This is a genomic window from Nonomuraea cavernae, from assembly GCF_040655715.1.
GTDB classification, from domain to species: Bacteria; Actinomycetota; Actinomycetes; order Streptosporangiales; family Streptosporangiaceae; genus Nonomuraea; species Nonomuraea cavernae_A.
In genome coordinates, this window is the sequence record NZ_JBFAKL010000013.1 from 1 (window position 1) to 55783 (window position 55783).

Annotated in this window: 56 protein-coding genes, 2 tRNA genes, 1 pseudogene and 1 riboswitch (1 of these 60 cut by a window edge); of the genes and pseudogenes, 31 read left to right on the top strand and 28 right to left on the bottom strand. The window is 70.0% G+C overall.

Going from position 1 to position 55783, the window contains the following annotated elements:
• Positions 1-387 precede the first annotated feature (387 nt).
• The 6 genes from AB0I38_RS20110 to AB0I38_RS20135 all read right to left on the bottom strand — a co-directional run bounded on the left by AB0I38_RS20110 (position 388) and on the right by AB0I38_RS20135 (position 8437).
• On the bottom strand, positions 388-2961 hold the full coding sequence (locus AB0I38_RS20110; RefSeq protein ID WP_358469802.1) for a valine--tRNA ligase: 2574 nt from the start codon (positions 2959-2961) through the stop codon (positions 388-390).
• A gap of 70 nt (positions 2962-3031) precedes the next feature.
• On the bottom strand, positions 3032-4315 hold the full coding sequence (clpX, locus tag AB0I38_RS20115; protein WP_189127653.1) for an ATP-dependent Clp protease ATP-binding subunit ClpX: 1284 nt from the start codon (positions 4313-4315) through the stop codon (positions 3032-3034).
• Positions 4316-4488: 173 nt separating this feature from the next.
• Positions 4489-5112, bottom strand: a complete 624-nt coding sequence (locus tag AB0I38_RS20120) for an ATP-dependent Clp protease proteolytic subunit (protein WP_358469806.1) — start codon at positions 5110-5112, stop codon at positions 4489-4491.
• Positions 5113-5123: 11 nt separating this feature from the next.
• Positions 5124-5756 (bottom strand): ClpP family protease, encoded by a 633-nt coding sequence (locus tag AB0I38_RS20125; protein WP_189127655.1) that lies wholly within the window; start codon positions 5754-5756, stop codon positions 5124-5126.
• A 275-nt stretch (positions 5757-6031) separates the two neighbouring features.
• Positions 6032-7402, bottom strand: coding sequence for a trigger factor (gene tig, locus AB0I38_RS20130; protein WP_358469809.1), 1371 nt, complete (start codon positions 7400-7402; stop codon positions 6032-6034).
• A 168-nt stretch (positions 7403-7570) separates the two neighbouring features.
• Positions 7571-8437, bottom strand: coding sequence for a helix-turn-helix domain-containing protein (locus AB0I38_RS20135; protein WP_358469812.1), 867 nt, complete (start codon positions 8435-8437; stop codon positions 7571-7573).
• 246 nt (positions 8438-8683) lie between these two features.
• Between AB0I38_RS20135 and AB0I38_RS20140 the strand changes: the two genes are divergently transcribed.
• The gene (locus AB0I38_RS20140) at positions 8684-9145 is read left to right on the top strand and encodes an ATP-binding protein (protein WP_358469815.1); all 462 of its coding nucleotides are present in this window, start codon (positions 8684-8686) and stop codon (positions 9143-9145) included.
• Positions 9142-9216: pseudogene (locus AB0I38_RS20145) on the top strand (AraC family transcriptional regulator); the annotation flags it as partial. The gene AB0I38_RS20140 and the pseudogene AB0I38_RS20145, both read left to right, overlap by 4 nt.
• 142 nt (positions 9217-9358) lie before the next feature.
• On the opposite strand, the gene AB0I38_RS20150 reads toward AB0I38_RS20145, so the two are convergent.
• A tRNA-Pro gene (locus AB0I38_RS20150) sits at positions 9359-9432 on the bottom strand.
• 88 nt (positions 9433-9520) lie between these two features.
• On the opposite strand from AB0I38_RS20150, the gene AB0I38_RS20155 reads away from it, so the two are divergent.
• The 5 genes from AB0I38_RS20155 (at position 9521) to AB0I38_RS20175 (ending at position 14180) form a co-directional block, all read left to right on the top strand.
• Positions 9521-9594: transfer RNA gene (locus AB0I38_RS20155), tRNA-Gly, on the top strand.
• A 328-nt stretch (positions 9595-9922) separates the two neighbouring features.
• Positions 9923-11263 (top strand): sensor histidine kinase, encoded by a 1341-nt coding sequence (locus AB0I38_RS20160; protein ID WP_358469818.1) that lies wholly within the window; start codon positions 9923-9925, stop codon positions 11261-11263.
• Positions 11264-11317: 54 nt separating this feature from the next.
• A complete protein-coding gene (locus tag AB0I38_RS20165) occupies positions 11318-11947 on the top strand; it encodes a uridine kinase (protein WP_358469821.1) in 630 nt (209 codons plus the stop codon).
• A gap of 28 nt (positions 11948-11975) precedes the next feature.
• Positions 11976-12851, top strand: coding sequence for an LLM class flavin-dependent oxidoreductase (locus AB0I38_RS20170; protein WP_358469824.1), 876 nt, complete (start codon positions 11976-11978; stop codon positions 12849-12851).
• A gap of 18 nt (positions 12852-12869) precedes the next feature.
• Entirely contained in the window at positions 12870-14180 is a 1311-nt protein-coding gene (locus tag AB0I38_RS20175) for a TrpB-like pyridoxal phosphate-dependent enzyme (RefSeq protein ID WP_358469827.1), read from the top strand.
• Positions 14181-14225: 45 nt separating this feature from the next.
• On the opposite strand, the gene AB0I38_RS40410 is transcribed toward AB0I38_RS20175, so the two are convergent.
• On the bottom strand, positions 14226-14303 hold the full coding sequence (locus AB0I38_RS40410; RefSeq protein ID WP_371252575.1) for a 50S ribosomal protein bL37: 78 nt from the start codon (positions 14301-14303) through the stop codon (positions 14226-14228).
• A gap of 140 nt (positions 14304-14443) precedes the next feature.
• Between AB0I38_RS40410 and AB0I38_RS20180 the strand changes: the two genes are divergently transcribed.
• The 3 genes from AB0I38_RS20180 (at position 14444) to AB0I38_RS20190 (ending at position 17465) form a co-directional block, all read left to right on the top strand.
• A complete protein-coding gene (locus tag AB0I38_RS20180; RefSeq protein WP_358469830.1) occupies positions 14444-15223 on the top strand; it encodes a DeoR/GlpR family DNA-binding transcription regulator in 780 nt (259 codons plus the stop codon).
• A complete protein-coding gene (galT, locus tag AB0I38_RS20185; RefSeq protein ID WP_358469833.1) occupies positions 15220-16302 on the top strand; it encodes a galactose-1-phosphate uridylyltransferase in 1083 nt (360 codons plus the stop codon). Before AB0I38_RS20180 ends, galT begins: the two co-directional genes overlap by 4 nt.
• Before the next feature lie 67 nt (positions 16303-16369).
• Positions 16370-16507: riboswitch (cyclic di-AMP (ydaO/yuaA leader) on the top strand.
• A 4-nt stretch (positions 16508-16511) separates the two neighbouring features.
• Positions 16512-17465, top strand: a complete 954-nt coding sequence (locus AB0I38_RS20190) for a coiled-coil domain-containing protein (protein WP_358469836.1) — start codon at positions 16512-16514, stop codon at positions 17463-17465.
• A 22-nt stretch (positions 17466-17487) separates the two neighbouring features.
• Here the strand turns inward: AB0I38_RS20190 and AB0I38_RS20195 are convergent, their stop codons facing one another.
• From AB0I38_RS20195 to AB0I38_RS20215, 5 genes are all read right to left on the bottom strand, one after another.
• Positions 17488-18165: a response regulator transcription factor gene (locus AB0I38_RS20195; protein ID WP_358469839.1), complete on the bottom strand. Its 678-nt coding sequence runs from the start codon at positions 18163-18165 to the stop codon at positions 17488-17490.
• Positions 18162-19442, bottom strand: coding sequence for a sensor histidine kinase (locus AB0I38_RS20200; RefSeq protein WP_358469842.1), 1281 nt, complete (start codon positions 19440-19442; stop codon positions 18162-18164). Before AB0I38_RS20200 ends, AB0I38_RS20195 begins: the two co-directional genes overlap by 4 nt.
• Before the next feature lie 47 nt (positions 19443-19489).
• Positions 19490-20275 carry an ABC transporter permease gene (locus tag AB0I38_RS20205; RefSeq protein ID WP_358469845.1) on the bottom strand — a complete coding sequence of 262 codons (786 nt, stop codon included), beginning with the start codon at positions 20273-20275 and terminating at the stop codon, positions 19490-19492.
• A 26-nt stretch (positions 20276-20301) separates the two neighbouring features.
• Positions 20302-21222 (bottom strand): ABC transporter ATP-binding protein, encoded by a 921-nt coding sequence (locus AB0I38_RS20210; protein WP_358469848.1) that lies wholly within the window; start codon positions 21220-21222, stop codon positions 20302-20304.
• A 372-nt stretch (positions 21223-21594) separates the two neighbouring features.
• Positions 21595-22569 (bottom strand): helix-turn-helix transcriptional regulator, encoded by a 975-nt coding sequence (locus AB0I38_RS20215; protein WP_358469851.1) that lies wholly within the window; start codon positions 22567-22569, stop codon positions 21595-21597.
• Between the two features lie 135 nt (positions 22570-22704).
• On the opposite strand from AB0I38_RS20215, the gene AB0I38_RS20220 reads away from it, so the two are divergent.
• From AB0I38_RS20220 to AB0I38_RS20230, 3 genes are all read left to right on the top strand, one after another.
• Positions 22705-23100: a RidA family protein gene (locus AB0I38_RS20220; RefSeq protein ID WP_358470335.1), complete on the top strand. Its 396-nt coding sequence runs from the start codon at positions 22705-22707 to the stop codon at positions 23098-23100.
• Positions 23101-23265: 165 nt separating this feature from the next.
• Positions 23266-24795, top strand: a complete 1530-nt coding sequence (locus AB0I38_RS20225) for a carboxylesterase/lipase family protein (RefSeq protein WP_358469854.1) — start codon at positions 23266-23268, stop codon at positions 24793-24795.
• 131 nt (positions 24796-24926) lie between these two features.
• Positions 24927-25430, top strand: coding sequence for an NUDIX domain-containing protein (locus AB0I38_RS20230; protein ID WP_358469857.1), 504 nt, complete (start codon positions 24927-24929; stop codon positions 25428-25430).
• A gap of 50 nt (positions 25431-25480) precedes the next feature.
• On the opposite strand, the gene AB0I38_RS20235 is transcribed toward AB0I38_RS20230, so the two are convergent.
• Together AB0I38_RS20235 and AB0I38_RS20240 are read right to left on the bottom strand one after the other, a co-directional pair.
• Positions 25481-25843, bottom strand: a complete 363-nt coding sequence (locus AB0I38_RS20235; protein WP_358469860.1) for an MmcQ/YjbR family DNA-binding protein — start codon at positions 25841-25843, stop codon at positions 25481-25483.
• The gene (locus AB0I38_RS20240) at positions 25840-27144 is read right to left on the bottom strand and encodes a M50 family metallopeptidase (protein WP_358469863.1); all 1305 of its coding nucleotides are present in this window, start codon (positions 27142-27144) and stop codon (positions 25840-25842) included. The genes AB0I38_RS20235 and AB0I38_RS20240 overlap by 4 nt, the downstream gene beginning before the upstream one ends.
• A gap of 155 nt (positions 27145-27299) precedes the next feature.
• On the opposite strand from AB0I38_RS20240, the gene AB0I38_RS20245 reads away from it, so the two are divergent.
• Complete coding sequence (locus AB0I38_RS20245; protein ID WP_358469866.1) at positions 27300-27905, top strand: response regulator transcription factor; 606 nt, start codon at positions 27300-27302, stop codon at positions 27903-27905.
• Between the two features lie 199 nt (positions 27906-28104).
• On the opposite strand, the gene AB0I38_RS20250 is transcribed toward AB0I38_RS20245, so the two are convergent.
• The gene (locus AB0I38_RS20250) at positions 28105-29220 is read right to left on the bottom strand and encodes a PP2C family protein-serine/threonine phosphatase (RefSeq protein ID WP_358469869.1); all 1116 of its coding nucleotides are present in this window, start codon (positions 29218-29220) and stop codon (positions 28105-28107) included.
• Positions 29221-29336: 116 nt separating this feature from the next.
• On the opposite strand from AB0I38_RS20250, the gene AB0I38_RS20255 reads away from it, so the two are divergent.
• Complete coding sequence (locus AB0I38_RS20255) at positions 29337-30566, top strand: GNAT family N-acetyltransferase (RefSeq protein ID WP_358469872.1); 1230 nt, start codon at positions 29337-29339, stop codon at positions 30564-30566.
• Between the two features lie 15 nt (positions 30567-30581).
• Entirely contained in the window at positions 30582-30731 is a 150-nt protein-coding gene (locus tag AB0I38_RS20260; RefSeq protein ID WP_358469875.1) for a hypothetical protein, read from the top strand.
• Here AB0I38_RS20260 and AB0I38_RS20265 read toward each other — a convergent pair.
• Entirely contained in the window at positions 30728-31195 is a 468-nt protein-coding gene (locus tag AB0I38_RS20265) for a ribose-5-phosphate isomerase (protein WP_358469878.1), read from the bottom strand. The two genes, AB0I38_RS20260 and AB0I38_RS20265, sit on opposite strands and share 4 nt — an antisense overlap.
• Positions 31196-31300: 105 nt before the next feature.
• On the opposite strand from AB0I38_RS20265, the gene def reads away from it, so the two are divergent.
• The gene (def, locus tag AB0I38_RS20270; RefSeq protein WP_358469881.1) at positions 31301-31786 is read left to right on the top strand and encodes a peptide deformylase; all 486 of its coding nucleotides are present in this window, start codon (positions 31301-31303) and stop codon (positions 31784-31786) included.
• 9 nt (positions 31787-31795) lie between these two features.
• A complete protein-coding gene (locus tag AB0I38_RS20275; protein WP_358469884.1) occupies positions 31796-32533 on the top strand; it encodes an SDR family oxidoreductase in 738 nt (245 codons plus the stop codon).
• 41 nt (positions 32534-32574) lie between these two features.
• Here AB0I38_RS20275 and AB0I38_RS20280 read toward each other — a convergent pair whose 3' ends face one another.
• Together AB0I38_RS20280 and AB0I38_RS20285 are read right to left on the bottom strand one after the other, a co-directional pair.
• Positions 32575-33978: an aldehyde dehydrogenase family protein gene (locus AB0I38_RS20280; RefSeq protein WP_358469888.1), complete on the bottom strand. Its 1404-nt coding sequence runs from the start codon at positions 33976-33978 to the stop codon at positions 32575-32577.
• A 108-nt stretch (positions 33979-34086) separates the two neighbouring features.
• Entirely contained in the window at positions 34087-34707 is a 621-nt protein-coding gene (locus AB0I38_RS20285) for a mycothiol-dependent nitroreductase Rv2466c family protein (RefSeq protein WP_358469891.1), read from the bottom strand.
• Between the two features lie 90 nt (positions 34708-34797).
• On the opposite strand from AB0I38_RS20285, the gene pepN reads away from it, so the two are divergent.
• From pepN to AB0I38_RS20300, 3 genes are all read left to right on the top strand, one after another.
• Positions 34798-37359 carry an aminopeptidase N gene (gene pepN, locus AB0I38_RS20290; protein WP_358469894.1) on the top strand — a complete coding sequence of 854 codons (2562 nt, stop codon included), beginning with the start codon at positions 34798-34800 and terminating at the stop codon, positions 37357-37359.
• Between the two features lie 143 nt (positions 37360-37502).
• The gene (locus AB0I38_RS20295; protein WP_358469897.1) at positions 37503-38891 is read left to right on the top strand and encodes a serine/threonine-protein kinase; all 1389 of its coding nucleotides are present in this window, start codon (positions 37503-37505) and stop codon (positions 38889-38891) included.
• Positions 38892-38937: 46 nt separating this feature from the next.
• Positions 38938-39894, top strand: a complete 957-nt coding sequence (locus AB0I38_RS20300) for a hypothetical protein (protein WP_358469900.1) — start codon at positions 38938-38940, stop codon at positions 39892-39894.
• Positions 39895-39902: 8 nt separating this feature from the next.
• On the opposite strand, the gene AB0I38_RS20305 is transcribed toward AB0I38_RS20300, so the two are convergent.
• From AB0I38_RS20305 to AB0I38_RS20315, 3 genes are read right to left on the bottom strand one after another with little or no spacing between them, the layout of a single operon-like run.
• Positions 39903-40265 carry a DUF5130 family protein gene (locus tag AB0I38_RS20305; RefSeq protein ID WP_358469903.1) on the bottom strand — a complete coding sequence of 121 codons (363 nt, stop codon included), beginning with the start codon at positions 40263-40265 and terminating at the stop codon, positions 39903-39905.
• Between the two features lie 2 nt (positions 40266-40267).
• On the bottom strand, positions 40268-40558 hold the full coding sequence (locus AB0I38_RS20310) for a hypothetical protein (RefSeq protein WP_358469906.1): 291 nt from the start codon (positions 40556-40558) through the stop codon (positions 40268-40270).
• A gap of 53 nt (positions 40559-40611) precedes the next feature.
• Positions 40612-42018, bottom strand: a complete 1407-nt coding sequence (locus tag AB0I38_RS20315; RefSeq protein ID WP_358469909.1) for an amidase — start codon at positions 42016-42018, stop codon at positions 40612-40614.
• 140 nt (positions 42019-42158) lie between these two features.
• Here AB0I38_RS20315 and AB0I38_RS20320 point away from each other — a divergent pair, with 140 nt between their 5' ends.
• From AB0I38_RS20320 to AB0I38_RS20330, 3 genes are all read left to right on the top strand, one after another.
• Positions 42159-42983: a nuclease-related domain-containing protein gene (locus AB0I38_RS20320; protein ID WP_358469912.1), complete on the top strand. Its 825-nt coding sequence runs from the start codon at positions 42159-42161 to the stop codon at positions 42981-42983.
• A gap of 276 nt (positions 42984-43259) precedes the next feature.
• Positions 43260-45098 carry a dihydroxy-acid dehydratase gene (ilvD, locus tag AB0I38_RS20325; RefSeq protein ID WP_358469915.1) on the top strand — a complete coding sequence of 613 codons (1839 nt, stop codon included), beginning with the start codon at positions 43260-43262 and terminating at the stop codon, positions 45096-45098.
• A 123-nt stretch (positions 45099-45221) separates the two neighbouring features.
• Entirely contained in the window at positions 45222-45728 is a 507-nt protein-coding gene (locus AB0I38_RS20330) for a helix-turn-helix transcriptional regulator (protein WP_358469917.1), read from the top strand.
• Positions 45729-45859: 131 nt separating this feature from the next.
• Here AB0I38_RS20330 and AB0I38_RS20335 read toward each other — a convergent pair whose 3' ends face one another.
• From AB0I38_RS20335 to AB0I38_RS20345, 3 genes are all read right to left on the bottom strand, one after another.
• A complete protein-coding gene (locus AB0I38_RS20335) occupies positions 45860-46069 on the bottom strand; it encodes an FmdB family zinc ribbon protein (RefSeq protein ID WP_189127697.1) in 210 nt (69 codons plus the stop codon).
• Positions 46070-46083: 14 nt separating this feature from the next.
• Positions 46084-46884 (bottom strand): GNAT family N-acetyltransferase, encoded by an 801-nt coding sequence (locus AB0I38_RS20340; protein WP_358469920.1) that lies wholly within the window; start codon positions 46882-46884, stop codon positions 46084-46086.
• 78 nt (positions 46885-46962) lie between these two features.
• Complete coding sequence (locus tag AB0I38_RS20345; protein ID WP_358469923.1) at positions 46963-47469, bottom strand: HNH endonuclease; 507 nt, start codon at positions 47467-47469, stop codon at positions 46963-46965.
• Between the two features lie 283 nt (positions 47470-47752).
• Here AB0I38_RS20345 and AB0I38_RS20350 point away from each other — a divergent pair, with 283 nt between their 5' ends.
• Genes AB0I38_RS20350 through AB0I38_RS20360 form a run of 3 tightly spaced genes read left to right on the top strand, consistent with a single transcriptional unit; the run spans position 47753 to position 50962 of the window.
• A complete protein-coding gene (locus tag AB0I38_RS20350; RefSeq protein WP_358469926.1) occupies positions 47753-49807 on the top strand; it encodes a prolyl oligopeptidase family serine peptidase in 2055 nt (684 codons plus the stop codon).
• Positions 49808-49815: 8 nt separating this feature from the next.
• Positions 49816-50607: a helix-turn-helix domain-containing protein gene (locus AB0I38_RS20355; RefSeq protein WP_358469929.1), complete on the top strand. Its 792-nt coding sequence runs from the start codon at positions 49816-49818 to the stop codon at positions 50605-50607.
• Positions 50608-50611: 4 nt separating this feature from the next.
• The gene (locus AB0I38_RS20360) at positions 50612-50962 is read left to right on the top strand and encodes a VOC family protein (protein WP_358469932.1); all 351 of its coding nucleotides are present in this window, start codon (positions 50612-50614) and stop codon (positions 50960-50962) included.
• A 19-nt stretch (positions 50963-50981) separates the two neighbouring features.
• Here AB0I38_RS20360 and purU read toward each other — a convergent pair whose 3' ends face one another.
• Positions 50982-51833, bottom strand: coding sequence for a formyltetrahydrofolate deformylase (gene purU, locus AB0I38_RS20365; RefSeq protein WP_358469935.1), 852 nt, complete (start codon positions 51831-51833; stop codon positions 50982-50984).
• Between the two features lie 168 nt (positions 51834-52001).
• Between purU and AB0I38_RS20370 the strand changes: the two genes are divergently transcribed.
• The 3 genes from AB0I38_RS20370 to AB0I38_RS20380 are packed head-to-tail and all read left to right on the top strand — an operon-like array spanning position 52002 to position 54043.
• Positions 52002-52934 (top strand): inorganic phosphate transporter, encoded by a 933-nt coding sequence (locus AB0I38_RS20370; protein ID WP_358469938.1) that lies wholly within the window; start codon positions 52002-52004, stop codon positions 52932-52934.
• 17 nt (positions 52935-52951) lie between these two features.
• A complete protein-coding gene (locus tag AB0I38_RS20375) occupies positions 52952-53584 on the top strand; it encodes a DUF47 domain-containing protein (protein ID WP_358469941.1) in 633 nt (210 codons plus the stop codon).
• A gap of 21 nt (positions 53585-53605) precedes the next feature.
• The gene (locus tag AB0I38_RS20380) at positions 53606-54043 is read left to right on the top strand and encodes an NUDIX hydrolase (protein WP_358469944.1); all 438 of its coding nucleotides are present in this window, start codon (positions 53606-53608) and stop codon (positions 54041-54043) included.
• Positions 54044-54173: 130 nt separating this feature from the next.
• On the opposite strand, the gene AB0I38_RS20385 is transcribed toward AB0I38_RS20380, so the two are convergent.
• Both AB0I38_RS20385 and AB0I38_RS20390 read right to left on the bottom strand, forming a co-directional pair.
• Positions 54174-54953 carry a hypothetical protein gene (locus tag AB0I38_RS20385; protein ID WP_358469947.1) on the bottom strand — a complete coding sequence of 260 codons (780 nt, stop codon included), beginning with the start codon at positions 54951-54953 and terminating at the stop codon, positions 54174-54176.
• Between the two features lie 16 nt (positions 54954-54969).
• Complete coding sequence (locus AB0I38_RS20390) at positions 54970-55611, bottom strand: TetR/AcrR family transcriptional regulator (RefSeq protein WP_358469950.1); 642 nt, start codon at positions 55609-55611, stop codon at positions 54970-54972.
• 86 nt (positions 55612-55697) lie between these two features.
• On the opposite strand from AB0I38_RS20390, the gene AB0I38_RS20395 reads away from it, so the two are divergent.
• On the top strand, positions 55698-55783 hold the 5' end (the start) of the coding sequence (locus AB0I38_RS20395; protein WP_358469953.1) for a zinc-binding dehydrogenase. It continues 823 nt past the right edge of the window; the window shows 86 of its 909 coding nt (coding positions 1-86); it begins with the start codon at positions 55698-55700; the stop codon falls past the right edge of the window.

Consider the following 55783-nt stretch of genomic DNA (forward strand, 5'->3'; position numbering starts at 1 on the left):
TGTCAACCAAAGGAATCCGTCACATACATGACGGGGTTGTGCATCATGCACTGGCTTTTAACACACTGTTGAGTTCTCAAGAAACGGACGCGTACTCCCAAACTGCAGGAGGCGCACAGTTCCATTGTGTCCATCGTACCAGATCTGGGCGTTTCTTGTCAAACCGCCCGATCCGGTAGCTTCCGGACCATCCTCGCTTCGAGGCAACCCTGCTAACTTACCCGAACATTTGGCTCATGTCCAACAGCTGTTGGAGCATGCCCCACGCCCAGAGATTGATCAGAGGGAGGACAGGGCCAACTGCCCTGCGTTGAAAACTTTACCAGCCTCGACGGCGTCCAAGGTCCAACTTCGGTAACGAATCAGTCTTCCCCTCGTGGGAAGAGCTCAAACGCCCAGGGTGGCGAGCTGGCCCTCGAGCCTCTCGATGTCAGCCGCCGCCGCCTGCGCCCGCCCTCTGACCTTGGCCACCACGTCATCGGGGGCCTTGGACATGAACTGCTCGTTGCCCAGCTTGGCAGCCGACTGCGCGGCCTCCTTGCGGGCGACCGCCAGATCCTTCTCCAGCCGCTTGCGCTCTGCCACGACGTCGATGGCGCCCGCGGTGTCGATCTCCACCGTCACTCCCCCCACGCTGAACTGCGCCGTGGCGGTGAACGCCTCGGAGGGCTCCGTCAGCCGCAGCAGCGACCGGGCGGCGTTCTCCTGGGCCGCGAGCGGCGTGCCGGCGAGCCCGAGGCGGGCGGCCACCTTCTGGCCCGGCTTCAGCCCCTGATCGGAGCGGAACCTGCGAACCTCGGTCACGAGCTCCTGCAGCGCCCCGATCTCCGACTCGGCCATGGCGTCGATGTAGCGGGATTCGGGCACCGGCCACGGGGCCACCACGATGGAGTCGCCGCCCGTGACAGCACGCCACAGCTCCTCGGTGACGAAGGGCACCAGCGGATGCATCAGCCGCAGCAACGTGTCGAGCACGTGTCCGAGAACCAGCCGGGTGTGCTCCAGGCCCTCGCCGAGCTGGATCTTGGCCAGCTCGAGATACCAGTCGCAGACCTCGTCCCACGCGAAGTGGTAGAGCAGATCGGACGCCTTGGCGAACTCGAACTCCTCGAAGGCGTCGTCAGCGGCCGAGATCACACTCTGCAGCCGCGACAGGATCCACCGATCGACGGGTGTCAGGTCGAGCCCGTCGAGAGAGCCGACCGCCGCGCCGTTCATCAGCGCGAACCGGGTGGCGTTCCAGATCTTGTTGCAGAAGTTGCGTGAACCGGCGGCCCACTCCTCGCTGACCGCGACATCGGCGCCGGGGTTGGCGCCTCGCAGCAGCGTGAAACGGGTGGCGTCGGCGCCGAAGCGCTCGATCCAGTCGAGCGGGTCGACCACGTTGCCGAACGACTTGGACATCTTCTTGCCGTACTGGTCGCGGACCATGCCGTGCAGGGCGACCACGCGGAACGGCGGCTCGCCGTCCATGGCGTACAGGCCGAACATCATCATCCGGGCGACCCAGAAGAACAGGATGTCGTAGCCCGTGACGAGGACGGAGGTCGGGTAGAAACGCGCGAGCTCGGGCGTGTCGTCGGGCCAGCCCAGCGTGGAGAACGGCCACAGGCCCGAGGAGAACCAGGTGTCGAGCACGTCTGGGTCCTGCGTATAGCCGGCCGGCGGCGTCTCGTCGGGGCCCACGCACACGATCTCGCCCTCAGGGCCGTACCAGACCGGGATCCGGTGGCCCCACCACAGCTGCCGCGAGATGCACCAGTCGTGCATGTCGTCGACCCAGTCGAAGTAGCGCTTGGCCAGCTCCGGCGGGTGAATGCGGGTGCGTCCGTCACGCACGGCGTCACCCGCGGCCTTGGCCAGAGGCGAGACGTTGACGAACCACTGCAGCGACAGCCGCGGCTCGACCACGGTCTTGCAGCGGGAGCAGTGGCCCACCGAGTGGAGGTAGGGACGCTTCTCGGCCACGATGCGGCCTTCGGCGCGCAGCGCGGCGACGACCGCCGGCCTCGCCTCGAAGCGGTCGAGCCCCTGGAACGGACCGTGGGCGGTGATGACGCCCCGCTCGTCCATGACCGTGAGCGACGGCAGTGAATGACGCCGCCCGATCTCGAAGTCGTTGGGGTCGTGAGCCGGAGTCACCTTGACCGCACCGGTTCCGAACGCGGGATCGACGTGCTCGTCGGCGACCACCGGGATCATGCGCCCGGTCAGCGGCAGCTCGACGAGGGTGCCGACCAGGTGCGCGTAGCGCTCGTCGGAGGGATGGACGGCCACGGCGGTGTCGCCGAGCATCGTCTCCGCCCGCGTGGTGGCGACCACGATCTCGTCGGAGTAGCGGATCGAGACCAGCTCGCCCTCGTCCTCGCTGTGCTCCACCTCGATGTCGGACAGCGCGGTCAGGCAGCGCGGGCACCAGTTGATGATGCGCTCGGCCCGGTAGACCAGCCCGTCGTCGAAGAGCTTCTTGAAGATCGTGTGGACGGCCCGGGAGAGCCCCTCGTCCATGGTGAAGCGCTCGCGTTCCCAGTCGACGCTGTCGCCGAGCTTGCGCATCTGGCCGAGGATCCGGCCGCCGGACTCCTCCTTCCACTCCCACACCCGTTCCACGAACGCCTCACGGCCGAGATCGTGGCGGGACAGGCCCTGCTTGGCCAGCTCGCGCTCCACGACGTTCTGGGTGGCGATGCCGGCGTGGTCCATGCCGGGCAGCCAGAGAGTCTCCTGACCCCGCATCCGGGCGCGGCGGCTCAGGGCGTCCTGGATGGAGTGGTCGAGCGCGTGGCCGATGTGGAGCACGCCCGTCACATTGGGCGGCGGCAGGACGATGCTGTACGGCGCCCGTGAGCTGCCCGGGTCGGCGTGGAAGTAGCCGGCGGACACCCAGCGTTCGTAGCTGCGGGTCTCGACGTCGGCCGGGGTGTATTGGGTGGGCAGCTCTGGCGTTGTCACAGTGACCAATTCTAGGGAAGGGCGAAAGCGAAACGCCCCATGGTGGGTGTCCATGGGGCGCCTGCGTCGCGGGGAGAGATCAGGCGGACTTCTCGCGTGGCGTGCGCTGCTGCTTGGCTGCCAGCTGGTCACGAGGTACGAGGGTCGGGATCGCGTGTTCGAGCACGGACTCGCGAGTGATGACCACGCGGGCGACGTCCTTGCGGGAGGGCACCTCGTACATGACGGACTGGAGCACCTCCTCAAGGATGGCGCGCAACCCGCGGGCACCGGTGCCGCGCAGGATGGCCTGGTCGGCGATGGCTTCGAGCGCGCCGTCGGTGAACTCCAGCTCCACGCCGTCGAGCTCCAGCAGCTTGCGGTACTGCTTCACCAGCGCGTTGCGTGGCTCGGTGAGGATCTGGATGAGCGCCTCGCGGTCGAGGTTGTGCACCGAGGTGATGACCGGAAGACGGCCCACGAACTCGGGGATCATGCCGAACTTCAGCAGGTCCTCGGGCATCACGTCGCCGAAGATGTCGGCCGTGTCGACCTCTTCCTTCGACCGGATGATGGCGTTGAAGCCGATGCCCTTCTTGCCGATGCGCGACTCGATGATCTTCTCGAGGCCGGCGAAGGCACCACCGCAGATGAACAGCACGTTGGTGGTGTCGATCTGGATGAACTCCTGGTGCGGGTGCTTGCGGCCGCCCTGCGGCGGAACGCTCGCGGTCGTGCCCTCGAGGATCTTCAGCAGCGCCTGCTGCACGCCCTCACCGGAGACGTCGCGGGTGATCGACGGGTTTTCGCTCTTGCGAGCGATCTTGTCGACCTCGTCGATGTAGATGATGCCGGTCTCGGCCTTCTTGACGTCGTAGTCAGCGGCCTGGATGAGCTTGAGCAGGATGTTCTCGACGTCCTCGCCGACATATCCCGCCTCGGTCAGCGCGGTCGCGTCGGCGATGGCGAAGGGCACGTTGAGCATCTTCGCCAGCGTCTGCGCGAGCAGCGTCTTGCCCGAGCCCGTGGGGCCGAGCAACAAGATGTTGCTCTTGGCCAGCTCCAAGCCGTCGTCTCTGCCCCGGTCACCGGACTGCACCCGCTTGTAGTGGTTGTAGACCGCCACCGAGAGCGCCTTCTTCGCCTTGTCCTGACCGATGACGTAGGCGTCGAGGAACTCGTAGATCTCCCTCGGCTTGGGCAGGTTGTCCCACTTGAGCTCGGAGGACTCGGAGAGCTCCTCCTCGATGATCTCGTTGCAGAGATCGATGCACTCATCGCAGATGTAGACGCCTGGACCGGCAATGAGCTTCTTGACTTGCTTCTGGCTCTTTCCGCAGAACGAGCACTTCAGCAGGTCTCCCCCGTCGCCGATGCGTGCCACCCCAGATACTCCTTTGCGTGGGACCGCCCTGCTCCGCGATCCGTATCCTCCGGACCCGGTCCGAACCGCTCAGGTTTCGACGTTACCGTCTTCTGGGCCCTCAGTGAGCCCCCTGGCGGCGAGTCGCACCGGAACGTGCCCAATTAGGCAGCGCTCCGGTGCGTCACATCTCGTCAGGAAGCAACCGCCTGAGCTCGCTTCTTCCGCGACGGGATGATGTCGTCGATCAGACCATACGCCTTTGCCTCGTCCGCGTTGAGAATTTTGTCGCGTTCGATGTCCTTCCGGACTTCCGCGGCGCTCTTTCCGGAGTGCTTCGCCACCATCTCCTCAAGGAGGGAGCGCATGCGAAGGATCTCGCGGGCCTGGATCTCGATGTCGCTGCCCTGGCCGCCACCCTCGGTGGAGGGCTGGTGGATGAGCATCCGGGCGTTGGGAAGCGCGAACCGCTTGCCCGGCGTGCCGCCCGCCAGCAGCACGGCCGCGGCGGAGGCGGCCTGCCCCAGGCAGACGGTCTGAATCTCCGGCCGGACGAACTGCATCGTGTCGTAAATCGCCGTCATGGCGGTGAAGGAGCCACCCGGCGAGTTGATGTAGATGCTGATGTCACGGTCGGGATCGAGCGACTCCAGCGTCAGCAGCTGGGCCATCACGTCGTTGGCCGACGCGTCGTCGATCTGCACCCCGAGGAAGATGATGCGGTCCTCGAAGAGCTTGTTGTACGGGTTCATCTCCTTCACGCCATACGACGTGCGCTCGACGAAGGAGGGGAGAACGTAACGGCTCTGGATGTTCACTTCAACTCCCCCTAAGAGACAGGACCCTGCGAGGGCACCTGCCGCGCGCTGCGCACGACGTGGTCGATGAAGCCGTAGTCCTTGGCCTCGTCGGCCGTGAACCAGCGGTCGCGGTCGGAATCTGCCTCGATCTGATCGAGAGGCTGGCCGGTGTGGTAAGCGATGCGCTCGGCCAGCGTCTTCTTCACGTAAAGCATCTGCTCCGCCTGGATGGCGATGTCGGCGGCGGTGCCACCGATGCCTCCGGACGGCTGGTGCATCATGACCCTCGCGTGCGGCAGCCCGTAGCGCTTGCCCCGGGTGCCGGCGGTGAGCAGGAACTGCCCCATCGAGGCCGCCATGCCCATCACAACCGTGGAGACGTCATTCGGTACGTACTCCATCATGTCGTAAATCGCCATGCCCGCACTCACCGAGCCCCCCGGCGAGTTGATGTAGAGCGTGATGTCACGCTCGGGATCGTCGGCCGCGAGCAGCAGCAACTCCGCGCAGATGCGGTTGGCGATCTCGTCGTTCACCTCCTGACCGAGCACGATGATGCGCTCGCGCAGCAGGCGCTGGTAAAGCTGGTCCTCAAGCCGGAAGGACGAGCCGTTCTCACGGCCTCGCGACTCAGGCTGATAGAAGGTCGGCGGGCTGGTCACAGCGTCACCTTCCGATGCGTCGTTATCGATTGGCTTTGCTTGTGACCTTAACGCGCGGCGCACCTAGCTCATGCCCCGTCCGTGGACTGTTCGCTGACGGCGCAGGTGTCGGCAGGGCCTCGGATGGAACCTCCAGAGGCCCGCGAACGTCGCGCTCGCGGACGAGTCGGCACAGGCTGTCCGCTGGGTACGGGCAGGGCCGCGGCGGCCGTCCCTGACATGCCTGAGGCCCTCGAACCGGTCAGGTTCGAGGGCCTCGGAACGCCTGGGAGGGGTTACGCCTCGGGCTTGTCCTCGGCCGGCTCCTCGGCGACCTCTTCGCCGTTGATCTCGGCGTAGATGGCCTTGAGGTCGACCTCGTTGCCGTCGGTGTCGACGACCTTGGCGGCGTCGCCGACGACGGACTTGGCCTTGTCGCGAACGATCTCGACCATGGCCAGCGTGAGCTGGTCGTTGTCGGCCAGATGCTGGGCCAGCTGGTTGGGCTGGACGCCCATCTCCATGGCGCGGCGGACGACGAAGTTGGTCAGCTCCTGCTCGGAGACGCCCAGCTCCTCGGACTTGACGATCTTGTCAAGCACGAAGCCGATCTTGATGGCCTTGTTCGAGCCGGACTCGAAGTCGGCGAGCCGCTCCTCCTCCGTCGTCTGGTAGAGACGGAAGAACGCGTCACGGCTGAGACCGCTCTCGGCGATCTGGTGGTCGAGGTTGTGCTTGCGGGCGTCGATCTCGGCCTTGAGCGCGCTCTCGGGGATCGGGATCTCGATCTTATCCAGCAGCGTGTCGAGGGCCTTCTCGCGGGCCTGGACGACCTGGTCGATCAGCTTGTTGCGGCGGGACTGCTCGCGGATGCTCTCCTTGAGCTCGTCGAGAGAGTCGAACTCGCTCGCCATCTGCGCGAACTCGTCGTCGAGCTCGGGCAGGACCTTCTCCTTCACCGTCTTGACGGTGATGATCACGTCGGCCTCCTCGCCGGCGTTCTCACCACCGACGAGCTCGGTCTTGAAGCCCTTCTCCTCGCCCGCGGACATGCCCTCGAGGGCGGCGTCGAGACCCTGGAGCACCGAGCCGGCGCCGACCTCGTAGGAGACCTCGCTCGCCTGCTGCTCCTCGATGTTCTGGCCGTCGATCTCGGCCCGCAGGTCCATGACCACGAAGTCGCCGGTGGCGGCCGGGCGCTCGACACCGGTCAGCGTGGCGAAGCGCTGGCGCAGCGCGTCGAGCTGGACGTCGACGTCGGCGTCTGAGACCTCGGCGGAGTCGACGGTGATCTCGACGCCCTGGTAGTCGGGTACGTCGAAGCTGGGACGGATGTCCACCTCGGCGGTGAACTCGATCTGCTCACCGTCTTCGATCTTCGTGACCTCGATGTCAGGCTGGCTGACCGGGAACACGTCGACCTCGTCGACGGCCTGGCCGTACAGCTTGGGCACCGCGTCGTTGAGGGTCTCCTCCAGCACCACCGCCCGGCCGAAGCGCTGCTCGATGATGCGGGCCGGGACCTTGCCAGGACGGAACCCGGGGACGCGCACCTGCTGCGCGACCTTCTTGTATGCCGCATCCATGCTCGGGCGCAGTTCGTCGAACGGCACCTCGACAGTGAGCTTCACCCGGGTCGGGCTGAGCTCCTCGACAGCGGTCTTCACGGGGTGGTCTCCTTGATCAAGCTTCGAGTGATCGCGGGCGCGTCCATTCGGTACGGCTCACGCGCCGCGCCCACATGAGCGACACTGGGGCATGCTCCGCCTCGGCGGGATCCAAGCGCCGTGCGCCAGTCTAGGGTAGATGCCTACCCGACAGCGACGCGACGAGCCTCAGAACTCTTCGGCGATCGACCGCAGCAACTCGACCGTTTCGTCCGGCGTGGTGCTGACGGCACAGAGCCGCTCCATCACCTCAGTGTACTTGTCGACGTCCTCGCGCTTGTCCAGGTAGAGAGCGCTGGCGAGCTGCTCGACATAGACCACGTCGGGCAGGTCGGAGTCGGGGAAGCGCAGGATGCTGAACGCGCCGCCCTCGGCACTGTGGCCGCCGAAGCTGAACGGCATGATCTGGATCGTGATGGCCGGCTGGCGCATCAGCTCCATGAGGTGCTGGATCTGGGCCCGCATCACCTCGACACCGCCGATCGGGCGGCGCAGCGCGGCCTCGTCGATGACCGCCCAGAAGATCGGCCCGTCGGACCGGTCGAGCACACGCTGGCGCTCCAGCCGGAGGTCGACCCTGCGGGCGATCTCCTCGGCGCCGATGCCGGCCGCGCCCGCCGTGACGACCGCCCTGGCGTACTCCTTGGTCTGCAGCAGGCCGGGGATGAACTGGACCTCGTACGTCCTGATCCGCGCGGCGGCCTCCTCCAGGCCGACGTACGCCTGGAACCACGTCGGCAGGACGTCGTTGAACCTGTGCCACCATCCCGGCTCGTTGGCCGTGGCGACCAGGTCGAGCACCGCCGAGCGCGCCTGTTTGTCGACGACGCCGTAAAGCGTCAACAGGTCTGCCACGTCGCGCTCCTTGAACCCGACACGGCCGAGCTCCATGCGACTGATCTTGGATTCGGACCCCCTGATCAGGTGGCCCGCCTCTTCGCGACTTACGCCCTTACCCTCTCTCAGCTTGCGCAGCTGAGAGCCCAGCAGGATACGCAGCGCCGTAGGGCCGGAACCCGGCGGGTTCTGCGTCACTCTGCCTCCTATCAAGGTCCGCACACACAGTGACACCTCTTCGGCGCGTATGACAAGGTCCCAACCTGGTGTCCGATTCGGTTACCCACATCACTCAACGCGCATGCTTCTGCACATTGCACCTGCACGTGCATTTGGGTCTTGCAGCGACCCGGAGTCGTGATCCATGATGGTCTAGTGCATATTGGCCAAACATGCACAAATTCGAGGCTATCTGGAGGTATCGGCGGGATGGTGGAGGACCCCTTGGCCACTGCCGATTGCCTGCAGATAACCCGTGAGGTCGGCTTCGAAACCCTCCTGACGGCACACAAGCCGTACACCACCTCGTGCCCGTTACCCTTCCAGGCCGATTCCGTGAAGACCGCCCGGGACGTGACCCGCTCGACACTGCGTAGCTGGGGCCTGCCTGAGCTGGGCGATGACGCCGCACTGGTCGTGTCGGAGCTGGTGACCAACGCCGTCAGGTACGCGATGTACGCGCGCGGCCGTCGCGAGATCCAACTCCTGCTGATGCGCGTGAGCCCGCACGTACTGCTGGCCGTGGCCGACCCGAGTGACGAGGTGCCGCGGCCGAAGGAGCCCGACTTCATCTCCGAGAACGGGCGCGGCCTCTACATCGTCGAGACCTACAGCCAATGCTGGGGCTGGGACGCGCTCGACCGCGGCGGCAAGGCCGTCTGGGCGCTCTTCCGCACCGACTCCTGAGCCGGGAGTTCCGTGCCGTCTACGGCGAGTCGCCCTACAGCTACCTCATGACTCGGCGCATCGAGCGGGCCTTCTACCACGACGCGCTGGGTTTCGAGGCGCGTGACGACGTGGGTCACGGGGCAAGCGCTGGATCCCCGCGCGCGACTGCCTGGTGACGGAAGAAGTAAAAAAGAAGGCCCCTCCCTGTATCGGGAGAGGCCTTTGAGCCTGTCGGGGCGACAGGATTTGAACCTGCGACTTCTTGCTCCCAAAGCAAGCGCGCTGCCAAGCTGCGCCACGCCCCGTCGCGCCGGTTGCGCACGCGCTCCGCTCCTCCGGTACGCTTACGCCCTAACGCCGGATGAAGTCTAGACCAGACTTCGACCGGTTCGCGCGGACGTAGCTCAATGGTAGAGCCCTAGTCTTCCAAACTAGCTACGCGGGTTCGATTCCCGTCGTCCGCTCCACGCACTGAGGCCCAGGTCAGGGAGATGATCCCGAGCCTGGGCCGTCCCGGTCATCAGCTCTCGGAGGCTCGCCCCCCGGCATACGATCACCCGCCGTGAGCATCTTCATCTACCTAGAGCGGGCGTTCGTCGGTGCCGAATGGCAGGCGTACGCGGCGATGGTGGTTCGAGGCCCTACGAGACAGAAAGCCTCCGGCGGGAACTCCGCTCCGAGATGATCGTGAGCGGCCGATCGCCGGCGCGAGCCGGCGGACTGAGGGCGATCGTTGGACCAAGCTTTCCTGACACGCGACTCAGCGCGTGCGTCACCGTCAGTAGTGTCAGTGGTGTGTTCCGTGTCGGGGCGCGTTCCCTGCGCGGACGTGTCACTCTCTTCGCGATCATCGTTGCGGCGTTGGTGCTGATCCCCGTCGGGATCGGCGCTGTCATCCTGACCAGGTCCCTGATCCTGAGCAACGCCATCGACGACACCGTGCAGGCGGCGGAGCGCATCGCCTCCCAGGTGGAGGCGGGTACGCTCCCGCGGGGAGCGAACGTCCCGGCACCCTCCTTTCCGGTGAATCTCGTGCAGATCGTCTCACCCGACGGGCGGATCGTGGCGACCAGCGACGAGGCCAGGACACTGCCTCGGCTGAGCAACCTCCAGCCGACCCCGGAGAAACCCGTTCTCAGTGGCCGGTCCTGCCTGCCCGACAGGTGCGTGGTGGTGACCGCCGTGCGGCCGACGATCGCGTCCGGCTCCCCCATCATCTATGTCGGGCGCGTCATGCCCGCGGCCTTGGTCACCCGTACCCTGGACATCGCGGTAATGGTCGAGACCGTGGTGCTCATCGGGTTCACCGGACTCGCGGCGTGGCTGCTCATGAGCCGGGCACTGCGACCTGTCGCGGTCATGGGAGCGGAGCTCGACCGGGTGAGTGCGAGCGACCTGAGCGCCCGGGTGACGCGGCCGCCGGGCGACGACGAGCTGAGCGCTCTCGCCGAACGGATCAACGGCACGCTGTCCCGGCTCGAACACTCCGCCGAGCAGCAGCGCCAGTTCGTCTCCGACGCCTCCCACGAGCTGCGCACCCCCATCGCGGGGCTGCGGGCGGAGTTGGAGAGCGCCCAGCTGTATCCGGACGACACCGATCTGGGCGAGTTGGTGAAGAAGACCCTGCGTGACACCGACCGCCTGGAAATGATCATGTCGGACCTGCTGTTCCTGGCAAGGACAGGAGCGCGGGTGGACGTGGCCAGGGAACGGCTGGACCTCGCGGAGCTGGTCCGCGAGGTGATGTCCACTCGCAGGGACAGGGTGCCCGTTCGTCTGGACCTCGCCGACGGCGTGGTGGTCGACGGCGTGAAAATGCAGCTGACCAGGGCGTTGAAAGATCTACTGGACAACGCCGAGCGCTACGCGGAGCACTACGTCCGCGTCGAGGTCGGCCGGAAGGAGGACAAGGCGGTGATCGCCGTGGAGAACGACGGAGTGGAGATCCCCGTAGCGGACCGCGAGCGGATCTTCGAGCGCTTCTCCCGGCTCGACACGGCACGCAGCCGCGAGGCGGGCGGCACGGGGCTCGGCCTGGCCATCGTGAAGGGCGTGGCGCTCGCGCACGCCGGCGACGTGCGGGTCGACGACTTCACCGGCGGCGCGAGATTCGTCCTCTATCTGCCCGCGGTGTGACCGGGCCGGGGAGGGGCCCATCCCGTGTGATCGGACCAGGGTAGGGTCCCCTCCGTGCGCGTGCGACCGATCTCGCCCGAGGCGCTGACGCTGGAGCTGGCCGAGCGGATCGACGGGCGTCCCCGAGGGGCATGGACGCGGGTGGCCGTCGACGGGGCTCCGCCCGCTCATCCCGAGCGGCTGGCCGACGCGCTGGTGGCTCCGCTCAAGCTGCGCGGCCGGCCGGTGCTGCGGGTGTCCGCCGCCGACTTCCTCCGGCCCGCCTCCCTGCGACTGGAGTACGGCAGGACGGATCCCGACGCCTTCTACGACGACTGGCTGGACACCGGGGCGCTGGTCCGCGAGGTGCTCGCCCCGCTGGAGGCGGGCGGCTCGGGCAGGGTGCTGCCGGCGTTGTGGGACAGCCGGGCGGACCGGGCCTACCGCCTGCCGTACGAGACGCTGCCGCGGGACGGGGTGCTGTTGCTCGACGGGACGTTGCTGCTCGGCAGGGGCCTGCCGGTGGAGTTGAGCGTGCACCTGTGGCTGTCGGAGGCGGCGCTGGAGCGCGGCACCGCGGACGAGGATCGGTGGCGCCTGCCCGCCTACGCGCGCTACGAACGCGAGGCGCGGCCCCAGGACACCGCCGACGTGGTGATCAGGGCCGACCGTCCGGGCCGACCCGCGCTCCAGGTTGACGGCTGATTCACGTACGGCGGCCTAGGTTGGCCGTATGACTCTCCAGTTCGGCTACTTCCTGGTGCCCAATGCCGCCGACCCGCTGGTCGAGTACGCCCGGCTCGCCGACGATCTCGGCCTGGACCTGATCGGCGTACAGGATCATCCCTACCAGCGTAAATACGTCGACACCTGGACCCTGCTCAGCGTGATCGCCGCCTCGACCGGGCGGGTCCGGGTCTTCCCTGACGTGGCCTGCCTGCCGTTGCGGCCGCCTGCCGTGCTGGCGAAGGCCGCGGCCAGCCTGGACGTGCTGAGCGGCGGGCGGGTGGAGCTCGGGCTGGGCGCCGGCGCGTTCTGGGACGCGATCGAGGCGTACGGCGGGACGCACCGGACGCCCAGGGAGGCGCTCGGCTCCCTGGAGGAGGCGGTCGCCGTGATCAGGGCGATGTGGAGCGGGGAGCGCAACCTGCGCTTCGCGGGTGAGCACTACCACCTGACGGGGGCCCAGTCGGGGCCCGTGCCGGCGCATCCGATGGAGATCTGGCTCGGCGTGACCGGGCCGAAGGCGCTGGCCCTGACCGGGCGGCTGGCCGACGGCTGGCTGCCCTCGTCCACGTGGGCGACGCCCGACCGGCTGGGTGAGTTCGGCGCCCGGATCGACGAGGCCGCCACGGAGGCGGGCAGGCGGCCGGGTGACATCCGCAGGCTCTACAACGTCAACGGGACGATCACCGACGGCGCCTCTGAGGGCTTCCTGAAGGGGCCGGCCGCGCAGTGGGTGGACGAGCTGACCGACCTGGCGCTCGGTTACGGCATGGACGGGTTCGTGCTCTGGCCGGACGGCGACCAGAGGCGGCAGCTCACGATCTTCGCCGAGGAGGTCGTGCCGGAGGTTCGCCGTCAGGTAGCACTGGAACACGAGGGGTGACCGAGGCAGACTGGTGCGGTGATCCCGAACCACTGGTACAACATCGTCCCAGACCTGCCCTCCCCGCCCCCGCCGCCGCTGCATCCGGCCACCCGGGAGCCGGTGGGGCCGGACGATCTCGCGCCGCTCTTCCCCATGGAGCTGATCGCGCAGGAGGTGAGCACCGAGCGGTTCGTCGCGATCCCGCAGGAGGTGCTCGACGTCTACCGGCTGTGGCGGCCGACGCCGCTGCTGCGGGCGCGGCGGCTGGAGAAGTCACTGGGCACTCCCGCCCGGATCTACTACAAGTACGAGGGCGGCTCCCCGGCCGGCTCGCACAAACCCAACACCGCCGTTCCGCAGGCCTATTACAACGCCCGCGAGGGCGTCCGCAAGCTGACCACCGAGACGGGCGCCGGCCAGTGGGGCAGCTCGCTGGCCTTCGCGTGCGCGCAGTTCGGCCTGGAGTGCGAGGTCTGGATGGTGCGGGCCTCCTACGACCAGAAGCCCTACCGCCGCTCGCTCATGCAGGTGTACGGCGCGACGGTGCACGCCAGCCCGTCACCCGTGACGAGCTCGGGCGCCAAGATCCTGGCCGGCGACCCCGGCTCGACGGGCAGCCTGGGCATCGCGATCAGTGAGGCCGTCGAGGTGGCGGGCGCGGGCGACGACGTCCGCTACGCGCTCGGCTCCGTGCTCAACCATGTGCTCATGCACCAGACGGTGATCGGCGAGGAGGCGCTCCAGCAGCTGGAGGAGATGCCCGATGTGATCATCGGCTGCACCGGAGGCGGGTCCAACTTCGGTGGCCTCGTCTTCCCCTTCCTGCGCGAGAAGCTGGCCGGGAAGATCAATCCGACGATCCGCGCGGTGGAGCCCGATGCCTGCCCGTCGTTCACCCGGGGCGTCTACGCCTACGACTTCGGCGACACGGCCGGGTTCACGCCGCTGCTGAAGATGCACACGCTCGGCCACGACTTCGTGCCGGACCCGATCCACGCGGGTGGCCTGCGCTATCACGGGATGTCTCCGCTGCTCTCGCACATGTACGAGCTGGGCATGTTCGAGGCGGTCAGCAGGTCGCAGAGCGAGTGCTTCGAGGCCGGTGTCCGCTTCGCCCGCACCGAGGGCATCGTGCCGGCGCCGGAGCCGACCCACGCGCTGGCCGAGACCATCGCCGAGGCGCTGCGCTGCAAGGAGACCGGCGAGGAGAAGGTGATCCTGACGGCGCTGTGCGGCCACGGCCACTTCGACCTGGCCGCCTACGACCGCTACCTGGCGGGGGCGATGGAGGACTTCTCGCTGCCCCAGGAGCGCATCGACGAGGCTCTCACGGGGCTTCCGGGGTAGATTGCCGCCCGTGGTGAGCGTGTCTCGCCACGGGCGACCTGCCGTTCAACGCGCCGTGGGGCGCTTGCCGTGGTTGGCCTTCTTCTTCTTGCGAGCCTTGCCCTTGCGAGCGCGTCTGGCCATGGCCTCTCCTCGGTGATCGAGTGGGATGCGATCTCCAAAGTCTCGCGCCTCCCGTCTCGGCACAAGCGATCCGCCGGTCCTAACATTCTTCAACATCTCCATGTCATAATTTGGTGGAATCTGTTGGAAGGAGTGGGAGCGTGCTCGCACAGCAGCGGCAGCAGACCATCCTCGAGCGCGTGCGCGGCAGCGGTGGTGTCCGGGTGGCCGACCTCGTGCGCGAGCTCGGCGTCTCCGACATGACGATCCGCCGCGACCTCGAGGTGCTGGCCGAGCGGGGTCTGCTGGAGAAGGTGCACGGAGGCGCCACGGCTCTCGGCCCCGGCTCCACCGAGGAACCGGGCTTCACCGCCAAGTCCGCCCGCCAGCAGCGGGAGAAGGACGCCATCGCGCGCCGCGCCGCCGGGCTGGTGCGACCGGGCACCGCCGTGGCGCTCTCTGCGGGCACCACCATCTGGGCGCTGGCCCATCACCTGATCAGCGTGCCCGAGCTCACGGTCATCACCAACTCGATCCCGGTCGCCGACGTCTTCCACCGCAATCCGCGCGCCGACCGCACGGTCGTGCTCACCGGCGGGGTCCGCACGCCGTCCGACGCGCTGGTGGGGCCCGTGGCCGTGGCCGCGATCCGCCGCCTGCACGTCGACACGCTCTTCCTCGGGGTGCACGGGATGGGGGTGCGGGCCGGGTTCACCACGCCCAACCTGCTCGAATCGGAGACCGACCGGGAACTGGTGAGCGCGGCGCACCGGCTGGTCGTCCCCGCCGACCACACGAAGTGGAACACGGTCGGCATCAGCACGATCGCCGAGCTGACCGAGGCCGACGTGGTCATCAGCGACGCGGCCCTTCCCGAGGACGCACGTCTTGAACTGGCCGAGCGGGTCGGCGAGCTGATCATCGCAGAGGATTCACAGTGAAACGGACCATCACCCACCTGGCCGACGGACGCGAGCTGATCTACTTCGACCGGCGTGACGACGCCGACCGGAGCGCGATCGACCGGCGACCGCTCGATCCCCGGCCGGTGGCCTCGGAGTTGCGGTACGACCCGCTGACCGAGGAGTGGATCGCGGTGGCGGGGCATCGGCAGACCCGGACGTTCCTGCCTCCGGCTGACGCATGTCCGCTGTGCCCGTCGTCCGGCACGCGGGCCTCGGAGATCCCGGCGCACGACTATGACGTGGTGGTGTTCGAGAACCGCTTCCCCTCCTTTTCCGGAAATTTCGGTGTCTATGAGGATGTGGGTGGGCTGAGTGAGGTCCGGCCGGGGGTGGGGCGGTGCGAGGTGATGTGTTTCACCGCTGACCACTCCTCGTCGTTCTCACGGCTGTCTTCCGCGCAGGTCGAGCTGGTCATGGACGCCTGGGCCGACCGTACGGCCGAACTGTCCGCCCTGGAGGGCGTCGAGCAGGTGTTCTGCTTCGAGAACCGGGGCGAGGAGATCGGCATCACCCTGACGCACCCGCACGGGCAGATCTACGCCTACCCGTACGTCACTCCCCGGACGAAGCTGCAGCTGGGCGCCGCCTCCCGCTACGCCGCCCGGCACGGGGGCGCCAACCTGTTCGCCGACGTGCTGGCCGCCGAGCGCGCCGCGGGGACCCGGGTGGTCGCCGCCAACGAGCTGTGGACCGCCTTCGTGCCGGCCGCCGCCCGCTGGCCGTTCGAGGTGCACGTGTATCCGCACCGGCGGACGCCCGACCTGGCGGCGCTGTCGGAGGAGGAGCGGGCAGCCTTCGCCCCGCTCTACACCTCGGTGCTGCGGGCGCTCGACGGGCTGTTCGACGTCGCCATGCCGTACATCTCGGCCTGGCACCAGGCGCCCGTACGGCGGGACCGCGAGCTGGCCTACCTGCACCTGGAGCTGTTCAGCATCAGAAGGGCCCCCGGGAAGCTGAAGTTCCTGGCCGGCTCGGAGTCAGCGATGGGCGCGTTCGTCAACGACGTGTCGCCCGAGGAGGCCGCGCGGATGCTTCGATCACAGGTAGATCACTAATTGATTTCTGCTTGGAGTCGCATGACCTTCGTTTTACTACTAATATCCCTTCTGCACCGGCCATAACTGCCGTTGCGGACCTAATTCCGGGCGCGTTGCCCGGGAGCCGGGGACCCACCGCATCTGGGGTGAATCCACTTCGGTGGTAGGGCTACTCCCATGCCCGAACCCGTCAGCTAACCCGGTCGGCAGAGGGAGAGGACATCTTCGTGGCGGCTGCGCTCCCCACGCGTCTTGCCATCGGCCTCATCGCCACCTCGGCCCTGGCTTTCGGCTCAGCGCCCGCGTCGGCCGCGCCGAAACCCAGCGAATCCCAGCTCCGGGCCGAGCTGAAGAGCCTGAACAAGAAGGTCGACAAGCTCATCGAGGCCTACAACCTCAAGCGGGTCGAGCTGACCAAGGCCCGCCAGGCCGCCGCGACCGCCGAGGAACGGCTCGCCACCTCCGAAGAGGCCCTCACGACGGCCGAGAAGCGGGTCGCCGAGATCGCCCGGCTGCGCTACCAGAACGCCGAGCTCTCCCTGCCCAGCGTGCTGCCTCCCACCAGCGGAGGCGGCGCGGCGGTGCTCGACCAGCTGACCGCCGAACAGCAGGCGGTCGTCCAGGGCGTGGCCGACGCCCGGGACGAGAAGAAGAAGGCCGCCGAGGCCGCCGCCGCGCTCGCCGCCAAGGTCAGCGCCGACGCGACGAGCGTCGACAAGCAGCGCGACGAGGCCGAGGACGTCATCAAGGACATCGAGAAGAAGCTGCAGGATCTCATCCCGGTCAGCACCGGCCGCCGCTCCAACGGCACCTGGACTCCCCAGCTCCCGTCCGGCTCGGACAACATCACCGCCCGTACGCGGGCGATCCGGGCGTTGATCCAGAAGAACTTCGCGCTGCCGTACAGCGTGGGCTGCTTCCGGTCGGGTTCGAGCGGCGAGCATCCGCTGGGGCGCGCCTGCGACTTCATGATGAGCAGCGGCGGCTCCATGCCGAGCGCGGCCAACCAGGCGCTGGGCGACCGCGTCGCCGAATGGACCCTGCAGAACAAGGCCAAGCTCGGGGTCAAGTACGTGATCTGGAAGCAGCGCATCAACCACGGGTCCGGCTGGAGCACCATGTCCAACCGGGGCAGCATCACCGAGAACCACTTCGACCACGTACACATCTCGATGCACTGAAGAGGAACGAACAGCTGAAGGGTCAGGACCGCTCAGGCGTTCGCGGGACGAGCAAACCTCGGTTGAACGCCTCGGTGACGGCGGCGGCGCGGTCCCCCACGCCGAGCTTGGCGTAGATGTTCAGCAGGTGGCTCTTGACCGTGGCCTCGGTGATGAACAGCCGGGCGGCCGTCTCACGGTTGGTGTTGCCGGCCGCCACGAGTTCGAGGACCTCGAGCTCACGCTGGCTGAGCAGTTGCGGCGCGGGTGTCCTGACCCGGTTCATCAGCCGTGCCGCCACCGCAGGGGACAGCACGCTCTCGCCCTTGGCGGCGGCCCGCGCACCTCGCAGCAGGTCCTCCCGGGGAGAGTCCTTGAGCAGGTAGCCGGTCGCACCCGCCTCGATCGCCGGAAGGACGTGGGTATCGGTGTCGTAGGTCGTCAGAACCAGCACGCGCGCGGTGACACCGAGCCTGGTCAGCTCGTTGATCGCGGTCAGCCCGTCCATGCCCGGCATGCGCAGGTCCATCAGGATCACGTCGGGCCGGAGCTCCTGGGCGAGCCGTACGGCGGCGGCGCCGTCCGCGGCCTCGCCCAGCACCTCGAATCCGGGCGCGGAGGCGAACATGCTGCTCAGCCCATCCCTGACGACGGGATGGTCGTCCGCGATCACCAACCGGATCGGGGTCTTGGCTACCGGCTCGGCCGCGTGATCGGTCATGCGTGGCTCCCGGCCGGCAGGGTGGGAAGGCAGGCCGAGATCCCGGTGCCGGCGCCGGGCTCGGACTCGATCTGCAAAGTGCCGGACAGTCCTTCGACGCGCTGACGCATGATGGCCAGGCCGAATCCGCCGCCGCGGGACGACGGCCATGACCCGCCGGTTGCGGCCGTGCCGGCTTCGAGACCCGCGGGATCAAAGCCCTTGCCGTCGTCACGTACGTCCAACGCGACCTCGTGCTCCAAGTACGACAGTGTCACCCCGACCCTGGTCGCGTGCGCGTGCTTGGCCACGTTGGCCAATGCCTCCTGTGCCGTGCGCAGCAGCGCGAACTCGGCCTCCGGTGTCATCGGCCGTACCGTGCCGGTCGTCGTGACGTGAACGGCGAGCCCGTGCAGCTTCGACCAGCGGTCAGCGACGTCGGCAAGTGCGTCGCTCAGGCGCGCGGTCTGCAACGGCTCGGGCCGGAGCGCGTCGACCGAGCGCCGCGCCTCGGCCAGGCTCTCCCTCGCCAGGTTCTTGACGGCTGCGAAAGGCCGGCGCCACGGCGCCGGGACCTCGTGCATCTGCTCGGCCGCCTGGAGTTGCGCGATGATGCCGGTGAGCCCCTGCGCCAGGGTGTCATGGATCTCGCGGGCCATCCGCTGGCGCTCGTCGAGCACACCCGCCTCCCTGGCCTGGGCGAGCAGCTGGGCATGCAGGCCGGCGTTCTCGGCGAGCGACGCCTCCAGCAACCGGTTCGTCCGGCTCAGCTCTTCGAGGGTCTGCTCGCGCCGCTCATCCTCCCTCTCGCCGCGCCGCAGGACCCAGGCGCAGGCGCACATCATGGCGATGTTGAAGGCGACGATGGTCACGTGCATCGTCAGGCCGAGCGCGTCCGTCTTGGGGACGCTGGACGCCTGCGCCATACCGGCCAGGACCGCCGCGGCGGCCACGCCCAGCAGCCGCCACGGCCAGCGCAGGACCGTGAAGGAGTAGATGTAGGCGGCAGGGGTGAAGAGCCCGAAAACGGGGTTACGGGCCACCAGGACCGCGGTGATCACGAGCAGCCCGACGACGAACACCCCCATGATCCGTGGCCGGTCCCGCCAGCCGGGACGCAGGGTGAACATGCCGAGCATCCACGCGGCCGCCAGCGCGCACAGGCCGAGGTCGATGAGCAACGAGCCGCCCGCCCAGTCCTCCACGATCATCAGGATCGGGACGAGGAGCGCCAGCAGCGTGTACGGCACCACGTTGACCAGGAGGAACGGCGGCTGTTGCGAAATCTCCCTGCTCAAAACTCCCTCTCCCCGCGGGATTCTATTCCAGCGTCCATTCCCAGCGTCTATTCCCAGCGGAACCAGCGGACCGCGACGAACGCGCACACCACCGCATAGGCCGCCAGGGTCAACAGCGGCACGGCGGACGGAAAGTGACCCAGGTACGCGTCCTGGAACGCCCCCATGCCCGCACCGAGCGGGGTGTAGTGGGCGATGTCCCGCAGCAGCGGCGGCATCTGCGAGATCGGCACCCAGAGTCCGGCGAAGAACATCATCGGGAAGAACAGCACCGTGCCGATCGCCGTGGCCGGGCCACGCCCGGGCGCGAGCGCGGAGATCAGCAGGCCGATCGCGAGCAGCGCGGCCGCCGCGAGCAGCCAGGCGAGGGCGAAACCGAGAAGGTGCTTCGGCAGGTCGACGCCGAAGCCGACCCCGGCCACCGCGAGGAACAGGACCATCGCGATGACCGCGATGGCGAAGTTGGCCACGAGCTGGCCGGCGAGCACGCGGGCCGGGCCGACGGGCGTGGTCCGCATGCGCCGCAGCACGCCGTTCTCGCGGTATCCCGCGAGCGTGGTCGGCAGGGCGGCCGTGGCCAGGACGGCGAGATTGAACAGGACCAGAACAGGGACGTAGAGGTCGAAGTACGTCAGGCCGCCGCCGCCCTCCACGGGCTCCCGCAGATCGGAGACGCTGCCGAGGATGATCAACAGGACCAGCGGGAAGCCGATACCCCAAAGGGGGGCGACCTTGTCGCGGACGCACAACGTGCTCTCGGCCTTGATGAGCCGCCACGTCGCGGAACTTCGCTCGGCGGTGACGGGGGGTGCGGCGGTGCGCAGGGCTGACATGGGTATGAGGTCCTCTCTGTGATGTGTTACCGAGGGCCGGGTTCGAGGCGCTTGCCGGTCAACTGGACGAACGCGTCCTCCAGGCTTGCCTGCTCGACACGCAGCTGTTCGGCCACGATCTGGTTGCGGGCCAGCACGGTGGTGACGGCGTTGAGCGCGTTGTCGTTGCCGCTGACGATGACCAGCTCACCCCGGCGGGTGACGCCGGAGACGTCGGGCAGGCTCGTCAGCAGGCGGTCGTCCATCGGCCTGGACGGGCGGAACTGGATCCGCTGCTCGATGCGCGCCCGCTCGGTCAGACCGGCCGGGGTGTCCACCATGACGACACGGCCGGCGTCGATCAGCGCGAGCCGGTCGCACAGCCGCTCGGCCTCCTCCATGAAGTGGGTGACCAGCACGATCGTCACCCCTCGAGAGCGCACGTCCTCGATCAGGTCCCAGGTGTCGCGCCGGGCCTGCGGGTCGAGACCGGTGGTGAGCTCGTCCAGGATCGCCACCCGGGGGTTGCCGATGAGCGCCAGCGCGATCGAGAGCCGTTGTTTCTGGCCGCCGGACAGCTTGGCGTACCTGGTCTTCGCCTTGTCCGCCAGGCCGAGGCCGTCCAGCAGCGCGCGCCAGTCGGCGGGCTCGGAGTAGAAGGAGCTGTAGAGCTCCAGGGCCTCGGCGACCTGTAGCCGCTCGGGGAGGTGGCCGGCCTGCAACTGGACGCCGAGCCGCCGGGTCAGCTCGGCGCGGTCCCGGAGGGGGTCGAGCCCGAGCACCCTGATCTCACCGCGATCCGGCATGCGGAGGCCCTCGATGCACTCCACGGTCGTCGTCTTGCCGGCGCCGTTCGGGCCGAGGATGCCAAAGATCTCACCCTCCTGGACGGTGAGCGAGACATCATCGACCGCGATCTTGTCGTCATAGCGTTTGTGGAGGTCGCGTACCTCGATCACTGGTGGCATGCGCGCGTCCTTTCGGGTTCGGCCCATCGGCGATTGGCGCATTCAGCCTGCTACGACCAGCACTTCTTCCAACACCGGCCAGGAGACGGGACCTGGCTGCCGAGCGGTGGAGGCGTCGGCTCAACCGAGCGGTGGAGGCGATCCACCGATCGGTGGATCGCCACCCGGACGGGGACATGGGAGAGCGGCAGGACCGGTCGCACCTCGAAACGGACGATCGACACCCACGCGAATCGGGCGACGGGCCGCGGACCCGATGTTCAGCGGCGTGACCGCGTCAGGTCGCCATGGCACTGTCGACGACGTCGTTTCCACCCTCGCGCACCTCGCGGGCGACGGAGACATGGCTGTTCTCGCCGGTCATGCGAACTCTCAGGATGACACTCCGTAGCGGGTGACGATCGCGGCGGCGCGGTCGCGCAGGGAGGTGCGCAACCACTGCGGGGCCAGGGCTTCCGCGTTCGTACTGAGCTGCCACAGCGCCCATTCGGCGTGTCGTGAATCTTGGAAGGTCACCTCCAGCCGCAGCCAGCCATCCGCGCCGGGTTCCTCGGCGCGGACGGCCAGCGCGGTGCCCAGCAGGTCCTCCCGCCGCGCCGGGTTCACCCGCACCAGCACGGTGACCTGGTCGCCGCCGGCCCGAAACCGCGTGCTGCGTTCCTGCCAGGCCCGGTCCAGATCGACCCGGTCTGGTCGCTGTGCGGGTTCGGCGAGTTCCTTGGCGGCCAAGACACGGGACAGCCGGTAGGTGCGGTCCGCGCCAGACCTCGTGGCCAGCAAGTAGCCCCGGTCGCGTATGGTGACCAGGCCGATCGGGTCCACCGTGCGCCACTTCGGGGTCTGGTCCACGGCCGCGTAGTGGATCTGCAGCTTGTGTCCGGCGAACACCGCGCGCAGGACCTCGGCCGCTATGGCGTCAGGCACCTCCTCAGCGGCCACCCGGCGCGAGAGGAGGTCGGTCTCGGGGTCGATGAGCAATCGCTCGGCCGCGCCGGCCGCGGTGTCCCGATAGCTTTCGGGGAGCGCGTCAACCACCTTGAGCATCGCCGAAGCGAGCGCCGAGCCGAGGCCGAATGCCTGCGCGCCGCGCCGCGATCCGGCTACCAGCAGGGCAAGGGCCTCGTCGGGGTTCAGCCCGGTGAGCTCGGTCCGGAAACCGGGCAAAAGCGCGAAACCGCCGTGCCGGCCACGTTCGGCGTAGACCGGCACGCCGGCCGCGGACAGCGCCTCGATGTCGCGCAGCACGGTGCGGGTGGATACCTCCAGCTCGCGGGCCAGCGTGGCCGCGGACAGCCGACCGTGCCGCCGCAGCAGCAGCACCAGCGAGACCAACCGGTCTGCGCGCATACCAGAACTCTACCGAAATATACGACACAGGATGTCGTGATTTGTTGGAAGGCTCATCAACACGACCAGAGCATGGCGGCTACCGAGCCGATGGACGTACGAACTCTCGACGAAACGAATGGAGCTGATGTGGCAATGGAGCGAACGGCGGTCAACCCGTGGGCGTGGTCGGTGGAGATGGGCTACAACCAGGGTGAGATCGTCTCCGGGCACACCCGGACCCTCTACTGCTCTGGGCAGACCGCGATGAGCGGTGACGGCAAGCCCCAGCATGGCGGTGACATGGCGGCGCAGTTGGCGCTGACCCTCGACAACCTGGAGGCCGTGCTCGGCGAGGCCGGCATGTCCCTCGCGAACCTCGTCCGGCTCAATGTCTACACCACCGACGTCGATCGGCTTTTCGAGCACTACGGCGTGCTGGCGTCGCGGTTGGGCGCCGCCGGGGTGGCACCGTCCACCACGATGCTCGGGGTGACACGGCTGGCGGTCCCCGACCTGATGGTCGAGCTTGAGGGGACCGCCGTCGCGTGACGCGACCTCGCCGCCTCCGGCAGGGCTGCCGGAGGCGGCACATCGCCGTGGACCGCCCCCGCCGGGCCGGATTTCAGGCGCGTGTGGGCTGCCCCTAAATGCTTTGCCCGCGGATGGCGCGCACTGGGATGCTCGGCCGAGCAGGAACGGAGAGGAAACCGCGAAGTGGCCGTCACCGCATCCAGCAAGCCGTCCGAGTCCGAGCCGGAAGTCCGCACGGCGGCCGGCGTCCTCCGCGGCGGCCGGGAAGCGGGCTTGGCGGTCTTCCGCGGCATTCCGTTCGCCGAGCCGCCGGTACGCGCCCTCCGTTTCGCCGCGCCGCAGCCGGTGCGCAGCTGGGACGGTGTGCGCCCGGCGGTCGCGTACGGCCCGCCGCCCCCGCAGTCCGGCGTGCTCGGGGTGTCTCAGGACACCGCCGGCGACGACTGGTTGACGCTCAACGTCTGGACACCGGAAGCGGATCCGGCGGCAGGGCTCCCGGTGATGGTGTGGATCCCCGGTGGCGGTTACGCCATGGGCGACTCCAGCCTCCCGGAATACGACGCCGGGCACCTGGCCGGGAGCGGAACCGTGGTCGTGACCCTCAACTACCGTCTCGGTATCGAGGGTTTCGCCCAGATCGACGGAGCCCCGGCCAACCGGGGCCTGCTCGACCAGGTCGCGGCCTTGCGGTGGGTGCGGGACAACATCAGGGTGTTCGGCGGCGATCCGGACCGGGTCACGGTCTTCGGGCAGTCGGCGGGTGGCGGATCGGTCGCCGCGCTGCTCGCCATGCCGCGCGCCGCCGGGCTCTTCCGCCGGGCGGTCGCGCAGAGCGTGCCGGGGACGTTCTTCTCCCCCGAGTTGGCCGCCGACATCGCCGCCGCCTGCGCCGCGGAGCTGGGGGTACGGCCCACGGTGTCCGGCCTGTCGGCGGTGGCCCCGGCCCGGCTGCCCGCCGCGGGCGACGCGATCTTCGCCAAGACGGTCCGGTGGCGGGAGCGCTGGGGGCAGATCACCCACCGGCCGATTCCGTTCGCACCGGTCGTCGACGGTGACGTCCTGCCGGTGACCCCTTGGCAGGCGCTGGCCCATGGCGCCGCCCGGGACGTCGGGCTTCTCATCGGGCACACGCGTGACGAGCACCGGTTGTTCAGCTTGATCGACGGCGTCTTCGGCCAGGTCACGCATGAGCAGACCGAGACCGCTCTGCGCATGCTCGCCCCCGGCCCGGACGGTGCACGCCGGTACCGGGAGGCGTTCCCGGCCGCGGCCGATGAGGAGCTGTACGAGCTGGTCAACGCGGACTGGTTGTTCCGCATGCCGAGCCTCCACCTTGCCGACGCGCAGATCGCCGGCGGCGGCCAGGCCCACCTCTACGAACTGACCTGGTCCACTCCGGGCTCAGGCGGTGCCCTCGGCGCCTGCCACGGCCTGGACGTGCCGCTCGTCTTCGGCAACCTAAGCAGCGGACAGCCCGCCATGCTGATCGGCGACCCGCCCTCCCCGGTGGCGGAGGAGCTGTCCGCGCAGATCCGCGGGGCGTGGACGGCGTTCGCCGCTCACGGCGACCCGGGCTGGCCTGCGTACGACGCCGACCACCGCCTCACACAGCTCTTCGACACGCCGTCGATGGTCGCCGCCTACCCGGAAGAGACCTCGCGGCTGCTGTGGCAGGACCACACCTTCCCGGCGCTTCCGCTGCTCGCGCGGTGAAGCAGCATTCGCACCACTGGAAGAAGCCTCTCCGCCACCGAACCCAGGGGACGTTCGCCGCTCAAGCGCCCTGAGACGCGACACCGTCATCCGGCTCGGGCGCGCGTTGCCGAGGGGCCTAGTCTCCCATCATGGCGATCAAGAACTCGCACTGCTCCTACTGCGGTCAGGCGTTCACCCCTGACCAGGCATGGCCTCGGGCCTGTTCCGGCTGCGGCAACACCGGTTATCTCAATCCGCTGCCGGTCGCGGTGATGCTGCTGCCGGTGGACGACCGCCTGCTGGTGGTGCGCCGTGCCATCGAGCCGGGCCGTGGTGAGCTCGCCCTGCCCGGCGGTTTCATCGACATGGGCGAGTCCTGGCAGCGGGCTGCCGTCCGGGAGCTCCGCGAGGAGACGGGGGTCGTCGTGGACGTGGCTGACGTGCGGCTCTTCGACGTGCTCAGCGCTCCCGACGGCACCGTGCTGATCTTCGCGCTGGGGCCGCGGATCGGCTCGGCCGCCCTCCCTCCGATGGCGGCCACGGCCGAGACGACCGGCTGGTCGCTGATCGCCGGGCCACGGGAGCTGGCTTTCACGCTCCACACCAGGGTCGTGGCGGAGTACTTCGCCCGCGAAGCCGCCGAACACGGCTGACGGGAGCGACTTACGGCGGTGGCCCATCAAGAGGACAGTTCGCGTAACCGTCAGGGCATGCGGGCCACGAGGGACTTGGGCGCGATCACGCGGTAGGCGTCGGCGACGATCTCCGCGATCTCCGCCCAGTCCACCTCGACGTCGAGGTAGACGCCGAGCCAGCCCCGGTGGCCGACGTACGGCGGGCGGAAGAACCGGGCGGGGTCCTCGGCCACCAGCTCCTCCTGCACTCCAGGAGGGGCCGCGCACCAGAAGCCCAGCCGGTCGTCGTGGTGATGGTCGGCGTAGCTGACGAACGTCTTCCTGCCTCTGACGAACCAGGTCGGCTCGCCGTGGCTGAGTCGTTCGGTGGTCTCGGGCAGGGCCAGGCAGAGCCTGCGCAGCTCGTCCAGCGGATCCATCCCTCGGATCACCCGGTGAGCCTGAGCGGATTGAACAGGTCGGCGTACACGAGCAGACCGGCCATGATGATCATCACGAAGGCCAGCGCGTAGGTGAGCGGCAGCACCTTGGCGATGTCGACGTAGGCGGGCTCGGGCCGCCGCATGACCCGGGCATAGCCGCGCTTGATGCCCTCCCAGAGGCCGCCCGCGATGTGGCCGCCGTCGAGCGGCAGCAGCGGGATCAGGTTGAACATGCCGATCGCCAGGTTGAAGCCGGCCAGCAGGTTGACGAAGAAGGCGTACTTCTGGATGCCGGTCATGTCGGAGGCGAGGATCTCGCCGCCCATGCGCCCGGCGCCCACGACGCCGACCGGGCCCTCGGGATCGCGTTCCTGGCCCGAGAAGGCGGCGTGCCACACACCGACCATCTTCTCCGGCAGCTTGACCAGCGAGACGGCCACCCTGCCGGTCAACTCGGCCATGTAGCCGACCACCTGGCCCATGCTCTGCTTCTGCATGACCTCGGTGGGCCTGACGCCGAGGAAGCCGACGTTCTTCTCGATCGTCGCCGGGTCGTCGAGCTTCGGCCGGTCCTGGGCGATGAGCGTGACGTCGAGCGTCGTGGGCTTGCCGTCGCGCAGGATGCCGATCTTGACGGCGCCCGCGCCGTGTGAGCGGATCTGACGGGTGGCGTCGTCCCAGGAGGAGACCGGCCGGCCGTTGAAGGAGACGATCTCGTCACCGGGCTTCATGCCCGCCTTGGCGGCGGGGGTGGGCTGGTCGGTGGACTTGCACTCGGTGCGCTTCTCACCGGCCGGGATCACGCACGTGTGGGTCTGCGGGGACACGATCGGGGCGTAGGCGGGCAGGCCGATGCCGACCAGCAGGATCGAGAAGAACACGAACGCCAGCACGAAGTTCATCGCCGGGCCGCCGGACATGATGATGACCTTCTGCCACCACTTCTTCCGGTAGAAGACGCGGTCCTCGTCGCCGGGCCGGACCTCTTCCTGGGCCACCTCGCGAGCGGTCTCGATCAGGTTCTGGAACGGGCCCGTCGAGCTGCCCCTGAGCTTGGTGGGGTCGTCGCCCGGCCGGGGCGGCAGCATGCCGATCATGCGGATGTAGCCGCCGAGCGGCAGCCACTTGACGCCGTACTCGGTCTCGCCCTTCCTCCGGGACCAGGCCGTCGGCCCGAAGCCGACCATGTACTGGGGCACCCGGACACCGAAGAGCTTGGCCGGCACGAGGTGGCCGATCTCGTGCAGTGCGATGGACACCATCAGCCCGATGAAGAAAATGGCGATCCCCGCGAGGAAGAGCCAGTCCATATACGCGCGCTCCCGGCCGGCGGAAAGGTCTTGACGGAATCAGACTAGTCGAACTCTCCCCACCTGGATGGCTTGCGCACCCTTTGCGGAATCGCCAGACTGCGTTGACAGTATGAGATCAAACGATCACTCTGAGGCATGACGAAGGGGGCGCCTTGATCCGGATTTTGGTCGCCGAGCACCTGCCGCTGGTGCGGCGCGGCCTGGTCGCCTCCTTCGACGCCGAGCCTGACCTGCAGGTCGTCGCCGAGGTGGGCAGCGCCGAGGACGTGCTGCCCGCGGCGCTCACCTGTGAGCCAGACACGGCGGTCATCGACCTGGACCTGCCCGGTTCGGGCGGAATTCCCGCCGTAGCACGGCTGCACGAGAAGGCGCCCGGCTGCCGGGCGCTGATCCTGTCCGCCCAGCCGACCCCCGGCCAGGTGCGCAGGGCCCTGGCCGCGCACGCGCTCGGCTTCATGAGTCTCGACGTCGCTCCCGAGCAGCTGGCCGAGGGCCTGCGGCAGGTCGCGGCGGGCCGCCGGGCGATCGACTCGGAGCTGGCGATCGCCGCCCTGCAGTGCGCCGCCAACCCGCTGACTCGGCGGGAGGTCGACGTGCTGCGCATCGCCGCCGGTGGCGCCCGGTCCGCGGAGATCGCCGACCAGTTGTTCCTGACGGTCGGCACCGTGCGCAACCACCTGTCGCGGATCATGTGCAAGACCGGCGCGCGCAACCGCCTCGACGCCGTACGCATCGCCAGCGACTCAGGCTGGCTCTGACCGCCACGAGCGGGCCGAACCCCGGACGGAGCCGCGCCGCTCCCCCGGGGCTCGGGCTCATGGGCAGAGCGTTACGAGAATCCCAGGACTCCAGCGCACCGGCCAGTGACCACGATCATGGTTGGGCCATGCGGTCGGTCATGGTGCGACCCATGTCGTTCGTCACTACAGGGGCACCACAGGGCTTGCCACGCGGGCGCTATGGGCGCCAGATGAGCACCAGCGCGCAGTCGTCGTTGTGGCCCGACGACATGACGTTGACCAGCGCCCGCGCGCCGTCGCGGAACCCCGACGGCAGCAGCCGTTCCGCCTCGCCGAGCAGCTTGTCGAGCCCGGCGTCGATGTCGCGGCCGGGCTCCTCGATCAGCCCGTCGGTGTACAGCAGCAACGCGTCGCCCTTGCGCAGGGTGCCGCTGTCGGGCTCGCAGTGCAGGTCGGGCACCACGCCCAGCACCACGCCCTTGGCCGTGGCGACCTGCCAGTTGCCGGTGCCCGCGTCGAACTTCACCACCGGCGGATGGCCGGCCGAGGTGATCGTGTAGGCGCCCGTCGTGAGATCGAGCCGGACGTGCACGGCGGTCACGAACCCCTCGTCGCCTCGCTGGCGGTGGAGGTAGGCGTTGCAGGCCGGCAGGAAGTCGTCGACCGAGCCGAGCAGCCCGCCGAAGGTGCCCGACAGCAGCAGCGCTCTGGTGCCCGCGTCGACGCCCTTGCCCGACACGTCGACCAGGGCGATCTCCACCTTGTCGTCGGCGCGCATGGAGACCAGGAAGTCGCCGCCGAAGGAGGACCCGCCCGCCTGCTTGAGCACGACCTTGGCGCCCCAGTCCTTGGGCAGCGCGGGCAGCTCGCCCTGGCTCTTGAGCCGGTCACGCAGCTCCAGCAGCATCGCGTCGCCGCGCAACCCCTGCACCCCGAGTTTGCCGCGGGTGCGGGCCATGAGCACGGCCAGGACGGTGGTGAAGCCGATGGTCACCATGAGGCCGAGCCCGATCCGGCCCACGCCGAGGGTGAAAGCGATGTAGCCGAGCGCGACGACGACGGCCACGAGCAGCTTGCCCAGGCTGGCGAGGCGCAGTTGCAGCCCGCCGAGCAGGGTGATGAGGATGAGCAGCGAGGGCGAGAACCACTCGGTCGAGACGCGGGCGGCCAGCAGGCCCACCAGGAGCGTCAGCACGGTGAGGGTGACCAGCAGGTTGCGGTCGCGGGCCAGCGGCCCTCTCCGGAGAAACCGTACGGCGGACACCAGGAACGGCACCCGTACGAGGAGCGCACGGAGCCATGGCGGGATCAGCGGCGCCGGACGGGAACTCATGATGCGCCTGACTGTAGCGGTCTGGCCCGCCTTTGGGCAGCCCACTTGACCAACACCTTGATCATCTTGCCTGATAATCGGTGGCCCTCACTCCTGGCCGCTCATACGGTGGACGGATGACGTATCCGATCCGTCCGGTTGACGAGGCCGAGTGGCCGGCGTTCGCCGAGGTGCTCTCCGAGGGGTTCGGCTGGACGCCGCATCCTCAGCAGTCCGCACGGTACAAGGCGCAGACCGAGTTCGACCGCACCCTGGCGGCGTTCGACGGCGAGGTCATCGCGGGCGTCACGGCCGTCTTCAGCCTCACGATGACCGTGCCGGGCGGGCAGATCCCGGTCGGTGGCGTGACAGGCGTCAGCGTCCTTCCCTCGCACCGCCGCCGTGGCGTGCTGTCCGCGCTGATGCGCCGGCAGCTGAACGACATCCGCGAGCGGGGCGAGGCCGTCGCCGCCCTCTACGCCTCCGAGGCGGCGATCTACGGCAGGTTCGGCTACGGCCGGGCCGCCGGGGAGCTGTCGTTCCGGATCCACACGCACGGCTCGGCCTTCGTCCGGAACGCTCCCGTCGACCCGTCGCTCCGGATCCGGGTGGCGAGGCCGGCCGAGGCGAGGGGCGACTTCGAGCGGCTGTTCGCGTCGATCGTGCCCCGGCGCCCCGGCCGCTACCTGCGCAAGGAGGAGTTCTGGACGGGCCAGCTGGCCGACGAGGAGATCGACCAGCGCGGTGACGGCATACTGCGTTCGGTGATCGCCGAGGACGACGGGGGCCTACGCGGCTACGCGCTGTTCCGGATCAAGGCGAGCTGGGACTCCAACGGCGTGCCCAACGGCGAGCTGAAGCTGTATGAGCTGGAGGCGTCCGATCCGGCGGCGTACGCGCTGCTGTGGCGCAGCGTGCTCGACCGTGACCTGGTCTCCCGGGTGGAGGTGGGCGGCAGGCCGGTCGACGACCCGATCGTCGCGCTGCTGGCCGACCCGCGGCAGCTGCGCGCGTCATGGTCGGACGAGCTCTGGGTCCGGCTGGTCGAGGTCGACCGGGCGCTGACCGCACGGTCCTACTCGGCGGCCGTCGACGTGGTCATCGAGGTCGAGGACGACGTGTGCCCGTGGAACGCCCGCCGCTGGCGGCTGAGCGCCGATCCGACGGGCGCCGAGTGCAAGCCGGTCGAGGTCGAGCCCGACGTGACGCTGCCGGTCGCGTCGCTCGGCTCGGCGTACCTGGGCGACGGCCTGCTCACCACGCAGCTCGACGCCGGGCTGCTGCGCGAGCACTCGCCCGGCGCGGTGCGGGCGCTGGCCACGGCGATGTCGTGGAGCCCGAAACCATGGGCGGGGCTGACCTTCTGACGTAGTCTCCGAAGCATGGCGCTGCAGAGTTTGCAGATCACGGCGGTCACCGCGATGCGCGCGCGCGACGTGTCGAAACCGTCGAAGGAGCAGCAGGAGGCCGCCGACCGGCGGCCCCTGCGTGACGAGATGCCGAGGCGCGATCCCAAGCGCCGCGGCGGTTAGGGCAGCGAGGGCAGCTGGCCGATGGTCTCGTAGGTCTCGACCTGGGCGATGCGGCGGCTGTGGCGCTCGGCGCCGGAGAAGGGCGTGGCCAGGAAGACCTCGACGAACCTGGTGGCGTCCTCGGTGGAGTGCATCCGGGCGCCCACGCTGACCACGTTGGCGTTGTTGTGCTCGCGGGCGAGCCGGGCCGTCTCCTCGCTCCAGGCCAGGGCGGCGCGGATGCCGCGCACCTTGTTGGCGGAGATCTGCTCACCGTTGCCGGACCCGCCGATGACCACGCCCAGGCTGCCCGGGTCGCCGGCGACGCCCTCGGCCGCCCGCAGGCAGAACGCCGGATAGTCGTCCTCGGCGTCGTAGACGAAGGGACCGCAGTCGGTCACCTCGTGACCGTGGTCCTTCAGCCAGGACACGAGATGGTTCTTGAACTCATAGCCGGCATGGTCGGCACCGATGTAGACGCGCACGGCTCCAGTCTTCCACAGCGCCGTCCATCGGACTCCCGGGCGCGTGCGCTCTGGCTAGAGTAAGGGACCCTACCCTTACCCACTCCTTACGGAAGCAGAGCACCCATGCGTGAGATCCGTGTGATCGGCGACCCGGTCCTGCGCACGCCCGCGGAGCCCGTGGAGGGCTTCGACCGCGAGCTGCGCCGCCTGATCGACGAGATGTTCGAGGCGATGTACGCGGTGAACGGGGTCGGCCTGGCCGGCCCGCAGATCGGCGTGTCCCGGAGGCTGTTCGTCTACGACATCAGCGGCCGCAAGGGTCACGTGGTCAACCCCGTGCTGACCGTGGACGATCCGGAGGAGATCCTCGACGAGGAGGGCTGCCTGTCCGTCCCCGACCGGCAGGTGGGCCGGCCGTCGTACGCGCCGGTCGCGCGGGCCTCCGGGGTAACGGTCGAGGGCTTCGACCGGCTGGGCCGGCCCGTACGGGTGAAGGCGCGCGGCTCGCTGGCCCGGTGCTTCCAGCACGAGAGCGAGCATCTCGACGGCAGGCTGTACCTCGACCGGCTGCCCAAGAGCGAAGCCCGCAAGATCATGCTGAAGGCGTAGGTTGGCGGCATGACCTCACTTTCGAGACTTTCGGGCATGGGCGCGTTGGTGACCGGGGGCTCTCGCGGCATCGGCCGGGCCATCGTGGAGCGGCTGGCCGCCGACGGGGCCGACGTGGTGTTCAGCTACCACACCAGCACCGAGGCGGCCGAGCGGGTGGCCGCCGAGACGGGCGCGCTGGCCGTACGCGCCGACCAGGGCAGCGAGGAGGACCTCGCCCGGCTGTTCGCCATGGCGGAGAAACGACTGCCGGGCGTCGACATCGTGGTCAACAACGCGGCCGAGGGCGGTCAGGGACCCATCGCCGACGTGACGAGGGAGACCTACGAGCGAGTGTTCGCGGTCAACGCCCGCGCGACGTTCCTGGCCATCCAGTGGGCGGGCAGGGTGATGCGCGACGGCGGCCGGATCATCAACATCTCCAGCCTCAACACCTCGCTGCCCGCGCCCGGCATCGCCCTCTACGCGGCCAGCAAGGCGGCGGTCGAGCAGTTCGCCAAGGTGGCGGCGCGCGAGCTGGGCGGACGCGGGATCACCGTCAACATCGTCTCGCCCGGCGCCACCGACACCGAGATGCTGCGCGCCGGCAACCCGCCGGAGGCGCTGGAGCAGGCGCCCGTCTTCACCGCGTTGGGGCGGCTCGGCCGGCCCGACGACATCGCGGCCGTCGTCGCCTTCCTGGCCGGCCCCGACGGGCGCTGGATCACGGGGCAGAACCTCCTGGCCACCGGCGGCATGCTCCTCTGACGGCCGTGGCGGCCAGATCGGCCGGATCGGCCGCCACGGGGTCACAGCTGCAGCGACTTGATCTCGAGGTACTCGTCGAAACCGTGCTCGCCCAGCTCACGGCCCACGCCCGACTGCTTGTAGCCGCCGAAGGGCGCCATCGGGTTGAACGCGCCGCCGTTGATCATCACCTGGCCGGTGCGGAGCCGCCGGGCCAGCGCGACGGCTCGCTCCTCGGTGGCGGACCAGACCGCTCCGGACAGGCCGTACCTGGTGCCGTCGGCGATCTGCACCGCCTGGTCCTCGGAGGTGTAGGGGATGATCGACAGCACCGGGCCGAAGATCTCCTCCTGCTCGATCGTCATGCCGGGTTCGACCGCGGCGAAGATCGTCGGCTCGACGAAGTAGCCGCGGTCCAGGGGCGGCTCGGTGCCACCGGCCACCAGCCGGGCGCCCTCCTCCTGGCCCCGGTTGATGTAGTGGACCACCCGGTCGCGCTGGGTGGCGGAGACGAGCGGGCCGACCCGGGTGGCCTCGTCGAACGGGTCGCCGACGGTGTATTTGCGCGCCGCCTCGACGGCCAGGCCGACGGCCTCGTCGTACTGGTCGCGGTGGACGATCATGCGGGTCCACGCGGTGCAGGTCTGGCCGGCGTTGACGAAGCAGTTGGCGACGCCGACCTTGACGGCCACCCCCAGATCGGCGTCGGGCAGGATGATGTTGGCGGACTTGCCGCCCAGCTCCAGCGCGACGCGCTTGACCGTCTCGGCCGCCAGCGCGGCCACTCTGCGGCCCGCGGCCGTCGAGCCGGTGAAGGAGATCATGTCGACCTCGGGGTGCGCGGCCATGGCCTCGCCCACCACCGGGCCCCGCCCGCTGACCAGGTTGAACACGCCGGGCGGCAGCCCGATCTCGTGGAAGATGCCGGCCAGCGCGTAGGCGGCCAGCGGCGCCACCTCGCTCGGCTTGAGGACGACCGTGCAGCCCGCGGCCAGCGCCGGGGCGACCTTGCAGATGATCTGGTGCAGCGGGTAGTTCCACGGGGTGATCGCCGCGACCACGCCGACCGGCTCCTTGACCACGAGCGAGTTGCCGACGCGTGACTCGCGCGGGTGGTTCTCGGCCAGCCGGCCGAAGGAGGCCAGCACTCCGGCGGGCATCAGGGTCTGCACCTTGAGCGCGAAGCCGAGCGGTGCGCCCATGTCGGTCGCGATCGTCCGCGCGATCTCGTCGGCGCGCTCCTTCAGCAGCTCGGCGGCCGCGGCCAGCAGCTTGCCCCGCTCGGCCGGCGCGGTGGCCGACCAGGAGGGGAAGGCTCTTCGCGCGGCCAGGACCGCTCTCTCCACGTCGTCAGGGGAGCCCGCGGGCACCCGGTCGATGATTTCCTCCGTGGCCGGGTTGACAACCTCGATCGCCTCACCCGAGGCCGAAGCGGTCCAGGCACCGCCGATGTAAAGCTGACGCATAGCCCCCATCCTCGCGCGCCTGCCGTCACAAAGCGAGGACAGGCGCTTGACGCACCCTTTTCAGCAGAGTAAAGGCATGCGCCCGGGATTGCGGGTGTTGTTCCGAACTCAGTCGAATGTCAGCGGGCGCGTACGGGAGCGCTTGATCTCGAAGAAGTCCTCGAACGCGGTCACCAGGAGCACGCCGTCCCAGAGGCGGCCGGCCTCCTCGCCGCGCGGGACGCGGGTGATGACGGGGCCGAAGAAGGCATTGGCTCCGACGCGGATCACAGGGGTGCCGACCTCCTGGCCGACCAGCTCGATGCCGGTGTTGTGCGACTCGCGTACGGCGGCGTCGAACTCCTCGGACTCCGCGGCCGCGACCAGCTCCGTGTCGAGCCCGACGGCCGCGAGCGACTCCTTGAGGACCTCGCGCAACTGGTCGGGCTGCTTGTTGCGGCCCTCGTTGTGCAGCCGGGTGCCGATCTCGGTGTAGAGCGGGCCGATCACGGAGTCGCCGTACTTCGCCGCGGCGGCGGTGATCACCCGGACCGGCTCCATGGCCTTGGCGATCCCCTCCCGGTAGGCCTCGTCAACCTCCTTGTCCTCGTTGAGGACGGTAAGGCTCATGATGTGCCAGCGCGGCTCGACGGGCCGGACCTTCTCGACTTCGAGCAGCCATCGTGACGTCAGCCAGGCGAACGGGCAGGAAGGATCGAACCACAGATCCACAGGAGTCTTCGCAGTCATGCTGGGCCATAACCTGGGGGAGCCCGTCTCCTATTCCCAGCGTGGCAGGATACCGGCATACCCCAACGAAGTGGTGTAAAGGAGCGCAACTTGGCAGGCAACCTGACCCGAGACGAAGCTCGCGAGCGTGCTCGGCTGCTGAATGTCGAGTCGTACGAGGTCGCGCTCGATCTGACAGAAGGCGACGAACGCTTCGAAAGCGTCACGACGGTCCGTTTCACCACCGACAGGCCCGGCGCGTCCACCTTCATCGACCTGCACGGCGCCCAGGTGCGGCAGGTCGCGCTCAACGGCGTCGAGCTCGACGTCTCCGCCTACGACGCCGACAAGGGCCGCTTCCCGCTTCCCTCGCTGGCCGCGTCCAACGTGCTGCGCGTCGACGCCGACTGCGCCTACATGCGCAGCGGCGAGGGCCTGCACCGGTTCGTCGACCCCGTCGACCAGCGGGTCTACCTGCACAGCCAGTTCGAGACGGCCGACGCGCACCGCATGTACGCCTGCTTCGACCAGCCCGACCTCAAGGCCTCCTTCGAGCTGACCGTGCTGGCGCCGGGCGACTGGGAGGTCGTCTCCAACGCCGCCGCGGCGTCGGTCGAGGACCTGCCCGCCGAGGGCGGCAGGCACGGGGCCGTGCAGCCCGCCAAGCGCTGGCGGTTCCCGGCCACGCCGGTCATGTCCACGTACATCACCGCGCTGGTCGCCGGGCCCTACCACAAGGTGACGTCGGAGCACGACGGCATCCCGCTCGGCGTCTACTGCCGCGCCTCGCTCGCCGAGCACCTCGACGCCGACAACATCCTGGAGGTCACCCGGCAGGGGTTCGACTTCTTCCACCAGGTGTTCGGCGTGCGCTACCCGTTCGGCAAGTACGACCAGCTGTTCGTGCCGGAGTTCAACGCGGGCGCGATGGAGAACGCCGGCTGCGTGACCTATCTCGAGGACTACGTCTTCCGCTCCCGCGTCACCGACGCCGTGGTCGAGCGGCGGGCCGAGACGATCCTGCACGAGATGGCCCACATGTGGTTCGGCGACCTCGTCACCATGCGCTGGTGGGACGACCTGTGGCTGAACGAGTCGTTCGCCACCTACATGTCCGTGCTGGCGCAGGCCGAGGCCACCCACTGGGGCAAGGGCGCGTGGACCACGTTCGCGAACGTGGAGAAGTCCTGGGCCTACCGCCAGGACCAGCTGCCCTCCACGCACCCGATCGCCGCCGACATCCCCGACATGCAGGCGGTCGAGGTCAACTTCGACGGCATCACCTACGCCAAGGGCGCCTCGGTGCTCAAGCAGCTGGTCGCCTACGTGGGGCTGGACAACTTCCTGGCCGGCGTGCGCGACTACTTCACCGAGCACGCCTGGGGCAACACCGAGCTGAAGGACCTGCTCGGCGCCCTGGAGCGGACCTCCGGCCGCGACCTGTCGTCCTGGTCGAAGGAATGGCTGGAGACCGCTTGGGTCAACACGCTGCGCCCGTCGTTCACCGTGTCGCCCGACGGCCGGTTCGAGCGCTTCGAGGTGCTGCAGGAGGCTCCGGCCGACTACCCGACGCTGCGCTCGCACCGCGTCGCCATCGGCCTCTACTCGCTGGCCGACGGCGTGCTCACCCGGACCAAGCGGGTCGAGCTGGACGTCGTGGGCGCCCGCACGGTCGTGCCCGAGCTGGCCGGCGAGCAGCAGCCCGACCTGGTGCTGATCAACGACGACGACCTGACGTACGCGAAGATCCGCCTGGACGAGCGCTCGCTCGGCACGCTGGTCGCGGGCGGCATCACCGGCTTCACCGAGTCGCTGCCCAGGGCCCTGTGCTGGTCGGCGGCCTGGGACATGACGCGTGACGGCGAGATGTCCACCCGCGACTACGTCAGGCTGGTCGTCTCGGGCGCCGGCACGGTCAAGGACATCACGGTGCTGCAGGCGGTGCTCCGGCAGGCGCGGATGGCGGCGCAGCAGTACGCCGACCCGGCCTGGCGGGCCGAGGGCCTCGCCCTGCTCTCCACCAAGCTCAGGTCGCTGCTGGCCACGGCCGAGCCCGGCTCCGACCACCAGCTGGCCTATCTGCAGGCCTTCGCACCGGTGGCCACCTCGGCCGAGGACCTCGCCGTGCTGCGCGCCATCCTCGACGGCTCCGACGTCCCCGAGGGGCTGAGCGTCGACACCGACCTGCGCTGGACGCTCGTCCACGCGCTGGTCTCGGGGGGCGGGCTGGGCGAGGCGGACATCGCCGCCGAGCTGAAGCGCGACCCCACCGCCACCGGCGAGCGGTCCGCGGCGCTGTGCCGCGCGGCCATCCCCACGGCCGAGGCCAAGGCCGCCGCCTGGGAGACGATCGTCGGCGGCAAGCTGGCCAACCACATCGCCCGCACCACGGTCAGCGGCTTCCAGGACCCGCACCATCCCGAGCTGCTGGAGCCCTACCGCGAGATCTACTTCGCCGAGGTCGGGCGGATCTACCAGGAGTGGACGTTCGACCAGGCGCAGACGTTCGCGGTCGGGTGCTTCCCGTCGCTGCTGATCGAGCCCGAGACGGTCGTGGCGGCCCAGGACTACCTGGCCACCGCCAAGCCGCCCCAGGCGCTGCGCCGCATGATCCTCGAAGGCGCCGACGGGGTCAGCCGCGCCCTGCGCAACCGAGCCAAGGACGCCTCCTAGGCGCCCTGACCGGGCCCCGGCCGCGCGCCGCGACCGGGGCCCGTCCGTTTCCGCCCGGTAAGTCGTGGGGAAGCGACGAGGCCGTCCCCGGCGGCCTCCGGAAACGGCGATCGCATCGAAGACGCGATGTTAGCCTCGGAAACGTGTTCGGCCCCGGGACCACGCTCAATGATCGCTACGTGCTGACCGACCGCCTCGGCGGTGGCGGCATGGGCGAGGTGTGGCGCGCCGACGACAGCGTGCTCGGCCGCACCGTGGCCATCAAGGTGATGATGCCGGCGCTGGCCGAGAATCCCGCGTTCGCCCGGCGTTTCCAGAACGAAGCCAGGGCCATGGCCACGCTCCGGCATCCCGGCGTCGTCGACGTCTACGACTACGGCGCCTGCGAGGTCGACCAGCGCAGGTTCAGCTTCCTGGTGATGGAGCTCGTCCACGGCGAGTCGCTCGACCACGTGCTGCGCCGGGGCCCACTCGGCCCCGACGCCACCATGCGGCTGGTCGCCGAGGTGGCCGACGCGCTGGCCGCCGCCCACGCGCAGGGCATCGTGCACCGCGACGTCAAACCGGCCAATCTGATGATCCGGTCCGACGGCCGCGCCGCGCTCACCGACTTCGGCATCGCCCACTCCGTCTCGGCGGGCCAGCTGACGGCCACCGGCACGATGCTGGGCTCGGCGGCCTACTGCGCTCCAGAGATGGCCATGGCCGGCGACGTGACGCCCGCTGTCGACCTCTACTCCCTGGGTGTGGTGGCCTACGAGTGCCTGACCGGGCGGCTGCCGTTCCAGGGTGACACTCCCGTGCAGATCATCTACAAGCACCTGCACGCGCCCGTCCCGGAGTTGCCCGCCGACGTGCCGCCAGGGCCTCGCCAGGTGGTCGAGAGGGCCCTGGAGAAGACGCCCGAGGGGCGCTGGACCTCGGCCAACGAGGTCGCCCTGGCGGCGCGGCAGGCCATGGGATCGCCCACCTCGCCCGTGTTCGTGCCCGCCGCGGCGTCGGCGGGGTCGCCGGCCACCGCGCCCGGCACGGAGCACAGCACGCTGCCGGGCACCGCGCCCGGCGTGCCGCACGTGGTGTCCGAGGCGCGGTCCAGTGCGCGGCGCCGGATCCTGACCGCGGGCCTGGCCATCTTCACCTCGATCGCGGCGACCGTGGCCGTGGCGGGTTCGATCTGGATGCGTCCCGACAGCGCCGCCGAGCCGATCACCGTTCCCCCCGCGGTGTCGACCAGCCAGGAGCCGTCGCCGGGCGCGACCCCGAGCGGCCGGCAGCCGGTGCGGCAGCAGCAGGCGCCGCCGACCAAGGGCTCCTCGGCTCCCGTCGCGACGGCCACCACACCCACCCCCTCGGCCACACCGAGCGCGACGCCCACCAGCGAGCCCGAGCCGACCGCGAAGCCCACCACCTCGCCGCCGAAGCCCGAGCCGACTACGGAGCCACCCTCGCCCGGTCCGCAGGAGCCCGAGCCGACCGCCGAGGAGCCCAAGCCGACCGGCGACATCCAGTGCATCCGGGAGCCCTGCCCCTGACGTCCGGCGTTCTTCCGGCCCTCCGGGGCCGTGAGAAGGTGATCAGGTGAACTCGACTCGCGACCTGTTCATCGCACTGGCCCGCCGCTACGCGTTCGCCGATCTCGGGGCGCTGGCCCCTGATCCCGAGGTCGCCGACGTGTGCGACTTCGGGCAGCGGCTCCTCTCCCTCGACGCCGAGGACTTCGCCGTCGAGGCGCGGTCGGTGCCGGCCGGTCTGAGGCGGAGCGCCCGGGCGTGCCACATGCCGCAGACCGCCCGCGAGCAGCCGCGCGGCGCGCTCGAGTCGCTGCGGCCCGCCTACGGGCTGCTTCTTGAGGTGATCGCCGCCCGCTGGCACCGGCGCGAGCTGAGTCCCATGATCGCCGCCGTGCACATCGCCGGCGAATACCTTCCGTTGCTGGCGTTCGAGCCGCAGCTCGGCCACGCGGGTGATCCCGCCCGGTGGCCTGAGGGCCTGAGCGCCCCGGGCAGCAGGTTCGGCGTGATCGGCGACCGTGACTGCGACCACACCAAGTCCGAGCAGTCCGCCACCAACCGCACCCTCCGGGTGTCGATCGAGCCGCCCGAGGGCTGGCGCGCCTACTTCGACCGTCAGCACAGCCAGGTCGCCGGCGCGGTGGCCGTCTGTGTCTCCACCTGCCGCAAACCGTGCACGGCGATGCACTGGATCGCCCCAGAGCCACGCGCCGACCTGGGCGTTCGCGCCCGCACCGCGCTGGCCTTCGCCGAGACCCCTCTGGTACGGCTGCGCCACGCGGCGCCCGTCGGCCACGGCTTCGGCGTGCCCTCACCGGAGGAGGTGCTCGACGCCTGGGAGCGCAGCCGGGCGGTGCTCGACAAGAACGAGGTCGGCGCGGCGGCGCTCAAGGACGACGACTTCCCCCTGCCCGGCCTGCCCTCGCTCTTCTCGGCCATCGCCGGCGCGTCCATCGCCCCCGCCACGCTGCTCGACGGCGTCAGCCGGCACATCGTCGGCCTCCTCGAACGCCAACCCGGCTAGCCACCTTCCTACCGTCTGGCCGTGGCCTGCTCGCCCAGGGCGCCGATGCCGTACAACAGGCCGCCCACCAGGTCGCCGACGCTGAACGCGGTGGCCATCGACATCGCGGTCAACCGGCAGGACGAGTCGGGCAACCGGCGCCGGGTGGCGGCTCCGGTCACGATCTCCAGGCCCCGACCGGCGACGTCGACGAGGATGACCACGGCATCGTCGGCCTCATCACCGAACGCGGCGTGCAGCCGTTCGGCGAAGTGCCGCCGCGGGCCCTCCGGCGGACCGACGAAGAGGCCGAACCGCAGGCCGCTGCGGCGTTCGGCGACCAGGAGCGCCTTCCTGACGTCGTCGGCCTGCGCCGTGCTCAGTAAGCGCATCGTCACCACCCCGCCGAGGCGCCACCGGAGCGGCCGCCGGGCTCGGCCGTCCGGGTGGCGTCGAGCCAGTCGGACTCGGGAGCCGGCGCCCAGCGCGGCACCTCGTCGTCCAGCGCGAGGCCGGAGGTGCTGACGCCGTGCTCGCCGCGCCCCGGGCCGCCCAGCCAGACCGGACCTGTCGCGGCCCCGCTGGACGGGCTCCTGCCGGGCACCATCACGAGCAGGCTGATCAGCACGAACAGTCCCAGTGACATCCCGATGAGGAAGACCAGAGTCTCCTGCGCGCCGTTCACACCATGAACGTAATCCCGCTTCGCCCGTCCGGCCAGACCCGTCTGCCGGAGCACTACCAGACGGGTGGCCGCCGGTCACCCCAGAAACCGCCCCTGGCGGCCTCCACCTGCGCCGACAGCGAGATCAGGGTGCCCTCGTCGCCGACCCGGCCGGCCAGCATGACGCCGATCGGCAGCCCCTCGGCGGTCCAGTGCAGCGGCAGGTTGACCGCGGGCTGGCCGGTGATGTTGTAGACGGCCGTGAACGTGGCGAACCTGCTCATGCGCTCGAGCGTCTCCTCGACGTCCGCCACGTCCTCGAACCAGCCGACCGGCGCGGGCGGCTGCGTGACGGTCGGGGTGAGCACGGCGTCATAGCCGTCGGTCACCGCGACGCCCGCCCGGCAGGCGAGCTGGAGCGTGGCCTGGGCCTGCAGGAACGTCGGGGCGGGAGTGGCGAAGCCGCGCTCGCGCAGCCAGGCGGTGATCGGCCGCAGCAGGCCCGTCTGGTGCTCGGCGACGGGATGCATGCAGGCGAACGAGCACCACATGGTGATGAAGTGCGGCACCATGTCCGGCCCGTACGGCCGGGCGATGTCGACGACCTCGTGGCCCAGCGCGGCGAGCGTGTCGGCGGCCTCGTCGTAGGCGGCCAGCACGTCGGGATGGACCTCGGCCCCCGGCACCACGGGGTCGGCGTAACGGGCGATGCGCAGCCGCCCCGGCTCGCGACCGGCGCGCTCCAGGAAGGTGCCCTCGTGCGGCGGCGCGAGGAACGTGTCGCCCGGACTGTTGTGGGCCATCACGTCGAGCAGCGCCGCCGCGTCGGCGACCGTGCGCGCGATCGGGCCGTTGGTGGACAGCCCGGCGAGGTCGGGGATGATCGGCGCGAAGCTGATCCGGCCCCTGGTGGGCTTGATGCCGTACAGCCCGCACACCGAGGCGGGGATGCGGATCGAACCGGCGCCGTCGCTGCCCTGGGCGGCGGGGGCCAGCCCGGCCGCCACCGCGGCCGCCGCCCCGCCGCTCGACCCGCCCGCCGATCGGCCGGTGTCCCAGGGCGAGCGGGCGGGCGGAGACAGGTCGGTCTCGGTGTAGCACGGCAGCCCGAACTCGGGTGTCGCGGTCTTGCCCAGCATGACGGTGCCGGCCTCGCGCAGCCGCTCCACCACCGTGTCGTCCAGGGGCGCGACGAACTCCCGGTAGGTCGCCGACCCGAACATGATCGGCACGTCCTTGACCAGGTTGAGATCCTTGATCGGGATCGGTACTCCGGCGAGTGGTCCGTCCGGTAGTTCCTTCTCCAGGCGGCGGGCCTGGTCGAGCGCCCTCTCGGCGGTTACGGTCACGTACGCGCCCACGTGCGGGTCGAGGCGCTCGATCCGGTCGAGGTAGTGCTGGGTGAGCTCGACCGGCGAGATCTCCTGGTCACGGATCGCCTGCGCCTGCTCTAGAGCCGTAAGCTCGTGAAGGTCTCGCACGCTGCCTCAGCGTAGGGATCTCTGGCGAGGAACGTAATAGATACCCGGAAAACGGGCGTGGAACACGGTGAGCTGGGCCATAAAACTATGGACAGGCCAAGACTAGGAAACGACGAGAACCACAAGCTACGGTGATCTACGTGGACTCCGACCACCAGCGAGAAGACGGTCCCAGCACGTCACCCATCTGGGTGAGCGACCGCCCCGAAGCGGACCAGACCACCGCGCGACCAGCGGCGCCCGCGTCGACCTACGCGCCTGTCGAGCGCACCTCCCTGCGCAGCGTGCTCCAGCAACGCCGGTTCCGGCAGGTGCGCAACCGAGCGCTGCTGGCGCTCGGGGTCGGCTTGGCCGTGGGATTCCTGGTGCTCGACTGGCGCGTGGGCGTGAGCGCGGGCGTGATCGCGGCCATCCTCGACACCGTCTACCGCGCGCGGTCCAACTCGACCGTGCCGGCCTGGCGTCGCGCCTCCGTCGCCGAGCGCCGCACCGAGGCCCAGCTCCGCAAGCTCGAACGCAACGGCTACCGCACCCTGCACGCCAGGGCGATCCCGGGCAGCGACGCCCAGATCGACCACCTGGTCGTGGGGCCGACCGGCGTCTACGCGGTCGACTCCGAGAAGTGGGACAAGCGGCTGCCGGTGCGCGTGCAGATGGGCAAGAAGCTCTTCCACGGCCCCTTCGACATGAAGCCCCGCCTCACCGAGGCGAAGTGGGAGGCGACCCAGGCCGGCGAGCTGATCAGCGAGTCGTACGGACGGGAGATCTCGGTCGTGCCGTCGCTGGCCATCTACGGGCCCCCGGTGCCGTGGAAGATCATGACGATCCGCGGCGTCGACGTCTACGAGGGCGCCCGCGCCCGCAAGTGGATCACCAAGCGCGAGCGGGCCCTCACCGAGGCCGAGATCGACCAGCTCCACCAGATCGCGGCCCAGGTGCTGCCCGCGCGATACGGCGAGGACTAGCCGGGCGGTCCGGCCCGCGCGGCCGGGCACCCCCTGAGGTCGTCCGCACACTCTGAGGCCGTCCAGCCTTCCGGCGGGCTTCCGCGCTGAGCGGGAGCCCGCTTCGGCGTGTGCCCATGTTCTCGCGTGCCCTCATGTGCTCGCGTACGTCCGTGGAGCGCCCGTGCGCGATCCGCGTGCCCGGCCGTGGCGGCGTGTCCACGCCGTGGACGGGCGTCTCAGCACCCGGGCGGTGGCCGTACCATGGGAAGACTCGCTAGCGATGGGAGAAGCTCAATGCCCGCCCTCAGGTCACGTACGGTCACCCATGGCAGGAACATGGTCGGTGCCCGGGCCCTGCTCCGGGCGACCGGCGTAGCGGGGAGCGACTTCGGCAAGCCCATCATCGCGGTGGCCAACAGCTTCACCCAGTTCGTCCCCGGCCACGTGCATCTGCGCGAGGTCGGCGACGTCGTGGCGAAGGCGATCCGCGAGGCGGGGGCCATCCCGCGCGAGTTCAACACGATCGCCGTCGACGACGGCATCGCGATGGGCCACGGCGGCATGCTCTACTCACTGCCGTCGCGCGAGCTGATCGCCGACGCCGTCGAGTACATGGTCAACGCCCACTGCGCCGACGCGCTGATCTGCGTCTCCAACTGCGACAAGATCACGCCTGGCATGCTGCTGGCCGCGCTCCGGCTGAACATCCCCACGATCTTCGTCTCCGGCGGGCCGATGGAGGCCGGCAAGACGCCGGGCCGCAAGCTCGACCTGATCGACCCGATGATCGCCGCGGCCGACGAGTCGGTGTCCGACGCCGACCTGCTGGAGATGGAGGAGAACGCCTGCCCGACCTGCGGGTCGTGCTCCGGCATGTTCACCGCCAACTCCATGAACTGCCTGGCCGAGGCGATCGGCTTGGCGCTGCCCGGCAACGGCACGATCCTGGCCACCCACAAGCGGCGCGAGCGGCTGTTCCAGGACGCCGGCCGCCAGGTGGTCGAGATCGCCCGGCGCTACTACGAGGACGACGACGAGTCGGTGCTGCCGCGCTCGATCGCCACCCACGAGGCGTTCGAGAACGCGATGACGCTCGACGTTGCGATGGGCGGGTCCACCAACACGATCCTGCACATCCTGGCCGCGGCGCGCGAGGCGGGCGTCGACTTCGGGCTCAAGGCGATCAACGAGATCTCGCTGCGGGTGCCGTGCCTGTGCAAGGTGGCGCCGGCGACGAACAAGTACCACGTCGAGGACGTCCACCGGGCGGGCGGCATCCCGGCCATCCTGGGCGAGCTCGACCGGGCCGGGCTGCTCCACCGCGACGTGCCGACGGTCAACGGCGGCACGCTCGGCTCCCTGCTCGCCGAGTGGGACCCGTGCTCGCCCACCGTGCGGCCTGAGGCCGTCGAGCTGTGGCACGCGGCTCCGGGCAACGTCCGCACCGTGAAGCCCTACTCGCAGGACAACCGCTGGGACGACCTCGATCTCGACCGCGCCGAGGGCTGCGTCCGCGACCGCGAGCACGCCTACACGGCCGACGGCGGCCTCGCGGTCCTCTACGGCAACATCTCCCGCGACGGCGCGGTGGTCAAGACGGCCGGGGTGGACGAGTCGATCTGGAAGTTCAGCGGGCCCGCGGTGGTGTTCGAGTCGCAGGAGCAGGCGGTCGAGGGCATCCTCGGCGACCGCGTGCGCGAGGGCGACGTCGTGGTCATCCGCTACGAGGGGCCCAAGGGCGGGCCGGGCATGCAGGAGATGCTCTACCCCACCTCGTTCCTCAAGGGCAGGGGTCTCGGCAAGGCGTGCGCGCTGGTCACCGACGGGCGCTTCTCGGGCGGCACGTCCGGGCTGTCGATCGGCCACGCCTCTCCTGAGGCCGCCGAGGGCGGCACGATCGCACTGGTCGAGGACGGCGACATCATCGACATCGACATCCCGTCGCGGACCCTTGAGCTGCGGGTGCCCGAGCCGGAGCTGGCGGCGCGCCGCGAGCGGCTGCTGGCCGATCTCGGCGGCTACCGCCCGCGTAACCGTCACCGGCCGGTGAGCGTGGCCCTGCAGGCCTACGCGGCCATGACCACGTCCGCCTCCACGGGCGCCTCACGCGATCTGACGCAGCTCTCCCGCTGATCGCCGGGCCTGCCGGCCCGCCCCTTCCGCCCTTGCCGTGCGACCTGTACGGCAAGGGCAGGGTTAGCTTGCTTGCCGTACACGTTTTCGAAAAATGTCAGTGGCCATCTCTATTGTTTGGGTATGGCTACAGTCGTGAAGCCCACCACCCGCCCGCTGACGACCGCCGAAATCGCCGCCCTCGCCCTCTCCCTCGCACATCTGGGATCGGGCCCCCAGGCCGTCACCGCCCGGCGCGGCCTGCAGCACGTGTTCGAGCACCTGGAGCTCGACGACGACGTCATCGCCACCACCCTCGCGACACTCACCGAGCCGCTGCCCGTGGAGATCGCCGCCCGGGCCAGGCTCATCGCCGACGCCATCACCAGCAGGCTGATGATCCGCCTGCACTACCGCGACGCCGCCGGACACGTCACCAGCCGTGACGTGGAGCCGGTGACGTGCCTGGTCCACCGCGAATACTGGTATCTGGTGGGGGTGTGCCGGATGCGCCGGGGCATCCGGGCGTTCAGGTTCGACCGGATCATCGCGGTGGAGCCCACGCTGTCTCCCTCCCGGCCCCACCTGGCCGACCGGTTCCTGCCGTTCCAGCGGCGCAGGCGCCCCAAGGCCCTCCAGCGCGCCATCTGACCGATCCTCGGCCCGCCACGCCGCCGGCCCTTCGGCGTGGCGGGTGGCAGGCTCCGGAGACACGGGCATCGCCCTACCTGGCGATGAAGGCGGTCAAGGCGGTCAAGGGAGTCAGGGCCAGAGCGCCTCGGTCAGGAGCAGCATCCACCGCCGCAGCAGCCACCCCCGCCGCCCGCGGGCCGGGGTGCGGCTGCGCCACCGGTCATGGCGACCGTCGAGAGGAGCTTGACCGTGTCGTCATGGCCCTCCGGGCAGGAGGCCGGGTCGTCGGACGCCGACATGGGACGGGACACTTCGAACGTGGAGCCGCAGGCGCGGCAGCGAAAGTCGTAACGCGGCATGGGCACAGATTACGTCAGAGAGTGAAGGTCACCTGCGCGTAGTCGGCGACCGGCCGGTAACCGATCGACTGATAGATGGCGTTGCTGGTCGGATTGGCCAGATCGGTGAAGAGCACCACCTCGTCGCACCGCTCGTCCAGCGCCGTCCGGCTCACGAAGGCGGTCACCGCGGCGCCGTACCCCCGCCTGCGGCTCGACCGCGGGGTGTAGACGGAGCCGATGCGGCAGACCCCGCCCGCCTGCGGCGACACCGCCGCCAGCGCCACCGGCGCGCCGTCGTCCCACAGGAACAGCTCCCCCGCGGCCATCCGCCGCTGGACCCTCGCGACCATGTCGGCGGCGCCGGTCAGCCGCACCTCGGCCTCGAACGCCTGCATCCAGCTCACCAGCAGCGGAAAGTCGGCGGCCGTCGCCGGCCGGCCCCGGCCCGGCACGTCGGGCGGGGTCAGCGTCTCCAGGCGGTAGAGGCGTTCGGCGCGGACGTCGCCGGGACGGCCGAGCGCCTCGGTGACCGCGCCGACGAGATCGAGCGGCCCGAGGACCTCGGGGATCGCGCCGTCCAGTGCCTCCACCAGCGGCCCGATCGCCTCGACCGGCATCCGGGCGAGCCCGACGGGGTGCGGCGGGGTGTGGAAGGCGGCGCCCCGGACCTCGCCCTCGGAGGTCCACCAGCCGAAGAAGGCCCCCTCGGACGGCATCCCCGCCCGTACGTTGGCCAGGACGGTGAGCAGCACCGTGTTGCTCACCGGGTCGGACAGCAGGAACGGCTCGGCGGCCCGGGCATAGGCCTCGACGTCAGCGGTGAAGCTCCACATGCGGGGATCCTGCCAGCCGGCGGCTCACGGCGGCAAAACGTTATCAGGCCCGGATCCGGCCGGATCCGGGCCTGGAAGTCAGGCCGCCGCTTCGAGGTAGGGCGCCCATTGCGGGTCACCGATGAGTGAGGCACCGATCAGCCGCCAATGAGCGCCCCGTGGCACCGCCGGGGCGACGCGCAGCGTCCACCCCAGCTCCTCCAGAAACTTGTCGGCCTTACGGTGGTTGCAGGTCGTGCACGAGGCCACGCAGTTCTCCCACGTGTGGGGACCACCACGGGACCGGGGCACGACGTGGTCGATGGTCTCGGCCCGCTGGCCGCAATAGGCGCAGCGGTAGTCGTCGCGCCGCATGAGCGCCGCCCGCGTCAGCGGGATGCGCGACCGGTAAGGGATGCGGACGTATCTGCGCAACCGGATCACCGAGGGGACGTCGAGCGTGCAACTGGCTGAGCGTAGGACCGCGCCCCGGCCGTCGCGGTGCACGACGTCGGCCTTCTCCCGCAGCACGAGCACGATCGCGCGGTGCAGCGAGAGCGTGGTGAGTGGCTCATAGGTGGCGTTGAGCAGCAGGACTTGGCGCATTATCGAGCCTCTTCCCACTGCGGGCGTATCAAGGGGGACATGCCGCGGCATGTCCCGGCTGTCGGCCCCTCCTGGGGCATGGACGCTTCCGTCACGTGGACCTCCGCCGGACGGTCCAGCGGATCGACACCACGGCACCGTCCTTCCCACCAAGTTTGGCGTTTCCAGCGTGGTCCCCGCCACCCCATAACCTCCAGCCGGAATGACCAGAGGGACGCACGATACGTTTTATGCCCGTATCACCCAGGCTTTACGCGTCCCCACTGCCAGTAGGGTTCGGGACATGACCCGTGAGCCTTACCCGACCGCACGCCGCGAGGAAACCGTCGAGCTCCTGCACGAGACACCCGTGCCGGACCCGTACCGGTGGCTGGAGGATCCCGACAGCCCCGAGACGAAGGGCTGGCTGCTCGGGCAGGCCGATCTCTTCCGGCAGGAGGCCGGGCGACAGCGCTTCAAGGAGCGCATCGGGGAGCTGCTCAGGTCGGGCTCGGTGGGCACGCCGGTCTGGCGCGGCGACCGTCACTTCTTCAGCCGCCGCACCCCCGACCAGGAGCACGCGGTCTTCTACGTCGTCGACCCCGACGGCACCGAGCGGGCGCTGATCGACCCGATGGCGATCGACCCGTCGGGCCTGACCACGCTCGACGCGGTGCAGCCCGACAAGGAGGGACGCCTGCTCGCCTACCAGCTCTCGGTGGGCGGCGACGAGGAGTCGGTCCTCTACCTCATGGACGTGGCCACGGGGGTCCGGATCGAGGGTCCGATCGACCGCTGCCGCTACTCCCCCATCGCCTGGCTGCCCGGCGGCGGGGCGTTCTACTACGTGCGCCGGCTGCCGCGCACCGAGGTGCCGGAGAACGAGGCGCAGTTCCATCGCCGCGTCTACCTGCACCGGGTCGGCACGTCCACCGAGGAAGACGTGATGATCTTCGGTGAGGGCCTGAAGATGACCAACTACTACGGCGTCTCGGTGTCGCGCGACGGCCGCTGGCTGCAGATCTCCGCCAGCGAGGGCACGGCCCCGCGCAACGACCTGTGGGTGGCCGACCTGGAGGCGTCCCCGGCCGACCGGCCCGAGCTGCGGGTCGTGCAGGAGGGCGTCGACGCCCAGACCGGGCTGGTGTTCGGCCGCGACGGCAGGCTCTACGTCCACACCGACCGCGACGCGTCGCGGGCCCGGGTCTGCGTCACCGACCCGGCGACGCCCGAAGCCGACGCCTGGCGCGACCTGATCCCCGAGGACCCCGAGGCGGTTCTGTCCGACTTCGCCATCCTCGACGACCTGGAGCGGCCGGTCATGCTGGTCGGCTGGACCCGCCACGCCATCAGCGAGATCACCGTCCACGACCTGGTGACGGGCGAGCGCCTCGGCGAGGTCCCCACGCCCGGCCTGGGCACCATCGGCGGCATCTCCGAGCGTCCCGAAGGCGGCCACGAGGCGTGGTTCGGCTATACCGACAACGTCACGCCGCCGACGATCCAGCGCTACGACGCCAGGACGGGCGAGACCACGCTCTGGGCCGCCTCGCCGGGCGCCGTCGACGTGCCACAGGTGCGCACCTCCCAGGTCGTCTACCGGTCCAAGGACGGCACCCCGGTGCGCATGCTGGTGATCGCGCCCGTCGACGCCGAAGGTCCGCGGCCTGCCATCCTGTACGGCTACGGCGGCTTCGGCCTGTCGATGACCCCCGGCTACTCCGCGTCGATCCTGGCCTGGGTCGAGGCGGGCGGCGTCTACGCGATCGCCAACCTGCGCGGCGGCGGCGAGGAGGGCGAGGACTGGCACCGGGCGGGCATGCTGGCGCACAAGCAGAACGTGTTCGACGACTTCCACGCCGCGGCCGAGCACCTCATCGAGACCGGCGTCACCACACCCGCCCAACTGGGCATCTCCGGCGGCTCCAACGGCGGCCTGCTGGTGGGCGCCGCCCTGACGCAGCGCCCTGAGCTCTACGCCGCCGTCGTCTGCTCCGCGCCGCTGCTCGACATGATCAGGTTCGAGCTGTTCGGCCTGGGCGCCACCTGGAACGTCGAGTACGGCTCCGCCGCCGACCCCGAGCAGTTCGGCTGGCTGCGGTCCTACTCCCCCTACCACCACGTCCGCGAGGGGGTCGCCTACCCCGCGACGCTCTTCACCGTCTTCCAGTCCGACACCCGGGTGCACCCGTCGCACGCGTGGAAGATGTGCGCGGCGCTGCAGCACGCCTCCACGTCCGACCGGCCGATCCTGCTGCGCAACGAGACGGAGGTGGGCCACGGCGCCCGCTCGGTCAGCCGCACGGTCGACCTGTCCGCCGACACTCTCACCTTCCTGGCCAGGCACACCGGCCTATAGTCCAAGGCATGCGCGCGCTGGGGCCGGTCATGGTCGAAGCCACCCCCAGCCCCGCTCTGCGGCCCTACGTCACCCGGCTGACCGCCTATCGCGAGCACTACGAGCGGCCGGTGACGCGGCGCGAGGCGGCCATGCCGGCGGCGCTGCTGATCCTGGGGTTCGGCGCGCCGACGGAGGTGGCCGGCCGGCTGTTCACCTCGTTCACCGGCGGGCTCGGCGACCGTTTCACGCTGACCCGCACGAGCGAGCCGGCCGAGGGCGTGCAGGTGTTCCTCACCCCGTTCGGGGCTCGGCGGCTGTGCGGCCTGCCGATGCGGCAGCTGGCCAACGTGGTGGTGCCGGCCGAGGACGTGCTGGGGCCGTGGGCCCGCGACGCCGTCGCCCGGCTGGCCGAGACGCCGTCGTGGACCGACCGGCTGGCGCTGGCCGACCGGCTGCTGACGCGGCGCATCCTGGCGGGCCCGGAGCTCGGCCGCGAGGTGCCGTGGGCCTGGGCGCGGCTGGTCGGCTCCGGCGGCGCCCTTAGGGTGTCGTCGCTGGCCGACTCGCTCGGCTGGAGCCATCGCCATCTCGTCGCCCGCTTCCACGACCAGGTCGGGCTGACGCCCAAGGCCGCGGCCCGGGTGATCCGCTTCGACCGGGCGGCCCGGCTGGTGCGGGCGGGCGTCCCCTTCGCCGAGGTGGCCGCCTCGTGCGGTTTCTACGACCAGGCGCACCTGAACCGCGAGTTCAGGACGCTGGGCGGCCTGACGCCCGGTCAGATTCGTCCAAGACCCGGCAAGCCGCCGCGCGCAGACTGAGGTCATGCAGCGAACCGTCTACGCACTTGCCCGCTATCACGACTGCCCGGCCGCGCTCGACTTCCTGACCTCGGCGTTCGGCTTCCGGGCGCACGAGGTGACGAAGAACGAGCAGGGGGTCGTCACGCACGCCGAGCTCCTCGTGGAGAACGACATGATCATGATTGGGGAGGGCGCTCCGGGCGGGCCCGGGATCTACATCGCCGTGGCCGACCCGGACGCGCACCTGGCCCGGGCCCAGGCCGCGGGGGCCGAGATCACCATGGGTCTCGTCGACCAGCCCTACGGGTCACGGGAGTACGCCTGCAAGGACCCCTTCGGCAACGTCTGGTACTTCGGGACGTACCGGCCCTGAGGCGGGGTGCCACCGGCCGTCAGCGGGGGAAGACGATGGTCTTGTGGCCGTCGAGCAGCACCCGCTGCTCGCAGTGCCACCTGACGGCCCTGGCCAGCGCCACGCACTCCACGTCACGCCCGATGGCCGCGAGGTCGTCGGGCGAGTGGCTGTGGTTGACCCGGGCCACCTCCTGCTCGATGATCGGGCCCTCGTCCAGGTGGGACGTGACGTAGTGGGCCGTCGCGCCGATCAGCTTGACGCCGCGGTTGTGGGCCTGATGATAGGGCTTGGCCCCCTTGAACGACGGCAGGAACGAGTGGTGGATGTTGATCGCCCTGCCCGCCAGCTTCGCGCAGAGATCCTCCGACAGCACCTGCATGTATCGGGCCAGCACCACCAGATCCACCTGGTAGTGCTCGACCAGCGCCAGCACCTCGGCCTCCTGCCGGGCCTTGGTCTCGGAGGTGATCGGCAGGTGGTGGTAGTCGACGCCGTACGACTGCGTGAGCGGACGCAGGTCGGGGTGGTTGGAGGCGACGGCGGCGATCTCGATGTCGAGACTGCCGGAGCGGACCCGGTAGAGCAGGTCGTTGAGGCAGTGGCCGAACCTGCTCACCATGATCAGCACCCGCGGCCTCCTGGCCACGTCGCGCAGCTCGAACTCCATGCCGAACTCCGGCGCGAGCGCGGCGAACGCGGCTCGGAGCTCGTCCTCCGACAGCGGCGAGGCGAACTGCACCCGCATGAAGAACCGCTGCTCGACCCGGTCGCCGAACTGCTGGCTCTCGATGATGTTGCCGCCGTGCCCGGCGAGCAGCCCGGAGACTGCGGCCACCACACCCGGCCGGTCGGGACAGGACAGGGTCAGGACGTACTCGGCTGAGGTCATGGTTCACTCTCGCGGACGTGGATCGGAGGGGCGTCACCCGGGCTGATCCGGGCAGGTTACCTGGCCTCACCACCGGACCGCCGGTGAGTACGAGATTACCCGTCGCCTGTTCGAGCCCGGCATGGGCCATGATGGGATGGTCGGCCGGGAGAGAGGAAGCGGGCGCCCTTGGACCTCGCCATACTGATCGCGGTCGCCTCGCTGTTCGCGTTCGTGTCAGGCATGAACGACGGGGGCGCGCTCCTGGCCACCGGGCTCAAGCTCCCGACGGTGCGTCCCATGACCGGCATCGCCGCGCTCGTCGTGATGGTGGCGCTGGTGCCGCTGGCCACCCACGCGGTGGCCCTGACGTTCGTCAACAGGCTGGCCACGTTCGACGGGCCGGGCGGCAAGACGGCGATGACGATCGCGGTGCTTTCGTCGCTGGTCGTGGTGATGGCGCTGAGCGCCAGGGGCCGTCCGACCAGTCTCACCCTGGCCATCGTGGGCGGTCTCACCGGCGCGGGGCTGGGCTGGGGGCTGCCCGTGTCCGGCGGCTCCGTCGCGCTGGTGCTGTTCTTCGGGCTGGCCGCGCCCTTCGTCGGCGGGCTGCTGGCCTGGGTGGCGACGCGGCTGCTGGTCCAGCTGACCTCGGCGCGCGGGCTGGGGCGGTGGCACTGGGCGGGCTTCCTGCTGCAGACCGTGGCCTACGCCGCCAACGACGGGCAGAAGATGCTGGCCATCTTCATGATCGCGCTGGGCTTCTCGGACGCGCCGCTGCCGTACACGGCGCTGGTGGCGCTCCTGTTCGGGATCGGCACCCTGTACGGCCTGCCCAAGGCGGGGCGCACACTGAGCCGCGAGATCATCGTCTCCCGTCCCCTGCACGGCGTGGCGGCCGAGCTGGCCTCGGGCGTCGCGGTGATCGGCTGTGCCCTGATCGGCATGCCGGTGAGCATGACCCAGGCCGTCGCCGGCGGGCTGATCGGCGCCGGCGTGGCCCAAGGAGGGGGCCGGGTCCGCTGGTACGCCGCCGTGAAGATCGTCGTAGCCTGGATGCTGACCCTCCCCGCGAGCGCCCTGCTGGCCGGCGTCGTGGCCTTCATCCTGGCCAGGACCTGAGCGGCGAAAGGAGCCCGATGAAGCGACTTCGACGCATCCGCGATCTGATGACCGGACGCATGGACAGCGCGCTGACCGAGGCCCTGCTGGGGCAGCTCGAAGCCACCAAGGAGGGCGCCTGGCTGGCCATGGCCATGATCGGCGGTGAGGTCGGCCGGACGGGCGCGCACGAGCAGATGCGCGCGATCGAGCACCTCGGCGACGAGGAGCGCCGCCGCCTGGTCGAGGAACTGCGCACCGCGCTCGTCACCCCCATCGACCGCGAGGACCTCTTCCGGCTCTCGCGCTCGATCGACGACGTGCTCGACTCGCTGCGCGACTTCGTCCGCGAGTCGCACCTCTACCGGGTGCCCGACCAGATCCGCTTCACCCCGCTGCTCGACCAGGTCATCACCGGCATCGACGCGCTGGAGAACGCCGTGCGCGACTTCTCCTCGCGCCCGTCGGCCGTGGTGCACGACGCCCTGGAGGCGAAGAAGACGGGCGGTGCGATCAGGCGGATGTACCAGTACGAGATCTCTCGCATCTTCTCCGGCGAGCTGACGTCCGACGCGATGAAGGAACGCGAGCTGGTGCGGCGGCTGGAGATCGTCGGCATGGCCATCGGCGAGGCGGCCGACGCCATCGCCGATGGCGCCATGAAACGCTGACCCTACGGAAGGTGAAGACCGGTGGAAGGTGTCGATCGGCGCGCGGCGCGGGTGATCTGTCTCGACGGGGAGGGCCGGGTGCTGTTGATGCACTGGCACGACCGGGTGAGCGGGAAGGCGATCTGGGAGCCGCCGGGTGGCGGGCTGGAGCCGGGCGAGACGCCGCTGGAGGCGGCCAGGCGTGAGCTGACCGAGGAGACCGGGCTGCCCGGTTCGGCCGTTGAGGACGTCTGCGTCGAGGTGCCTCGCGACTTCCGGTGGCTCGGCGTCAGGTATGTGACGACGGAGCCGTTCTATCTGGCGCGGTTCGAGGAGGCCGGGCCGGAGGTCGACCCGGGTGAGCTGACGCCGGAGGAGAGCGCGGCCTACCTCGGCTACGAGTGGCTGGAGAGCATGCCGGACGGGGTCGAGCCGCCCGCGCTGGCCGAGGTGGTTGCCGAACTCACCGGCCGGCGCTGACCTGCCCACCGAGGCGCGCCGGACCTGCCCCACCGGCCTGCGCGCTGACCCGCGCGGTCGCCCTTGATGGCTCGCCGCCGGGCTGCGCGCTGACCCCCGCGGTCGCCCTTGGCGGCTCGCCGTCGGCCCGTCAGGGCGCCCGTTGGCCCAGCTCGGCGAGGGTGGTGGCCATCAGGCGGCGCAGCAGGGTCCCCGCGACCGCCTCGTGCTCGGCCTCGACCGGCAGCCCTTCGCCCACTCTGGCCTGGTAGATGTCGCGCTCGCGCTCATCGGTGTAGGGCTGGGCGGTCATGCCCACCACGACCGTGGCGCGGATGCCGCCTCTCGGCAGCACGGCCACGGCGTGGGTGCGCAGGCAGCTCTCCTCGGGCGCGCCGTACCAGCCGCACTTGATCCCGGCCTCGGGGGCATCCAGTGCCTCCCGCGTGCCGTAGGTCTGCGCGCCCTCGACCTGGCGCATCCACTCGAGCACGGTCGCCGCCACCGGGTCGCCCGCGACGGCGGACTGGGCGAGCGCGGCGTAGGCGGTGGCGACCTCGTCGGCGGCCACCTCGACGGAGCCGAACCTCGACGGGTCGCCGTTGGGCGGTGTCCACACCACGCCGGTGCGCTGGTAGAGGTCATCGAGGATGACGCGGGGGCCCACGGCGAGCCACAGGTTGAGCGTGTCGGTGTTGGAGGAGACCACCACCGCGGGCTCGGCGTGCCGCCGCCAGCGCTCGTCGTCGGGGATGTGGCCGGCCGTCACCCACGCGTACAGCGGTTTGAGCAGCGAGGCGCAACGCAGCCGGGCCAGGCCGGACTTGACGCTCACGGAACGGGCGGGCGGCCCGCCGTAGCCTCGGCTGATGCCCGCGGCCTGGGCGCTGGCTCCTTGCTGAAGATCGCGTAGCAGCTCGTCGAAACCCACGCGTCCAACCGTAGTCCTACGTGCCGGTCCGCCAGCGACCTTCATACCAGTCGAGGTCCGGCGGGTCGTCCGGGAGCGGGGTGGCCCCGGGGGCGCGCAGGCCGTCGAGGGCGATGGCCAGCAGGCGCCGCTTGACGGTCTGGTGCCGCTCGCTGGGCGGGCCGGGGGCGGGGCGGCTGAACTGCTCGATGAGCAGCGAGACGTCCAGCACGGTCACGTCGTCCCTGAGCACGCCGGCCTCGTGGGCCCGGCCCACGAGGCGGCCGGCCATGTCGGTGGCCCGGCGGGCGGTGGCCCCCATCTCCTCGGTGACCTCGATGGTGCCGGCGACGGGGGCGAGCGCGCCCGATCCGAAGCCCACGCAGGTGCGTACGTACTGCGCCAGCCCTTCCCAGGGATCCACGTGGGCCAGGCCGTCCTCGGCCGCCGACACGACGCGCTCCATGGCGATGAGGCAGAGGCGCTGGAGCAGCTCCTCCTTGGTGCGGTAGCGGCGGTAGAGGCTGCCCATGCCGACGCCGGCGCGCCTGGCGATGGCCGACACGGGCGCGTCGAAGCCCTGCGTGGTGAACACCTCGTGGGCGGCCTCCAGCAGCCGCAGGTCGTTCCTGGCGGCCTCGGCCTGCCTGCCTCGCCTGCCTTCGCCCGGCGTACTCATGGGGTCAGGATAACCGCGTTGCGGAGCGAAGCGCTCCGATATAGGTTCCTAACGGAGCAGATCGCTCCGATTAAGGAGGCTTCATCATGCGCGCGGTGGTGTTGAGGAAGTACGGCGGGCCCGAGGCGCTGGTCCCCGAGGAGGTGCCCGATCCGGTCCCGGGGCCGGGCCA

Bases quoted from the DNA above. Each gene is read 5' to 3' on its own strand.
- AB0I38_RS20170 (WP_358469824.1), top strand. From the start codon at position 11,976: ATGACTCTCCAGTTCGGCTACTTCCTGGTGCCCAATGCCGCCGACCCG.
- AB0I38_RS40410 (WP_371252575.1), bottom strand. From the start codon at position 14,303: ATGGCCAGACGCGCTCGCAAGGGCAAGGCTCGCAAGAAGAAGAAGGCC.
- AB0I38_RS20195 (WP_358469839.1), bottom strand. From the start codon at position 18,165: ATGACCGATCACGCGGCCGAGCCGGTAGCCAAGACCCCGATCCGGTTG.
- AB0I38_RS20205 (WP_358469845.1), bottom strand. From the start codon at position 20,275: ATGTCAGCCCTGCGCACCGCCGCACCCCCCGTCACCGCCGAGCGAAGT.
- AB0I38_RS20210 (WP_358469848.1), bottom strand. From the start codon at position 21,222: ATGCCACCAGTGATCGAGGTACGCGACCTCCACAAACGCTATGACGAC.
- AB0I38_RS20215 (WP_358469851.1), bottom strand. From the start codon at position 22,569: ATGCGCGCAGACCGGTTGGTCTCGCTGGTGCTGCTGCTGCGGCGGCAC.
- AB0I38_RS20220 (WP_358470335.1), top strand. From the start codon at position 22,705: ATGGAGCGAACGGCGGTCAACCCGTGGGCGTGGTCGGTGGAGATGGGC.
- AB0I38_RS20230 (WP_358469857.1), top strand. From the start codon at position 24,927: ATGGCGATCAAGAACTCGCACTGCTCCTACTGCGGTCAGGCGTTCACC.
- AB0I38_RS20240 (WP_358469863.1), bottom strand. From the start codon at position 27,144: ATGGACTGGCTCTTCCTCGCGGGGATCGCCATTTTCTTCATCGGGCTG.
- AB0I38_RS20250 (WP_358469869.1), bottom strand. From the start codon at position 29,220: ATGAGTTCCCGTCCGGCGCCGCTGATCCCGCCATGGCTCCGTGCGCTC.
- AB0I38_RS20255 (WP_358469872.1), top strand. From the start codon at position 29,337: ATGACGTATCCGATCCGTCCGGTTGACGAGGCCGAGTGGCCGGCGTTC.
- AB0I38_RS20260 (WP_358469875.1), top strand. From the start codon at position 30,582: ATGGCGCTGCAGAGTTTGCAGATCACGGCGGTCACCGCGATGCGCGCG.
- def (WP_358469881.1), top strand. From the start codon at position 31,301: ATGCGTGAGATCCGTGTGATCGGCGACCCGGTCCTGCGCACGCCCGCG.
- AB0I38_RS20275 (WP_358469884.1), top strand. From the start codon at position 31,796: ATGACCTCACTTTCGAGACTTTCGGGCATGGGCGCGTTGGTGACCGGG.
- AB0I38_RS20280 (WP_358469888.1), bottom strand. From the start codon at position 33,978: ATGCGTCAGCTTTACATCGGCGGTGCCTGGACCGCTTCGGCCTCGGGT.
- AB0I38_RS20285 (WP_358469891.1), bottom strand. From the start codon at position 34,707: ATGACTGCGAAGACTCCTGTGGATCTGTGGTTCGATCCTTCCTGCCCG.
- AB0I38_RS20305 (WP_358469903.1), bottom strand. From the start codon at position 40,265: ATGCGCTTACTGAGCACGGCGCAGGCCGACGACGTCAGGAAGGCGCTC.
- ilvD (WP_358469915.1), top strand. From the start codon at position 43,260: ATGCCCGCCCTCAGGTCACGTACGGTCACCCATGGCAGGAACATGGTC.
- AB0I38_RS20330 (WP_358469917.1), top strand. From the start codon at position 45,222: ATGGCTACAGTCGTGAAGCCCACCACCCGCCCGCTGACGACCGCCGAA.
- AB0I38_RS20335 (WP_189127697.1), bottom strand. From the start codon at position 46,069: ATGCCGCGTTACGACTTTCGCTGCCGCGCCTGCGGCTCCACGTTCGAA.
- AB0I38_RS20340 (WP_358469920.1), bottom strand. From the start codon at position 46,884: ATGTGGAGCTTCACCGCTGACGTCGAGGCCTATGCCCGGGCCGCCGAG.
- AB0I38_RS20345 (WP_358469923.1), bottom strand. From the start codon at position 47,469: ATGCGCCAAGTCCTGCTGCTCAACGCCACCTATGAGCCACTCACCACG.
- AB0I38_RS20350 (WP_358469926.1), top strand. From the start codon at position 47,753: ATGACCCGTGAGCCTTACCCGACCGCACGCCGCGAGGAAACCGTCGAG.
- AB0I38_RS20355 (WP_358469929.1), top strand. From the start codon at position 49,816: ATGCGCGCGCTGGGGCCGGTCATGGTCGAAGCCACCCCCAGCCCCGCT.
- AB0I38_RS20360 (WP_358469932.1), top strand. From the start codon at position 50,612: ATGCAGCGAACCGTCTACGCACTTGCCCGCTATCACGACTGCCCGGCC.
- purU (WP_358469935.1), bottom strand. From the start codon at position 51,833: ATGACCTCAGCCGAGTACGTCCTGACCCTGTCCTGTCCCGACCGGCCG.
- AB0I38_RS20375 (WP_358469941.1), top strand. From the start codon at position 52,952: ATGAAGCGACTTCGACGCATCCGCGATCTGATGACCGGACGCATGGAC.
- AB0I38_RS20390 (WP_358469950.1), bottom strand. From the start codon at position 55,611: ATGAGTACGCCGGGCGAAGGCAGGCGAGGCAGGCAGGCCGAGGCCGCC.